General features: G+C 71.5%; 38 protein-coding genes, 1 other RNA gene and 2 pseudogenes (1 of these 41 only partly in view). 17 read left to right on the top strand and 24 right to left on the bottom strand.

All coding sequences use genetic code 11. The features are described from left to right. A partial coding sequence (locus IF54_RS0133430; protein ID WP_030325687.1) for an AMP-binding protein occupies positions 1–4,952 on the bottom strand: 4,952 nt, incomplete at its 3' end. Between the two features lie 216 nt (positions 4,953–5,168). Here IF54_RS0133430 and IF54_RS0133425 point away from each other — a divergent pair. Together IF54_RS0133425 and IF54_RS0133420 are read left to right on the top strand one after the other, a co-directional pair. Further along, positions 5,169–6,002 (top strand): shikimate dehydrogenase family protein, encoded by an 834-nt coding sequence (locus IF54_RS0133425; RefSeq protein ID WP_030325685.1) that lies wholly within the window; start codon positions 5,169–5,171, stop codon positions 6,000–6,002. A gap of 466 nt (positions 6,003–6,468) precedes the next feature. Beyond that, entirely contained in the window at positions 6,469–7,863 is a 1,395-nt protein-coding gene (locus IF54_RS0133420) for a class II 3-deoxy-7-phosphoheptulonate synthase (RefSeq protein WP_030325682.1), read from the top strand. 85 nt (positions 7,864–7,948) lie between these two features. Here IF54_RS0133420 and IF54_RS0133415 read toward each other — a convergent pair whose 3' ends face one another. From IF54_RS0133415 to IF54_RS0133395, 6 genes are all read right to left on the bottom strand, one after another. After that, positions 7,949–8,629 carry a 4'-phosphopantetheinyl transferase family protein gene (locus tag IF54_RS0133415; RefSeq protein WP_030325680.1) on the bottom strand — a complete coding sequence of 227 codons (681 nt, stop codon included), beginning with the start codon at positions 8,627–8,629 and terminating at the stop codon, positions 7,949–7,951. After that, positions 8,626–8,844: a hypothetical protein gene (locus IF54_RS42845; RefSeq protein ID WP_159002257.1), complete on the bottom strand. Its 219-nt coding sequence runs from the start codon at positions 8,842–8,844 to the stop codon at positions 8,626–8,628. Before IF54_RS42845 ends, IF54_RS0133415 begins: the two co-directional genes overlap by 4 nt. A 160-nt stretch (positions 8,845–9,004) precedes the next feature. After that, entirely contained in the window at positions 9,005–9,784 is a 780-nt protein-coding gene (locus IF54_RS0133410) for an AfsR/SARP family transcriptional regulator (protein ID WP_051735633.1), read from the bottom strand. Positions 9,785–9,971: 187 nt separating this feature from the next. Then, entirely contained in the window at positions 9,972–10,607 is a 636-nt protein-coding gene (locus tag IF54_RS0133405) for a ScbR family autoregulator-binding transcription factor (RefSeq protein WP_051735632.1), read from the bottom strand. A 167-nt stretch (positions 10,608–10,774) separates the two neighbouring features. After that, positions 10,775–12,043, bottom strand: a complete 1,269-nt coding sequence (locus IF54_RS0133400) for a cytochrome P450 (protein WP_324616577.1) — start codon at positions 12,041–12,043, stop codon at positions 10,775–10,777. A gap of 90 nt (positions 12,044–12,133) precedes the next feature. Then, entirely contained in the window at positions 12,134–12,814 is a 681-nt protein-coding gene (locus IF54_RS0133395; RefSeq protein WP_030325672.1) for a ScbR family autoregulator-binding transcription factor, read from the bottom strand. 223 nt (positions 12,815–13,037) lie between these two features. On the opposite strand from IF54_RS0133395, the gene IF54_RS0133390 reads away from it, so the two are divergent. After that, complete coding sequence (locus IF54_RS0133390) at positions 13,038–14,936, top strand: acyl-CoA dehydrogenase (protein WP_078852191.1); 1,899 nt, start codon at positions 13,038–13,040, stop codon at positions 14,934–14,936. Between the two features lie 286 nt (positions 14,937–15,222). Here the strand turns inward: IF54_RS0133390 and rnpB are convergent. The 5 genes and pseudogenes from rnpB to IF54_RS0133370 all read right to left on the bottom strand — a co-directional run bounded on the left by rnpB (position 15,223) and on the right by IF54_RS0133370 (position 19,587). Next, an RNA gene (gene rnpB / locus IF54_RS40610) (RNase P RNA component class A) lies at positions 15,223–15,630 on the bottom strand. Between the two features lie 133 nt (positions 15,631–15,763). After that, positions 15,764–16,483: pseudogene (locus tag IF54_RS44240) on the bottom strand (DMT family transporter); the annotation flags it as partial. An 82-nt stretch (positions 16,484–16,565) separates the two neighbouring features. Beyond that, entirely contained in the window at positions 16,566–17,393 is an 828-nt protein-coding gene (locus IF54_RS0133380; protein ID WP_030325666.1) for an AraC family transcriptional regulator, read from the bottom strand. A 44-nt stretch (positions 17,394–17,437) separates the two neighbouring features. Further along, positions 17,438–18,016 (bottom strand): annotated as a pseudogene (locus IF54_RS39930) (Uma2 family endonuclease). A 116-nt stretch (positions 18,017–18,132) separates the two neighbouring features. Further along, positions 18,133–19,587 (bottom strand): RNB domain-containing ribonuclease, encoded by a 1,455-nt coding sequence (locus IF54_RS0133370; RefSeq protein WP_030325664.1) that lies wholly within the window; start codon positions 19,585–19,587, stop codon positions 18,133–18,135. A gap of 63 nt (positions 19,588–19,650) precedes the next feature. On the opposite strand from IF54_RS0133370, the gene yaaA reads away from it, so the two are divergent. Continuing rightward, positions 19,651–20,433 (top strand): peroxide stress protein YaaA, encoded by a 783-nt coding sequence (gene yaaA, locus IF54_RS0133365; RefSeq protein ID WP_030325661.1) that lies wholly within the window; start codon positions 19,651–19,653, stop codon positions 20,431–20,433. A gap of 74 nt (positions 20,434–20,507) precedes the next feature. Continuing rightward, positions 20,508–21,176, top strand: a complete 669-nt coding sequence (gene eda / locus IF54_RS0133360) for a bifunctional 4-hydroxy-2-oxoglutarate aldolase/2-dehydro-3-deoxy-phosphogluconate aldolase (protein WP_420790780.1) — start codon at positions 20,508–20,510, stop codon at positions 21,174–21,176. 19 nt (positions 21,177–21,195) lie between these two features. Here the strand turns inward: eda and IF54_RS0133355 are convergent, their stop codons facing one another. The 3 genes from IF54_RS0133355 to IF54_RS0133345 are packed head-to-tail and all read right to left on the bottom strand — an operon-like array spanning position 21,196 to position 23,969. After that, positions 21,196–22,359, bottom strand: a complete 1,164-nt coding sequence (locus IF54_RS0133355; RefSeq protein WP_030325659.1) for a bifunctional RNase H/acid phosphatase — start codon at positions 22,357–22,359, stop codon at positions 21,196–21,198. Positions 22,360–22,371: 12 nt separating this feature from the next. Beyond that, entirely contained in the window at positions 22,372–23,115 is a 744-nt protein-coding gene (locus IF54_RS0133350; protein WP_078616839.1) for a zinc ribbon domain-containing protein, read from the bottom strand. Continuing rightward, positions 23,112–23,969: a Nif3-like dinuclear metal center hexameric protein gene (locus IF54_RS0133345; RefSeq protein ID WP_030325658.1), complete on the bottom strand. Its 858-nt coding sequence runs from the start codon at positions 23,967–23,969 to the stop codon at positions 23,112–23,114. Before IF54_RS0133345 ends, IF54_RS0133350 begins: the two co-directional genes overlap by 4 nt. A 187-nt stretch (positions 23,970–24,156) precedes the next feature. On the opposite strand from IF54_RS0133345, the gene IF54_RS0133340 reads away from it, so the two are divergent. Together IF54_RS0133340 and IF54_RS43130 are read left to right on the top strand one after the other, a co-directional pair. Further along, entirely contained in the window at positions 24,157–25,743 is a 1,587-nt protein-coding gene (locus IF54_RS0133340) for a hypothetical protein (protein ID WP_030325657.1), read from the top strand. Between the two features lie 96 nt (positions 25,744–25,839). Further along, on the top strand, positions 25,840–25,992 hold the full coding sequence (locus IF54_RS43130; protein ID WP_199821276.1) for a hypothetical protein: 153 nt from the start codon (positions 25,840–25,842) through the stop codon (positions 25,990–25,992). A gap of 70 nt (positions 25,993–26,062) precedes the next feature. Here IF54_RS43130 and IF54_RS0133330 read toward each other — a convergent pair whose 3' ends face one another. From IF54_RS0133330 to IF54_RS0133320, 3 genes are read right to left on the bottom strand one after another with little or no spacing between them, the layout of a single operon-like run. Continuing rightward, a complete protein-coding gene (locus IF54_RS0133330; RefSeq protein WP_030325655.1) occupies positions 26,063–27,010 on the bottom strand; it encodes a 3-oxoacyl-ACP reductase in 948 nt (315 codons plus the stop codon). A gap of 12 nt (positions 27,011–27,022) precedes the next feature. Continuing rightward, complete coding sequence (locus IF54_RS0133325) at positions 27,023–28,099, bottom strand: Zn-dependent alcohol dehydrogenase (protein ID WP_030325653.1); 1,077 nt, start codon at positions 28,097–28,099, stop codon at positions 27,023–27,025. A gap of 54 nt (positions 28,100–28,153) precedes the next feature. Next, positions 28,154–29,011, bottom strand: a complete 858-nt coding sequence (locus tag IF54_RS0133320; RefSeq protein WP_030325648.1) for a MaoC/PaaZ C-terminal domain-containing protein — start codon at positions 29,009–29,011, stop codon at positions 28,154–28,156. Positions 29,012–29,384: 373 nt separating this feature from the next. Between IF54_RS0133320 and IF54_RS0133315 the strand changes: the two genes are divergently transcribed. After that, the gene (locus tag IF54_RS0133315; RefSeq protein WP_030325645.1) at positions 29,385–30,875 is read left to right on the top strand and encodes a sensor histidine kinase; all 1,491 of its coding nucleotides are present in this window, start codon (positions 29,385–29,387) and stop codon (positions 30,873–30,875) included. Between the two features lie 238 nt (positions 30,876–31,113). Continuing rightward, positions 31,114–31,746 carry a response regulator transcription factor gene (locus IF54_RS0133310; protein ID WP_030325643.1) on the top strand — a complete coding sequence of 211 codons (633 nt, stop codon included), beginning with the start codon at positions 31,114–31,116 and terminating at the stop codon, positions 31,744–31,746. A gap of 67 nt (positions 31,747–31,813) precedes the next feature. Here the strand turns inward: IF54_RS0133310 and IF54_RS0133305 are convergent, their stop codons facing one another. The 3 genes from IF54_RS0133305 to IF54_RS0133295 form a co-directional block, all read right to left on the bottom strand. Next, entirely contained in the window at positions 31,814–32,632 is an 819-nt protein-coding gene (locus IF54_RS0133305) for a hypothetical protein (protein WP_030325642.1), read from the bottom strand. Beyond that, positions 32,629–33,168, bottom strand: a complete 540-nt coding sequence (locus IF54_RS0133300) for a SigE family RNA polymerase sigma factor (RefSeq protein ID WP_030325641.1) — start codon at positions 33,166–33,168, stop codon at positions 32,629–32,631. The genes IF54_RS0133305 and IF54_RS0133300 overlap by 4 nt, the downstream gene beginning before the upstream one ends. A gap of 153 nt (positions 33,169–33,321) precedes the next feature. Then, positions 33,322–34,791, bottom strand: coding sequence for an MFS transporter (locus tag IF54_RS0133295; protein WP_030325640.1), 1,470 nt, complete (start codon positions 34,789–34,791; stop codon positions 33,322–33,324). Positions 34,792–34,927: 136 nt separating this feature from the next. Between IF54_RS0133295 and IF54_RS0133290 the strand changes: the two genes are divergently transcribed. From IF54_RS0133290 to IF54_RS0133260, 7 genes are all read left to right on the top strand, one after another. After that, on the top strand, positions 34,928–36,661 hold the full coding sequence (locus IF54_RS0133290) for an MFS transporter (protein WP_030325638.1): 1,734 nt from the start codon (positions 34,928–34,930) through the stop codon (positions 36,659–36,661). A 182-nt stretch (positions 36,662–36,843) separates the two neighbouring features. Then, on the top strand, positions 36,844–37,497 hold the full coding sequence (locus tag IF54_RS0133285; protein ID WP_030325636.1) for a class I SAM-dependent methyltransferase: 654 nt from the start codon (positions 36,844–36,846) through the stop codon (positions 37,495–37,497). Positions 37,498–37,519: 22 nt separating this feature from the next. Continuing rightward, positions 37,520–38,434 carry an N-acetylmuramoyl-L-alanine amidase gene (locus IF54_RS0133280; RefSeq protein ID WP_030325633.1) on the top strand — a complete coding sequence of 305 codons (915 nt, stop codon included), beginning with the start codon at positions 37,520–37,522 and terminating at the stop codon, positions 38,432–38,434. Between the two features lie 98 nt (positions 38,435–38,532). Continuing rightward, positions 38,533–39,078: a hypothetical protein gene (locus IF54_RS42840; protein WP_159002255.1), complete on the top strand. Its 546-nt coding sequence runs from the start codon at positions 38,533–38,535 to the stop codon at positions 39,076–39,078. Between the two features lie 285 nt (positions 39,079–39,363). Further along, positions 39,364–40,185 carry a DUF5336 domain-containing protein gene (locus IF54_RS0133270; protein WP_051735631.1) on the top strand — a complete coding sequence of 274 codons (822 nt, stop codon included), beginning with the start codon at positions 39,364–39,366 and terminating at the stop codon, positions 40,183–40,185. A gap of 162 nt (positions 40,186–40,347) precedes the next feature. Next, the gene (locus tag IF54_RS0133265; protein WP_030325628.1) at positions 40,348–41,358 is read left to right on the top strand and encodes an LLM class F420-dependent oxidoreductase; all 1,011 of its coding nucleotides are present in this window, start codon (positions 40,348–40,350) and stop codon (positions 41,356–41,358) included. A 40-nt stretch (positions 41,359–41,398) separates the two neighbouring features. Further along, entirely contained in the window at positions 41,399–41,692 is a 294-nt protein-coding gene (locus tag IF54_RS0133260; protein WP_028810033.1) for a hypothetical protein, read from the top strand. A gap of 105 nt (positions 41,693–41,797) precedes the next feature. On the opposite strand, the gene IF54_RS0133255 is transcribed toward IF54_RS0133260, so the two are convergent. The 3 genes from IF54_RS0133255 to IF54_RS0133245 are packed head-to-tail and all read right to left on the bottom strand — an operon-like array spanning position 41,798 to position 45,053. Continuing rightward, positions 41,798–42,868 (bottom strand): prenyltransferase, encoded by a 1,071-nt coding sequence (locus IF54_RS0133255; protein ID WP_030325625.1) that lies wholly within the window; start codon positions 42,866–42,868, stop codon positions 41,798–41,800. After that, positions 42,865–43,608: a class I SAM-dependent methyltransferase gene (locus IF54_RS0133250; protein WP_030325623.1), complete on the bottom strand. Its 744-nt coding sequence runs from the start codon at positions 43,606–43,608 to the stop codon at positions 42,865–42,867. Before IF54_RS0133250 ends, IF54_RS0133255 begins: the two co-directional genes overlap by 4 nt. Beyond that, positions 43,602–45,053, bottom strand: a complete 1,452-nt coding sequence (locus tag IF54_RS0133245; protein WP_030325621.1) for a glycosyltransferase family 4 protein — start codon at positions 45,051–45,053, stop codon at positions 43,602–43,604. The genes IF54_RS0133250 and IF54_RS0133245 overlap by 7 nt, the downstream gene beginning before the upstream one ends. Positions 45,054–45,280: 227 nt before the next feature. On the opposite strand from IF54_RS0133245, the gene IF54_RS0133240 reads away from it, so the two are divergent. Further along, a protein-coding gene (locus tag IF54_RS0133240) for a TetR family transcriptional regulator (RefSeq protein ID WP_030325620.1) crosses the window boundary here: on the top strand, positions 45,281–45,359 show its start. Its footprint extends 557 nt past the window's final position; the window shows 79 of its 636 coding nt (coding positions 1–79); it begins with the start codon at positions 45,281–45,283; its stop codon lies beyond the right edge, outside the window.

The following is a 45,359-nucleotide window of genomic DNA, read 5'->3' as shown; positions in this document are numbered from 1 at the left end:
AACACCGGATAAGCCGCATACAACTCCCGGCCCATACCGACCCGCTGAGCCCCCTGACCGGTGAACAACACCGCCAGACGACCACCCCCCACCACCGGCACATCCCCCGACACCGCCCGCAGACCAGCCACCGCTTCGGACAGGTCCTCCGCCACGACGGAAGCGCGGTGGTCGAGGGCGGCACGGGTGGTGAGCAGGGAGTACGCCACGTCGGCCGGAGCCGGTGCGCCGCCCCTCTCCAGGTGGTCGGCCAGGCGCTGCGCCTGCGCCTTGAGCGCGGCCGTCGAGCGGGCCGACACCACGAACGGCAGCGGACCGGCGAACTCGGCCTCCTCCGAGGCGGTTTCCTCGGCCGGTGCCTCCTCGATCACCACATGGGCGTTCGTCCCGCTCACACCGAACGACGACACACCCGCCCGTCGGACATGGCCCTCCTCCCGGGGCCAGGCACGCGCCTCCGCCAGCAGTTCCACACCGCCCGCCGACCAGTCGACGTGCGGAGTGGGCTCTTCGACGTGCAGGGTCTTGGGCAGCTCCTCGTTGCGCAGGGCCATCACCATCTTGATGACGCCAGCCACCCCGGCCGCGGCCTGGGCGTGCCCGATGTTCGACTTCAGGGAGCCCAGCCACAGCGGACGGTTCTCCGGGCGGTTCTGGCCGTAGGCGGCGATGACCGCCTGGGCCTCGATCGGGTCGCCCAGGGTGGTGCCCGTGCCATGGGCCTCGACGACGTCCACGTCCGTCGGTGCCAGTCGGCCGTTGGCCAGGGCCTGGCGGATGACACGCTGCTGGGAGGGGCCGTTGGGCGCGGTCAGGCCGTTCGAGGCGCCGTCCTGGTTGACGGCGGAGCCGCGTACGACGGCGAGGACGGGGTGGCCGTTGCGGCGGGCGTCGGACAGCTTCTCCAGGAGGACGACGGCGACGCCCTCGGACCAGGCGGTGCCGTCGGCGGCGGACGAGAAGGCCTTCGCACGACCGTCGGCGGCGAGGCCGCGCTGGCGGGAGAACTCCACGAAGACACCGGGTGTCGGCATGAGGGCCGCGCCGCCCGCGAGGGCCATGGAGCACTCGCCGCTCTGTAGGGACCGTACGGCCAGATGGAGGGCGACCAGCGAGGAGGAGCAGGCGGTGTCGACGGTGACCGCCGGGCCTTCCAGGCCGAGGGTGTAGGAGACCCGGCCGGAGGCGACGCTGCCGGCGATGCCGATGCCGATGTAGCCCTCGGTGCCCTCGGGCACCTGCTGGATGTTGCTGCCGTAGTCATGGTGCATGAGGCCGCTGAAGACGCCGATGTGCGCGCCGCCGAGGGCGGTCGGGTCGACGCCGGCCCGTTCGAAGGTCTCCCAGGAGGTCTCGAGGAGCAGCCGCTGCTGCGGGTCCATCGCCACGGCCTCGCGCGGGGAGATCCCGAAGAAGCCCGCGTCGAACTCGGCGACCCCCGGGAGGAACCCGCCGTGCCGGGTGTAGGAGGTACCGGGGTGGTCGGGGTCGGGGTGGTAGAGGTGCTCCAGGTCCCAGCCGCGGTCGCCGGGGAACTCGGTGATGGCGTCGGTGCCTTCGGCGACCAGCCGCCACAGCTCCTCGGGGCCGACGGCGCCGCCGGGCAGCCGGCAGCCCATGGCGACGATCGCGATCGGCTCGTCGGACGCGGCCGTCTCCGGCACCTCGACGGTCGGCTCCTCGTCCAGCAGGTCGAACAGCCGGCGGCGCAGATGCGCGGCGACGGCGGCGGGCTTCGGCTGGTCGAAGGCGAGGGTGACGGGCAGCCGCAGCCCGGTCCGCTCGGTGAGCCGGTTGCGCAGTTCGACGGCGGTGGCGGAGGTGAAGCCGAGTTCCTTGAAGCTGCGGCCGGTGTCCAGCGCGGCGAGGCCGGTGATGGCGCGGACCTGTTCGGCGACCAGGTCGAGCAGGACGCGCTCCTGCTCGGCCCCGGTGAGACCGTCGAGGCGGGCGCGCAGGGTGGCCGTGGCGTCGTCGGGGGCGGTGCCGGTGCCGCGCGGGATGTCGATCAGCTCGGCCAGGAGCACCGGCACCTCGCCGTCGCCGAGCGCGGTGAGATCGGGCCGCAGGGCGGCGAGTTGGGGCTGCGCGACGGTGTGCGCCGCGTCGAACATGGTGAGGGCGTCGTGCGCGGTCAGCGTGCCGACCGGCCAGGGGCGGTCCGCCGCGGTGTCGGTGGATCCCTCCCAGGGGCCGAGGGCCAGCGAGAGGGCGGGCAGCCCGCGGGCGTGGCGGTGGCCGGCGAGGGCGTCGAGGGCCGCGGCAGCGGCAGCGGCGGGACCGTGGCCCGGGGTGCCGAGGAGGCCGTCGACGGTGGTGACCGTGATGAACGTTGCGAGCATGGAGTTCTTGGTCAGCTCGTGCAGGGCGAGGGCGCTCTGCAACGCGAGTCGGCGGCCCTTGCGGGTGCCGAGCTCCTCGCGTCCCGCAAGGTGCACGATCGCACTGACGGGCGTGGCGGAGCGGGCGAACAGCCTGGCGAGCGCCTTGCGGTCGGCGATGTCGCAGCTCTCGACGCGTACGTCGACGCCTGCGCGGGCGAGTTCCCCGCGCAGGGCGGCGTGCGGGTGGCCGTCCTTGCCTGCGAGCAGAATGCGGCGGGCGCCGTAGACCGCGGCGAGATGGCGGGTGAGGTGCTCGGCGGCGGCCGAGTCGGCGCCGGTCACCAGAACGGTGCCGCTGGTGTCGGGGACGCCGGTGCGGCGGGCTCCGGCGGCGGAGTAGGCGCTGCCGACGGCGGCGGCGCGCACCAGCCGGGGGCGCAGGACCACGCCGTCGCGGACGGCGCTCTGCGGTTCCTGCGAGGCGACCACGAGGGACAGGGCGGTGGCGAGCCGGGCCGGGTCGTCCTCCTCGTCGGCGCCGAGGTCCACCAGCACGAAACGGCCGGGGAAGTCCGCCTGGTAGGAGCGCATGAGGCCCCACACCGCGGCGTGCGAGAGGCCGTCGAGGGTGTCGTCGTGTCCGGTGGCCACGGCGTCGCGGGTCGCGACCACCAGCGGCAGGCCGACGGTGCGTTCCTCGGCGAGCCAGCCGTCGAGTGCCTCGGTGAGCCGGGCGACCAGCGCCTCGATCCCGTCGGTGCGGCCGACCGGGCCGGTGCCGTGGGCGTCACCGAGCAGAAGGACGGCGACGTCGGGCGTCTCGGCCCCGGCGGCGAGGTCCTCCACGAGTGTGTCGAGGGCGTCGATCCCGGCCAGCGCGTCCACGTCGGCGAGGTCGGCCAGGCCGCCCAGGGACAGGTAGGTCTCCACGGTGTCGCCGAGGTCGCGCAGGGCGCCCGTCAGCGCCGTGCCGTAGATGTCGCCGGCCAGCGCCCAGCGGCCCGGGACGACCTGCGGGGTGGGCACCGAGGGCAGCGGCAGCCAGTCGGTGCGGAAGAGGGACTCGTAGCGGCCGTCGCCGGAGGCGCGCAGCCGGGCCGGCCGCTCCAGCAGGACGTGCCGCATGGTCTTGCCGGAGGCGGTACGGGGAATGCGGTCGATCTCGTACAGCTCCTCGGGAACCTTGTGGTATGCGAGGTGTTCGCGGCAGATCTCGAAGAGGCGCTGCGGGTCGACGCCCTGCGGGCCGGGGACGAGGAAGGCGACCGGGACCTCGCCCAGCACTTCGTGGGGGCGGCCGGCGACCGCCACGTCGGCGACGCCGGGGACGGTGCGCAGGACGTCCTCCACCTCGCCGGGGTGGATGTTCTCACCGCCGCGGATGATCAGTTCCTTGATGCGGCCGGTGACGGTGAAGTAGCCCTGCTCGTCGCGGCGCGCCAGGTCGCCGGTGCGGAACCAGCCGTCCTGTAGGGCGGCGGCAGTGGCCTCGGGCTGGTTGTGGTAGCCGACCATGACGCTGGCGCCCTTGACCCAGACCTCGCCCTCCGCGCCGACGGGCACGTCCACGCCGGTCTCGGGGTCCACGAGCCGCACCTCGAGCCCGGGGACGGGCAGCCCGCAGGAGCCCTCGACGCGGGCACCGGTGGGCCAGTTGATGGTGATGGAGCCGCAGGTCTCGGTGGAGCCGTAGGCGTCGAGGAGCGGGGCGCCGAAGACCTCCTCGAAGGAGCGGCGCAGCTCGGCGGTGGTGATGGCGCCGCCGACCAGGCACATCCGCAGGTCGGGGGCGGTGAAGCCGCCGGCCCGGGCGGCCCGCACGAGGTAGTGGTACATGGTCGGCACGCCGGCGAGGAAGGTGGCCCTCTCCTCGCGTACGGCGTCGAGGATCTCGTCGGCGGAGTAGCCGTCGACGATCCGGGCGGTGGCGCCGACGGCGGTCACGGTCAGCACGCAGACGATGTGGGCGAGGCTGTGGAACAGCGGCAGCGGCCAGACGACCCGGTCCTCGTGGGTGAGGCCGGGTATGGGGGCGTAGCAGGCGGCCACGGAGGTCAGGCAGTTGCGCTGGGTGGACAGCACGCCCTTGGGCCGGCCGGTGGTGCCGGAGGTGTAGAGCATCCAGGCGACGTCGTCGAGGCCGAGGTCGTCGCGGGCGGGCTCGGCGGGTTCCGTCGTTGCGAGCTTCTCGAACGAGACGGTGCCCACGGGCGCCGGGCCGTCGCCGGTGACGACGACCCGCAGCTGCGGGCGGTCCTTCACGAGGCGGGTCACGGTGTCCATCAGGGCGGGCTCGGTGATCAGGACGCGGGCTCCGCTGTCGTCCAGGAGGTGGGCGAGTTCCGACTCGGTGAGGCGGGGGTTGAGGGGGACGCCGACGGCGGCGGCCCGGGTGATCGCGAGGTAGCTCTCCACGTGGTCGACGCTGTTGCCGTGCAGGATCGCGGCCCTGTCGCCGGGTTGCAGACGCAGGGCCGCGAGATGACCGGCGAGCCTGCGGGTGCGGGCCTCCAGCTCGGCGTGGGTCACGCTTCGCCCGGCGTCACGGTAGGCGATCTTGGTTCCGAAGCGATCGGCGTTCGCCCTCAGCAGCTGGGGCACCGGCCGGATCAATTCGGTTCGCAGCATGGCGGAACACCTCTCATGGAAAGGAGAATCGTGGCCTACACGGACAGGCTCTCGGCGGAGACTCAAGCGTCACATTCCGGCCGTGCCCGTGGACCACTATCAGCCCCCCTATATGGGCCCTGTATCGGCGGCCGTACGGGTATGCGAGGGGTATTCGCCGGGCGTGTGTGGCGCAATGCGAAGGTAATTCGGAACGAATTGATCGGAGGCCATTCGATGTCGCATTCCGCTGGCGCGGTCCCGAGGATCACCGGCCGTACCCGGCTGTTCGCCGTGCTCGGTGACCCGGTACGGCAGGTGCGGGCGCCGGAGCTGCTCAACCCGGTCTTCGCACAGCTGGGCCTGGACGCGGTCCTGGTGCCGGTGCACGCTTCCGTTCTCCACCTGGGCGAGGTCGTGCGCGGCCTTCAGCGGGCGGGCAACGTGGACGGGCTGCTGGTGACCGTCCCGCACAAGGCGGCGGCCCGGGCCTTCGCCGATGTGCAGAGTGCGGCGGTGCGGCTGGCGGGTTCCACGAATGCGCTGCGGCGCGGTGCGGACGGGCGCTGGTACGCGGAGAACTTCGACGGGGCGGGCTTCGTGGCGGGGCTGGTCGCCGCCGGTCACCCGCCGGCCGGGCAGCGGGTGACGCTGGTGGGCGCGGGCGGCGCGGGCGGCGCGATCGCGGCTGCGCTGGTGCTCGCCGGTGTGGCCCGGCTGGACGTCGTCGACGTGGATCCGGCCCGGGTCCGCATGCTCCTGGACCGACTGTCCGACCACGCGCCGGGCGTCGTACGGGAGGGTGCGACGCCGTCCGGCGACACGGCCGACCTGGTGGTGAACGCGACTCCCCTGGGCCTTCGGGAGGACGACCCGCTCCCCTTCGACCCGGCCCGGCTGGCCCCCGGCACGCTGGTCGCGGACATCATCATGAGCCCGCCCGAGACCCGCCTCCTGCACACGGCCGCTGCCCACGGCCTCGCGACGCACCGGGGCGCCCCCATGCTGACCGAGCAACTGCGCATGTACCGCGAGTTCTTCGACCTCCACCCGACCGAGGCAACGGAATGACCCCGCGGACATCACCATGCCGCGCGTTCGTTCGCGGACCACTTCCGGGGGGGCCGAGGTGCGCCGCGAGGCCCGGCAACCGATCTGGCCCCCGGTGACGCTCCAGTGGTACGGCGTCATGACCAAGCCCCGCCCCCGGCCGCCGGCCACGGTCTCCCCACCCCCGGGGCGCCCCGTTCTTCGAGCCCCGCCCCGCAGCAGCAGCGGGGTGGCCGCGGCATGCCCGGGTGCACTCGGTCGGCACGGACCCTGCCCGGCGCGGACCACGGCGGACGCCCTCGCGGCGGCCGGGACGGAATCCCGACGACGAACACACGTCCCCATGCCGCTCGTCCTCAGCGGGAACCCGCCGTCGGCGCCCTGCCACCGCCTGGGATCGCGAGGACAGAGAACCTGCCGCCGCGGGTTGACGGGCAGTGCGGACGCGATTCCCCCGGCGTGGCCGCCCTCTTCCTAACCTGCGCGCATGAATCCCACCATCGGCGACATCACGGACCAGCGGTCCCGGGCCCTCGCCCGGTTCCCCTCCGACATCGAGGCCCGGGTGGCGGAGGCGTCAGCCCGGCCCGCCGGCCAACAGCCCACCTGGCCGGACCCGGCCCTCGCACTCGCCGCGCGGGACGCGCTGACGCAGTTGCCACCTCTGGTCGTGCCGGGCGAGGTCGACCGGCTCCAGGAGCGGCTGTCCCGAGTGGCTGAGGGGAAGGCGTTCCTGCTCCAGGCCGGCGACTGCGCGGAGACCTTCGACGGCAACACCGAGTCCCACGTCACCGCGAACATGCGCACCCTGCTGCAAATGGCCGTTGTGCTGACGTACGCGGCCAGCCTTCCCGTCGTGAAGATCGGCCGCATCGCCGGCCAGTACGCCAAGCCCCGCTCCAACGCCACGGACGCGCTGGGCCTGCCCGTGTACCGCGGCGACATCGTCAACTCCCTCGAGCCCACCCCGGGCGCCCGGGTCCCGGACCCGTCCCGGATGCTGCGCGCGTACGCGAACTCGGCGGCCTCCCTCAACCTGGTCCGCGCCCTGACCGCGTCCGGTCTCGCCGACCTCGGCCGGGTGCACGACTGGAACCGCGACTTCGTCAGTGCCTCGCCGGCCGGCGAGCGGTACGAGGCACTGGCCGGGGAGATCGACCGGGGCCTGGCCTTCATGTCCGCCTCCGGCGCCGACCACGGCGCCCTGCACAGCACGGAGATCTACGCCAGCCACGAGGCGCTGCTGCTGGAGTACGAGCAGGGCCTGCTGCGCTGGGCCGCCGGCGCGTCCGGCGAGCCCCGGTTGTACGGGCTCTCGTCGCACATGCTGTGGATCGGTGAGCGCACCCGCCGCCTGGACGGCGCCCACATCGCGCTCGCCGCGCTCCTCGCCAACCCGATCGGCCTGAAGCTGGGCCCCGGCACCTCGCCCGAGCAGGCCGTCGAGTACGTCGAGCGGCTCGACCCGGACAATGTGCCGGGCCGCCTGACCCTGATCAGCCGGATGGGCAGCTCGAAGGTGCGCGATGTGCTGCCGGCGATCGTGGAGAAGGTCGAAGCGAGCGGCCACCGGGTGGTGTGGCAGTGCGACCCGATGCACGGCAACACCTACGAGGCGGCCAGCGGCTACAAGACCCGCGAGTTCGACCGGATCCTCGACGAGGTGAAGGGCTTTTTCGAGGTGCACCGGGCGTTGGGCAGCCACCCGGGCGGACTGCACATCGAGCTCACCGGTGACGACGTCACCGAGTGCCTGGGCGGCGCCGAGCAGATCGATGAGCAGGCTCTGGCGCTGCGCTACGAGAGCAGCTGCGATCCCCGGCTGAACCCGAACCAGTCGGTCGAACTCGCCTTCCTGGTGGCCGAGATGCTCCGCTCGTGACACCCACGGCACGTGCGCGAAGGGGGCGCCCGGACACCTGCGCGGCTACCGCCGCGTGGTCCGGGCGCCCCCTTCGCGCACGTGCTCAGCGTCCGGCCGCCGGCAGGGCGATCGCGGTCAGCAGCAGCCCGCCCGCGGAGGTCCACCGCCCGGCGAGCACCGCGCGCGGCTCTCCGCCCAACACCAGTCCCGGGACCGTGAACCGGGCCCGGAAGGAGCCGTGGACGGGGTCGAGGGTGATTGCGGCGTCCTCGAAGCCGAGCCGCACCCCGGTCGCCGGGTACGCCGACTTGTACACCGCCTCCTTGGCGCTGAACAGCAGCCGGTCCCAGGCGACCGACGGGCGGCTGCGCAACAGCCGTCGTACGTGCGCCCGTTCGCCGGGCAGGGCGATGGCCTCCAGCAGGCCGTCGGGGAGCGGTTCGGCGGGCTCGGCGTCGATGCCGAGCGCCACGACGTCGCGCCGCCGGGCGAGCGCGGCCGCCCGGTAGCCGCGGCAGTGCGTCATGCTGCCGACCACACCGGCCGGCCAGCGCGGGGCCCCGTCGGAGCCCGGCACCAACGGCACGGCGGCCACACCGAGCTGTGCCAGGGCCCGGCGGGCGCACAGCCGTACGGTGGCGAACTCGCGCCTGCGCTCCGGCACGGACCGGGCCACATGAGCGGCCTCCTCGGGCAGCAGGCGCGCCTGTGGGGGGTCCCGCAGCTCCTCGGCGAAGACGACGGGCGGCGGCAGCAGCGGCGCGAGGAGGGCCTGCGTGGTCATTCCGGCAGGAGGGCGGGGTGGCGCCAGGCGAGCGCGGTGTACCGCTCGGCACGCGCCGCTGTACTCTCCCGTGAGTCTCCGGAGTACGAGCCGAGTCCGCCGGTGAAAATACCGATGGCGGCGTCGAGCGCCACATTCAGGCTTATCGCGGAAGGTGCCGGAGCTTTGGCTCCAGGAATCACCTGGGTGACCTTTTCGGATGACTGAGCGGACATGACGACCCCTCCCTTTCCGGCTACAAGAACTTCCCTTGTCAAAAAAGGTAGAAGTTCCGGCCGTCCGAGGGATCCCCTAGCCCACCCCTGCATTTTCAGAGAGCCGCCCCATTTCTGATCCAGGAATTCCTGATCGATTCCTGGTCCGTGGGGTCCGCGCTCAGACGAGCTGCGGGTGGCGGCCCAGCAGACGCGGCTCCTGGTTGAGGATCGCGCGCTCCATCTCCTGGAGGTCGCGCGTCGGGTCCAGGCCGTGGATGTCGACGAGCGCCTGCCGGGTACGGCGGTAGGCGGCAAGGGCCTCGGTCTGCTGACCGCAGCGGTAGAGAGCGAGCATGAGCTGGTGGCACAGCCTCTCGCGGGTGGGTGAGGCTGCTGCCGCCTGCTCCAGGTCCACAACGAGTTCGCGGTGCCGCCCCAGCTCCAGTCCGGCGGCTGCCCAGTCCTCGTAGGCGGTGAGCCGCTCGCGCTCGAGCTGGACGAAGGCCGGCCAGCCGATGCCGGCCTCGGCGAGGTCGACGAGCACGGAGTCCCGCCACAGACCGAGCGCGTGGGCGAGCGAATCGACGGCCGACTCCGGGCATCCGGAGGCGAGTTGGGCCCGCCCCTGAGCGGCAAGCCGGCGGAAGCGAAAGGCGTCGACGCCCTCGGTGTCAAGGTTCAGCTGGTAGCCGTGCGGCGCGGTGACCAGGCGGATGCCATGGCCCTCGGCGTCGGCCTGATCGAGGATCCTGCGGATACCGGAGACGCCGTTCTGCACCATCTTCCGTGACGTCATCGGCGCGTCGTCGCCCCACAGGGCGGCGATGAGGCGGCTGGTGGCGACGACCTTGTTCGGGTTGAGCACGAGGTAGCCGAGGGTGGCCCGTTGGACGACGCCGCCCAGCGGCAGCGCCCGACCGGCGATGACTTCGAGCGGGCCCAGCAGGTTGAACTGCATTTTTTCCCCCACGCGTTGTGACAGTCCGATTGCCTGCCACCATGAAACAAACCGGCTGTACTGTTTGTCAAGCGATTCCTGCACCATGGCGCCCGCTCACGCCGCCTGCCAAATCGGGCAAAATTTCCTTACTGGCAGCTCAAACCCTTGATCGCTTGACTACAAAAAAACCAGCGTGCCAGTTTTTTTACGACTCTTGACGCTCCGCATCCCCCTGAGCGCACCCCGCCGGCACGAAGTGGTGCCGCGCCGAGGCGCCCACGATGCGCGGCAGCACGAGCGCCCAGAACCGGGTCAGCACCGCCCGCTCCAGCCAACGGGCGTCGGTTTCGCCCCGGGCCTGGAGACCGGCCCCCACGGCCACCACGACCACCGCCAGTTCCTTGGGCGAGGACTCGGACATCAACGCACCCTCACGGTCCGCCCGTTCGAGCGAGGCCTCCACCCACTGCTGCCAGTCGCGCCACAGGTCCGGTGCGGCCTCGCTGCGCTCGCCGCGGCCGCTGAGCCGGAACCCGACCCGCAGCACCACATCCCGCCCAAGTCCCTGCACGAGTTCGTGACTGGCGTCGATGAGCCCCTGCACGGTGCGGAGTTCGCGGGGGCGGGTGATGCGCTTCAGCCGCGCCGCCGCCTCGATCACCACGGCGTCGACAAGCGCCGCCTTGTGGGGGAAGTGGAAGTGCAACGCCCCGTTGCTCATCCCGGCCTTCGCACTGATGGCCGCCAGCGAGACCGAAGCCGGGCCTTCCAGGTCGAACAGCTCGGCCGCAGCCTTGACGAGGGCGGTGCGCGTACGAATCGCGCGTTCCTGCTTGACCATGGGCTCCGTCGCTTTCAGGGTTCGCCATCGGAAACCCACCTTAACAAACCGGCACAGCGGTTTGTAGTCAGGAGAGGGGTGCACAGGGGAATCGACCGGAAGACACGCATGGGGTTCGCGCCCGGCGGGCGCGAACCCCATGCGTGTCGATCAGCGCTGCCGCGGGACTACGGATGCAGGAGCACCGGCATCCGGCCGTAGCCGTTCAGCAGGAACGTGGGCAGCGGACGCAGCTCCTGCGGCGTGCAGGCCAGCGCAAGGCCGGGGAAGCGCTCGAACAGTGACCGGAAGGCGACGGTTGCCTCCAGGATCGCCAGCGGGGCCCCGAGGCAGCGGTGCGTGCCATGGCCGAAGCCCAGCACGCCGCGGTCGGTGCGCAGCAGGTCGAAACGAGCGGCATCCTCCCCATGCCGCTCGGTCTCGCGCCCGCCCGCCGCGAAGGAGACGAGGATGGGGTCGCCACGCTCGATCCGCACACCGTCGAGGTCGATCTCCTCCACCGCGAACCGCATCGGCGAGTAGGAGGCGGGACTGTGCACCCGCAGCGTCTCGGAGACCACGTCGTCCCAGCTCGCCCGGCCCGCCCGCACGTGCTCCAGCTGGTCGGGCCGGGTCAGCAGCGCGCCCACCCCATTGACGATGAGCGTCGACGTGGTGTCCTGACCGGCCGCGATCATCAGGAAGAGCGTGCCCAGCAGTTCGTTCTCCGTGAGCCGGTCCCCGTCGTCGCGGGCCGCTATCAGGGAAGAGGTCAGGTCGTCGCCCGGCGTCTGCCGCTTGGCCGCCACCAGCTCGGCCAGCAGGCGGAACGCCGTGGCGCGGGCCTCCTCGATCGCCTGCGCCGAGGCACTGGAGGAGAACACCATCCGCAGGGCGGAGCACAGTTCGTCGCGCACCGGCCCCTCGGCGAGGCCGAAGAGCTCGCAGACCACCCGCAGGGGCAGCAGCTCGGCGTATGCGGATCGCAGTTCGACCGGTGCGCCGGACGCCTCAGCGGCCAGAGTGTCCAGCAGCGTGGAGGAGAGTTCCTCCACGCGGTGCTTGAGTTCCGCGGTGCGCCGTGCGGTGAAGGCACCCGCGACGAGTCTTCGCAGCCGCGCGTGCTCCGACCCGTAGGCGAAGAGCATGTTCTCGTTCGCCACCCAGGGGAACAACGGCCAGTCGGGCGTGATCCGTCCCTCCGCGAAGGCAGGCCAGTGGCGCCGGGCGTCCTTGGAGACCCGCGGGTCGACCAGGAGCCGCTCGACACAGTCCTGCCGTACGACCGCCCAGGCCCGTACTCCGCCAGGCAGTTCGACCTCGACGGCGGGTCCGCGCTCGCGCAGCAGCGCGGTCTCGGCGGCGATGTCCTGGCCGGTCACATCCAGCACGTGGGCGCCGGAAAGCACCTTCATCAACATGTACTCCGTTCGGTAGTCGTCTGCGTTGCGTTGCATTCCGCCCCCTGCGCACGCACACCCACCGAGGAGATCGAGGGGCCCTGCCGGACCCCTCCCCCGTGGTGCCGGTCCGTCACCGGCCGGTGTTCACACCGCCGCGGCGGCAGCCGGCTCGTCCCGCCGGCGCAGAGCTTCCTCGTAGACCCGCTTCGCCCGGTCCGGTGCGAAGTCCAGCCGGACCAGCACGCTGGGGACTGCGATGGTGGACATCAGGCTGCGCATCAGGTCCGCCACCCGCTCCACGATGTCCGCGTGGCCGGTCAGTATCTTGGACAGCATCTGCACCCCGGTGAAGGACCCGGTGAACAGACTGGCCGTGGCGCCGATGTCCACATGCGGCAGCAGCTCACCGGCAGCCTTCGCCCGGGTGAGGACGTCGAGGTTGTGGTCGATCCAGCCCTGCATGGGCACGCGCCGGTCCAGACCGTCCAGCAGGCCACCCTGCTCCACGGTGAGCCGGACGCTGCCGCGCACCATCGGATCACCGAGGCGCAGCAGGTGGGCGAACAGGAGTGCCTCGTCCAGGCTCTGTTGCAGGAACAGGTCCTGCGGCGGCACCGGGGGCAGGGCTGCCACCTGACCGGCCAGCACCTCCTGGGCGAGCTCCTCCTTGGAGGAGAAGTGGAAGTACAGCGCTCCCTTGGTCACGCCGCACTTCTTGATGACCTCGGCGATCGTCGCCGCTTCGTAGCCGACTTCGTCGAACAGTTCGGCCGCCGCCAGGATGATCTTGTTGCGAGTCCGGATTGCCCGATCCTGCTGTACCACTGCATGCCTCCGTGCCCTCTGTGCGAACAGACCGAGGGGTTGGTGTTCCTGTCGCCCGCGCGGAGCGACCGCTCCACCGGTCGACTCGCACGCCCTTCCGGCGAGAATAAAACCATCGCGTCGGTTTTTCAAGACTTGAAAACAAAACCGTTTGGTCCGTAGGTTTCTCCCAGCGCCACCACAACAACGTCTGGCTTGGGCACTCAAATTGGGGGAAATACGGATGTTCCGCCCTGTCAAGGCACCGTTCAGGCACGCTCTGGGGACTGTTTCTGCGTTCGAGGAGTCCATTCCTCCCTCGCGTCCGGTCCCTCCGGTCGGAATCAGCGTCCTCGACGAACTCACCGGCCTGCTCTTCCAGGGGGACGAGCAGGAGCTCGTCCACGGCGCCTGGCGCCGCCTCGTCGGTGGCGAGGCCTTCGCCCACCAACCGGGACTGACCCCGGGCGAGCGCGCGGAACTCTCGTACCGGCGGCTGCGCCTGGTGAACGACGCCGCGGCCGACGCGGAGGCTCTCGTCCGCGACACCCGACGACTGACCGCCCTGCACGAGTGGACCGGCTTCACGGACGGCGGGCTGTGCACCGTCGCCAGCATCCACTACAACCTCTTCCTCGGCAGTCTGCTGGACCACGACGGGCACCTGCGCGACCTGTCCGACTACACGTCCATGGGGCGCACCGGGGTGTTCCTCTGCACCGAACTGGAGCACGGGAACGACGTGGCCGCGCTGCGCACGGTCGCGGAGTTCGACCGGGCGACAGGCGGGTTCGTCCTGAACACGCCCGCCCCGGGCGCCCGCAAGTTCATGCCCAACACCAGCCTGACCGGCGGCCCGAAGAGCGCCGTCGTCGCCGCCCGCCTTCTGGTCGACGGCGAGGACCAGGGCGTCTTCCTCTTCCTCACGCCGCTCAGCGACGAGCACGGCCATCTGCCCGGCGTCCAGGTCCGCCGGCTCGCGGACCGCACGGGCACCCCGGTGGACCACTGCCTGACCTCGTTCGACCACGTCCTCCTGCCGCGCGAGGCCATGCTGGAGGCCGAGCACGGCCGACTGGACGAGGACGGCCGGCTCACGAGCTCCCTCGGCAACAAGCGGAAACGTTTCCTCCACTCTGTGGGCCGGGTCACCGTCGGCAAGCTCTGCATGAGCGCCGGCACGCTCGGCATGGCGCGAGCCGCCCTCACGATCGCCACCCGCTACGCCCACCACCGGCAGATCAGCGGCACCAAGGCGGGCCAGCGCGTCCCGCTGACCGCCCACCGCAGCCACCACGGCAGACTGTTGTGCTCCCTCGCCACCGCCTACGCCATGACCTTCCTGCAACGCTCGGTGGTCGAGAGCTGGGTCGCCCACGACGAGACCGACCGCACGGAGACCGAACGGCTGGAGCGCCTGATCGCCGTCGCCAAGGGGTGGATCACCTGGCAGGCCCGGGAGATCACCATCGAGGCCCGCGAGCGGTGCGGCGCGCAGGGTCTGTTTCCCGTGAACGGACTGTCCGAGCTTCAGGGCAATGTCGAGGGCGGCATCACCGCCGAGGGCGACAACCTGGTCATCTGGCTGAAGGCGGCCTCCGAGATGGTCTTCGGGCACGCTTCGGGCCCCGCCGAGCCGACGCTGCCCGTCGGCCGGGACCTGACCGACCTGGGCTTCCTGCGGGACCTGCTGGCCTCGGCCGAGCAGATCTGGCAGCGGCGTGCCCGTCTGGCGTTGCGCGGCGGTCCGTCCGGTGACCCGCTGGGCCGCTGGAACGAGACCTCCGGCGCGGCCCTGGAGATGGTCTCCGTGCATGTGCGGCTACAGGCGGCGGACGCCCTGCGCGCCGCCACCGAGCGCACTACGAACGCCCGGGCCCGGTTCCTGCTGGAGAGCTTGTGCCGGCTGTTCCTTCTCGAACAGTTGCGGGAACACACCGGCGACCTCATCGCCGCCGGCCTGATGTCCGCCGAGCACGTGATGTCCCTGCACGCCACCAAGGAGTCGCTCGTCGCCGGGCTGGCCCCCCACCTGATGACCCTGGTGGGCGCCTTCCAGATCCCCGAGGAGTACCTCGCCCGGATCCCCATCGCGAACGCGGACTACGCGGACCGCCCGGCCCTGAGCCCCAGCACCTCCTGATCCACTGAGACAAGCGCGAGGAGGGTGCCGCCCCACCGGGGGCGGCACCCTTTCCGCTTTCCCCGGCCGCCGTTACGGCGCAGAGTCCTCCTCGTTCCTAGCCGCCCCGTACGCGCGGTCCGGGCGTGCGCGTCGGCGGCGGCGTGGCGGTCAACGGGGCGGCCGACGAGCTGCCGCGGGTAACCACACGGCTGGCGTTGGTCGGGTTGGTCCGGGTCTGCATCGTGGTGCACCCGCTTGGGCGGCACCTAGTTCAGGCCAAGAGCCCAGTTCAGATTCCTAATGGCAGACGAGTCAGGCTGTACGCCGGGTTCTGTTCCGAGGGGGTCTCGCGAACCCCTCGGCGACGGCCATCCATCTAGGGCCTACGTTGCCGTAGGCCTCGTGCGGTCTACCCGTGGACTCGGGCGGGCAGCCCTCGAACGTCCACGCAGGGCCACCATGACAGTGGCCCCTTTTGACCTTGCTCCGGGTGGGGTTTACCTAGCTGCCCAAGTCGCCCTGGGCACTGGTGGTCTCTTACACCGCCGTTTCACCCTTACCGGGGACCGAAGTCCCCGGCGGTTTGTTTTCTGTGGCACTTTCCCGCGGGTCACCCCGGGTGGCCGTTAGCCATCACCCTGCCCTGTGGAGCCCGGACGTTCCTCGGGGAGTCCTCCAAGAGGGGATTCCACGCGGCCGTCCGCCCGGCTCGTCTGCCGTGGGGACCATGCTACCGGGGCCTCGGGGCAGGCTGGTTCCGCGGTGACCTTCACCGGGCCCGCCGTCGCCAGGACCGAGCCCGCCAGGATCAGTGCGAAGGCCACTCCTACGCCCACCGTCAGGGGCTCGGAAAGGAACAGCACCCCCGCCACCACCGCCACCGCCGGGTTGACGTACGTGATCACCGTCGCCCTCGTCGGACCGATCTCCTTGATCAGTTCCAGGAACGCGACGAACGCCACCGCCGTGCAGATCACTCCCAGGCCGGCCAGAGCCGCCAGGACCGACGAAGATGGCATGGACGAAGGCCAGGTCAGCGCCGCCCCCGGCGCGTACACCAGCGCCGCCAGCGCCAGGCACGGGGCCGTCAGCTGGAGGGAGGGGATGTCCTTCAACCAGCGTGCCGCTATCAGCGGGGCCGTGGCGTAACCCACCACCGTCACCAGCACCTCCGCCATCGACTTCGCGTCGCCCCCGGTGAGGTGCGGAACGGTCAGGACTCCCACCCCCGCCAGTCCCAGCGCCAGGCCCGTCACCCTCCGCGCCCCCAGCCTCTCCGTGTCTCCGAAGAAACGGGCCAGCAGCACGCCGACTATCGGTACGCCCGCTATCAGCAAGCCCGCCGTGGAGCTGGAGAGGTGGTGTTCCGCGTCCGTCAGCGTGTACCAGGGGCCCATGATCTCGATCACCGCGAAGGCCAGCATGGGCAGCCAGTGCGCTCGGACCGTCCGCGTCAGGCCTCCCTGGCGGATCGCGAACGGCAGCAGGAGCAGGGCGCCCAGGGCGCAGCGTACGAACACCACCATCGCTGCCGACAGCGGGGCGTCCACCGCCACCTTGATCATCAGGTAGGGGATGCCCCACACCACTCCCATCAGGGAGAACAGGAACCAGCCGCGTGCACTCATGCGGCCATCGTCGGCGTCCTCAGCGGCTCGCGTCTTGAACGCTGTTGCGGTACGCCGCCGGGGTCACCCCCAGCACCCGGCGGAACCAGCGCGTCAGGTGTGCCTGGTCCGCGAAACCCACCGCTCCCGCGACCTCGGCCGGCCGGAGGCCCGACTCCAGCAGGCACCGCGCCCGGTTCACCCGGTACTGGGCCAGCCAGGCGTACGGCGGTATCCCCATCGCCGTACGGAACGCGCGGAGCAGTTGGTAGCGGGACATGCCCAGGTCGGTGGCGAGATCGGCCAGGGAAGGGGGTGTCAGCAGTTCGTCGGCCAGGCGGTCGCGGACCACGCGGGCGACCGCGGCCGCACCCGCGCCCGGGATCACGCAGTCCGCCACGCGGGCCGTGGAGTGGCGGCAGGACAGGGCCGTGAGGAGCCACGGGAGGCGGGACTCCGTCTCCAACGGGTCGGGGCAGGCGCTGAGTTCGGTGTGCGCGAGGCGGAGGGCGGCGGCGAGTTCCGGGTCCTCTATCAGGGGCTCGCGGAAGTGCGGGAGGCCTGTCGAGCCGTCCTGGAGGAGGGGAACCTCCGCGTACAGGGCGCGGTAGGCGTAGCCGTCCGTCGGGGTCCCCGGGCCGCCCGTGTGCATCTCCCCGGGCGCCAGGACGACGATCGACCCCGGGCCGGTGCGGATGTGGCCGCCCCGGTAGTCGATGATCTCGGAGCCGCCCACGCACACGCCGATCGTGTACTCGTCGTGCGCGTGCGGCGCGTAGACGTGCTTGTCGAAGCGGGCGGTGAGCAGGTCGAGCGGAGGGCCGCCCCGTCCCAGTCTCGCCCTTGTCCACAGCGCCTGTTCCACCACGGTCGCCCCCTGTCCGTCCGATGCAGGGTGCAACGCCGTCGGACTCAGAGAAAGTCCGCGGTCTCCAGGTCGAAGGCGAACGGGGCGGGGAGAGCGATCGGCTTGCCGAAGGAGCGGGTGCAGTGTTCCCGGTAGTCGTCCTTCTCCGGAGCGCTGAACAGGGTGACCGACGACGCCTCGCGGTCGACGAGGAGGTAGAGGGGGATGCCGCCGCGGGCGTAGCAGCGGCGCTTCGCCTCGCGGTCGGCCCTCGGTTTGGTACACGTCACCTCGAGGACCATGGCGACTCTGTCGCAAGGCATCCAAGAGTCGGCGCTCGCGAAGAGGTCGAGGTCAAGAGCGGCGAACGTGACATCCGGGACCACATGGTTCTAAGGGCAGGCCTCGCCGCTTTTCAGCTTCAGGCCCTTGTTTCCGGAGAAGTCCATCTCGGTGCGCGAATGCTTGATCACCTGCCGCACGATCCGGCTGATGTACTTCTCGTGCTCCCCGTCCGGCGGCGGCGTCACAACGATCTCCCCCTCGATCAGTTCAGCCCGGAAACCCTCCGGGGTGTCGAGGGCCAGGAAGATCTCCAGCAGTCCCTCAGCCGGTGTGAGCGGCTCATGGGCCACGGCACTCATGTCACGCCCCTCCTTCTGCCGCTCATCAGGCTGGGACATCCGAAGATCACCTGTCCGTGAGATCGGGAACCGTTCCCTCGATCGTGGCACAGCCTCAGCACCACCGTCATGCACCATCAAGCAGGCGCGAAGCGCACCTTCGCACCGCCCGGAGACGCCCCAGAACCCGAACCCGAACCCGGGCCCGGATCCGACTGCATGACCCGCACCCGCACCCGCTCCCCCAACGCCAACCCGTCCCCATCGATCCGCCCGATCACCGCCGGCGACTCCAACTGCACCGTCCCCACCCCCGGTCGGTGTTCGTCCACGTCCACCACGCACCCGTCGAACACCTCCCCCACCCGGTCCTTCAGCACCGCCGCCTCGACCAGGTCGACGCACGCCCGTTCCACCGAGGCCACCCGCCGACCGCCCTCGGACATCTCGCGGGGCAGGGCGTCGAAAGCCGCGAGCACCCACTCCGGTACGGCCGTCCCCGCCACCGCCGCCAGACAGATCTCCGACGCGTACCGGTCGACGAGCCGTCGCAGCGGGGCCGTGCAGTGGGCGTACGGGGCCGCGACCGCCGCGTGGGTCGTGATGGCCGGGAGCACACCGTCCCGGAAGACCGTGTAGCCCGCACCCCTCAGCAACGTCGTGCACTCCTGGAGGAACGCCGCGTGCGACGGCACCCCGGGATCGAGCGAGCGGATCAGTGCCGCGTACGACACGTGGTGCGGCCAGTCGATGTGCAGGGCCTCGGCGGTGCGGCGCAAGCGGCCCACCGCGCCGTCCGGGGCCGCCGGAAGCGTACGCAGCACCCCCGTGCCGTACGCGAGCATCAGGTCCGCCGCCGCCATGCCCGTGAGCAGGGAGATCTGGGCGTTCCAGGCGTCGGCGGCCACCCCGGCCCGGTACGTCAGCTCATACCCGCCGTCCCGCTCGACGATCTCCTGCTCCGGGACCCGCAGGGAGATCCCGCCCCGCTCGGCCTCCAGCGCCTCCCGCAGCTCGCCGATCTCCTTCAGCAAGAGAAGCGGTTCCTCGGCCGTGCCCGTGTCGATCGCCTTCTGCACGCCCTCGTAGTTCAACTTGGCGCGGCTGCGGACCAGGGCCCGGTGGACCTCGGCGGCAGTCGTACGGCCTTCCGCGTCGAGGTCGATCGTCCACAGCGCGGCCGGACGCACCTGGTCCGGGAGGAGACTCGCGGCGCCCTCGCTCAGCACCGGCGGGTGGAGCGGAACGCGGCTGTCCGGGAAGTACAGGGTCATCACCCGTCGGTGCGTCTCCGCGTCGAGCGAGCCGCCCGGTGCGACGAAGGCGGCGACGTCGGCGATGGCGTACCGCAGGCGATAGCCCGTGCCCCGGCGGGAGAGATGCATCGCCTGGTCGAGGTCAATGGAGGCCGGTGGGTCGATGGTGAAGAGGGGGATGCCGGTCGCGTCGACGTGAGCCCCTGGACGAGGGGGCCGCTCGGCCTCGGAAAGCACCTCCGGCGAGAAGTCCGACGGCACGCCCAGCTCGGTGCGCAGGGCGGCGAAGGCGGCCCGCAGCGGGTCGTCGGTCACACGTATGCGGCGGCGGGGCATACAGCGAGGGTAAGCAGATCGGGCCCCGTACGCTGTCCGGAGCTCAACAGAAGGAGATCTTCCGTGCTGGTCCTGCTGCCTCCCTCCGAAGGCAAGGCGTCCTCCGGTCGTGGCGCCCCGCTGAAGCTGGAGTCGCTGTCGCTGCCCGGGCTCAACGAGAGCCGGGAAGCGGTTCTCGACGCGCTCGTCGAGCTGTGCGCCGGCGACGAGGAGAAGGCGCGGGAGGTCCTCGGGCTGAGCGAGGGGCTGCGCGGCGAGGTCGCGAAGAACGTCGAACTCCGGACCGCCGGAGCGCGGCCCGCGGGTGAGATCTACACAGGAGTGCTTTACGACGCCCTCGACCTGGCATCTCTCGACGCGGCGGCGAAGAGGCGCGCAGGGCGTTCCCTTCTCGTGTTCTCGGGGCTTTGGGGAGCGGTCCGGGTGACCGACCGGATTCCGTCGTACCGCTGCTCGATGGGGGTGAAGCTGCCGGGGCTGGGGGCGCTGGGCACGCACTGGCGGGCGCCGATGGCCTCCGTGCTCACCGAGGCCGCCGGGAGCGGGCTCGTCCTTGACCTCCGTTCCTCCGCGTACACCGCCGCCTGGAAGCCGAAGGGCGAGGTCGCCGGGCGGACGGCGACCGTGCGGGTGCTGCACGCGCCGACCCGGAAGGTCGTCAGCCACTTCAACAAGGCGACGAAGGGGCGGATGGTGCGGAGTCTGCTGTCGGCGGGGGTCGCGCCGAAGGGGCCGGCCGAGCTGGTGGAGGCGCTGCGGGAGCTCGGGTACGTGGTGGAGGCGGAGGTGCCGTCGAAGGCGGGGCAGCCCTGGGCGCTGGATGTGCTGGTGGACGAGGTCCACTGAGACCGCCCACCGTGGCGTTGCGCAGGGTGCAATGACCTTTGCGCAAGGTGCCTCGCTTGGCCATGATGGCCGCCATGACCGCCATGGCCTCCTCGCACCCGCACACGCACCCGCACGGCTCGCTGCTCGACCTGGCGCCCGTCCTCCCCGTCGTCGTGCTCCAGGACGCCTCCGACGCCGTACCGCTCGCCCGCGCCCTGGTCGCCGGTGGGCTTCCCGCGATCGAGGTGACGCTGCGGACCCCCGTCGCGCTCGACGCGATCCGGGCGATCGCCGGGGAGGTGCCGGACGCGGTGGTCGGGGCCGGGACCGTCATCACGCCGGCGCAGGTGAGGGACGCGGTGGCGGCCCGCGCCCGCTTCCTCGTCAGCCCGGGCTGGACGGACGTACTCCTTCAGGCCATGCGGGAGTCCGGGGTGCCGTTCCTGCCGGGGGTGTCGACCGCCTCGGAGGTCGTGGCGCTGCTGGAACGGGGCGTGACGGAGATGAAGTTCTTCCCGGCGGAGGCCGCCGGCGGTACGGCCTATCTCGCCTCGCTGGCCGGGCCGTTGCCGCAGGCGCGGTTCTGTCCGACCGGAGGGATCGGGGCCGCTGACACGCCGGAGTACCTGTCGCTCCCCAACGTCGGCTGCGTGGGCGGGACTTGGATGCTGCCCGCCGACGCGCTCGCCGCGCGGGACTGGGGGCGCGTGGAGGCGCTGGCCCGCGAGGCCTCCCGGCTGGGGGCGGCTACGGCCGCCTGAGGCGTCCCGGCCGGGACCGCTACGGCCGCAGGTGGGACGTGTCGTTGAGCAGCCGTACGCTCGCGTTGCCGTCCGCGTAGTACGCGACCGCCGACAGGGAGGCCGCGGAGAGTTCCATGCGGAACAGGGACTCCGGCGGGGCCCCCAGGGCCAGGCGTACGAACGTCTTGATCGGGGTGACGTGGGTGACGAGCAGGACCGTGCGGCCCGCGTACGCCGCGACCAGCTTGTCGCGAGTGGCCGCGATCCTCGTCGCCGTGGCCGCGAAGCTCTCGCCGCCGCCGGTGGGTTCGGCCTCGGGGTCGGCGAGCCACTTGGTCAGGTCGTCGGGGTAGCGCTCGCGGACCTCGCCGAAGGTGAGGCCCTCCCAGGCGCCGAAGTCGGTCTCGATGAGGCCGTCCTCGACGGTGACCTCGATACCGAGCCGCTCGGCGACCGCGGCGGCGGTCTGACGGGTGCGGGTCAGCGGCGAGGCGAGGATGTGCTGGATCGTGCCGCGCCTGGCCAGCGCTTCGGCGGCCCGCTCGGCCTGCTCGCGGCCGATGTCGGAGAGGGAGGGATCCGTGCCGCCGCTTCCCGAGAACCGCTTCTGGGGGGTCAGCGGGGTCTCACCGTGCCGCAGGAGCACGAAGGTGGCCGGTGCGCCCATGTCGGCCGGGGCCCAGCCGGGACTGGCGACGGCGGTCGCGGCTCGCACGTCCGCGTCAGCTTTGGCGGCACGCACGTCAGCCTGCGCCCCGGCCTCGGCGGACGACGGCTTCCGTACCGAACTCGCCGAACCCTCGGAGTCCATCGCCTCGTTCGCCAACCGGTCCGCCCTCTTGTTCTGCTCGCGCGGGATCCACTCGTAGGTGACCTGGCCGGGAGGGAACACCCGGCCCGCCTCCAGCGCCAGCGGCTTCATGTCCGGGTGCTTGATCTTCCAGCGGCCCGACATCTGCTCCACGACGAGCTTGGAGTCCATGCGGACGTGGACGCGGGCCGAGGGGTCGAGGTCGTGGGCGGCGCGCAGGCCGGCCAGCAGCCCCCGGTACTCGGCGACGTTGTTCGTCACGACGCCGAGGTACTCGTACGTCTCGACCAGCGTCTCCCCCGTCGCCGCGTCCAGCACCACCGAGCCGTAGCCGGCCGGGCCGGGGTTGCCCCGTGAGCCGCCGTCCGCCTCGACGATGAACTCCCGCACGTCCAGGGCTCCTTACAGACCGGAGTCGGACGTGCGCACCAGGATGCGACGGCAGTTCTCGCAGCGCACCACGGTGTCGGGCGCGGCCGCACGGACCTCGTTGAAGTCCGTGATGGAGAGCTCCTGACGGCAGCCCTGGCAGGTGCGCTGGTACAGCTTGGCCGCGCCGATGCCGCCCTGCTGCTCGCGGAGCTTGTCGTAGAGCTTGAGGAGGTCCGCGGGGACGACGGCCGCGATGACCTCGCGTTCCTTGGTCACCGAGGCGATCTCGCCGTCCAGCGTCTCGAAGGCCGCGTCACGGCGGGCCGTCGCGTCGTCGATCTTCGACTGGACGGAGGAGACGCGCTCGGTCAGCTCGGCGACGCGCTCCTGCGCGGACTCGCGGCGCTCCATGACCTCCAGGACGACGTCCTCCAGGTCGCCCTGGCGCTTGGCGAGGGAGGTGATCTCGCGCTGGAGGTTCTCGAGGTCCTTCGGGGAGGTCACGGCACCGGAGTCCAGGCGCTGCTGGTCGCGGGCGGCGCGCTGGCGCACCTGGTCCACGTCCTGCTCGGCCTTGGTCTGCTCACGGGCGGTGTCGCTCTCCTCGGTCTGCGCGGCGACGAGCAGGTCGCGCAGCTGGGTGGCGTCCTTGGTGAGCGCCTCGATCTCGGCGTGCTCGGGCAGCGACCGGCGCTTGTGCGCGAGCTGCTGGAGGCGGACGTCGAGGGCCTGGACGTCGAGAAGTCGGATCTGGTCGGCGGGCGCGGCGTTCAGTTGGGGGCTCCCAGTGAGCTAGAGGTCGGGTTGGACGCCGCGTGGGCGGTCCAGGGGTCGGTGACCGTCTTCGAGACATGCACGCGCAGGTCCCAGCCGTGACGGTCGGAGATCTCGTCGAGCTGGGCGGCGGCCAGCTCGCACCAGGGCCACTCGGTGGCCCAGTGCGCCGCGTCGAGCAGCGCGAGGGGACTGTGGGCGACCGCTTCGGACACCGGGTGGTGGCGCAGGTCGGCGGTGAGGAAGGCGTCGACGCCGGCCGCGCGGACCTGGTCGAAGAGGCTGTCGCCGGAGCCGCCGCTGACGGCGACCGTGCGGACCGTCGCCCCGGGGTCGCCGGCCACGCGGATGCCCTGCGCGGTGGCGGGCAGGCGTTCGGCGGCCCGGGCGGCGAGCTCCCTGACCGACAGGGGGTGCTCCAGCTCGCAGATCCGCCCGAGGCCGCGCCGCCCGTCCGGGTCCGACGGGTCCGGCACCAGCGGCCGTACGACACGGAGGTCCAGCGCGCCCGCGAGGGCGTCCGAGACACCCGGGTCCGCGGTGTCCGCGTTGGTGTGGGCCACGTGCAGCGCGATGTCGTTCTTGATGAGGGTGTGGACGACGCGGCCCTTGAAGTGGCTCGCGGCGACCGTCGTCGTACCGCGCAGGTAGAGGGGGTGGTGGGTGACCAGCAGGTCCGCGCCCAGCTTCACCGCCTCATCGACGATCTCCTGGACCGGGTCGACGGCGAAGAGGACCCGCCCGACCTCCTGGTCGGGGTCGCCCACGACGGTGCCGACCGCGTCCCAGGACTCGGCCCGCTCGGCGGGCCACAGGCTCTCCAGCGCGGCGATGACTTCAGACAGACGGGGCACGGGGAAAAGGCTACCTGCCTGGTCCACCCCGTTGAACCTGAGCCGCCCAAGGCGGCCCGCTCAGCACAGCCGCCCCGTTTCCCTCAGGCGAATCGTTCCTGTGCCACCCCTTTGTGTGAAGCGGAAGCCCGCCCGTCCCACGCCCGTGCGTACGAAAACTACTTTCGTGGCCGGAGGTGATCAGACGATGACGGCCTGTGCCATCGAGCCCGCGGCGTCGGACGAGGACGTGGACGGCGACGGGGGCGGGGAGAGCCCGCGGACGGAGTACGTGATCGCTGAGGACGGGGGCGGGGACGGGGGAGGTCCGGGGACGGAGTATCCGGGCGCCCTGGACGGGGGAGGTCCGGGTGCGGAGTACCTGGCCACCGTGGGTGCCGACGAGTACGGGGATGCCGACCACAGGATGGCCGAGCCGGCGGAGTACCCGGGCGCCGGGAACGGGGAAGCGCTGGGGGCCGGGTACCCGGGCGCCGGGAACGCGGAAGCTCCGTGGACGGAGGACCCGGCCGCCGCCGCGGATACCGAGTACGGGGATGCCCCGTACGGGGATGCCCCGTACGGGGGTGCCGAGCACGGGGGTGCCCACCACGACCCAGCCACCCGAGCCGCATGTGTGATCACCGTCGACGGTTCCTACGCCGCCCGGCTCGCCCGGCACGGTGACTCATGGTTCCCGGAGCGGTGGACGCTGGACGGGCCCGAGCCCTACGCGGTGCCGCTGCCGGGCCGGCAGCCGGAGGAGCCCGGCACCGAGGTGCACCCCATGGGCGACGGGCGGGTCCTGATCAGGCGGTTCGCCGACGGGCGGCACAACTTCGCGCTGCTGTACCCGACCGGGCCCGAGACCGGCGAACTGCCGCTGGGCGCGGTCGAGTGCCCGGACCGGGCAACGCTCCTACGGCTGCTGCCGCCGGCGCCGGGCGGAGAGAAGGCGTACGCCCTCGCCGTGGGCCGGCGTTCCAGTGCCGTGTGGCTGGTGACGGGCGGTGCGTTCGGGCCCGAGCATCTCGCGGAGATCCCGGGGCGCTGCTCGGGCGGGGTGTGGCTGGACGGGACGGGGCGGATGCTGGCCCTGGACCGCGAGGTGGGCGGGCGGACCAAGACGATCGTCGTGGACCTGGAACGGGGCGGTGAGGTCTCTCCGCTGCTCCAGATCGCCGAGGGCAGCGACGACCGGCTGCTGCTCGCCGACCCGGACAGCGGGCTGCTGCTGATCTCCTCGGACGCGCCGTCGCCGGGGCGGCCGCGTCTGGGCTGGGGCGTCCTGGGCAGCACACTGCCGGTGCGCTTCCCGGAGTGCCTGCGGGTGCCCGACTGTGCGGTGACGCCGTTCGCGATCCAGCCGGAGCAGGTCCTGATGCCGGAGAACTGCGGGGTGGCGCTGCGGGTCGACGGTCCGACGGGCAGCTGGGTGGGCGTGTGGCGGCCCGCGGCCCGGCAGCTGGAGCATCTCCCGGCGCCCGAGGGGTGGTTGACGGGTGCGGGTCTGTGGACCGGGCAGGGGGAACTGCTGCTGCCGTACGCCACGGAGGGGATGCCGTGCGGGGTGGTGCGGTGGGCGGCGGCCGGGTCTCACTCCGGGGAGGCGGGCGGCCGCGAGAACCCGGGGTCGGGGGAGCCCGGGTTGAGGGAGACGGGGGTCGGGGGCGTGGGCCCGGAGGATCCGGAGGGCGGGGTCGGCTCGGCCTCGGAACCGGGTCCTCCGGAGCCTGTCGCACTGCGCCCTGTGCCCTTGCAGCAGGCCCCGTTGGGCAATCTTGTAACGAAGTAGTGCCGGTTGGTCCGGCCGCCTGGAATCGCCCTGTGGTGTGCCGGTTAAACTCGCCCCGCTGTAAGAAAGATCATGTTGACGGGGTGAATTACTTCCATGAGCGACGCCAGCACGAACCAGTCGACTGCCGACGTCCAGGAGCCCACGGGCCACGGCAGGCACCGGGGTCCGGTCTCGGTCCAGGACAGCGAGACCGCCCCGCGTGGGCGGCACCGCAAGTCGGTCGAGCAGACCGAGGCCGCGGCCTGACGGCGGACGACGACACACGGCCCGCTCCTCTCACGGGGAGCGGGCCGTTGCGCGTCCACTCCCCTCGTTTCTACTCCCCCCGTTTCAGCCCCAGCACTTCGGCCGCAGCGAACGTCTCCCCCGCCGGCCGCCGCGCGTAGTGCGGGGTGAGCAGCGCGTCCAGTTCGTCGTAGGTGAAGGTGTCCTGCTTGCTGTCGAACTTGGCCTGCACCCGCGGTCGTTCGACGACGGCGATCATCCCTCCGTGCACAACGAGCAGCTGGCCGTTGACGCGCTCGGCGGCCGGTGACGCCAAGTAGCCGACGAGCGGGGCGACATGCTCGGGGGCGAGCGGGTCGAGTCCCGACTCCGGCTGCTCGAAGCCCGCTCCCGCGAAGACGTCCTCGGTCATCCGGGTGCGGGCGCGCGGGCAGATGGCGTTGGCGGTGACGCCGTACTTGGCGAGCGCGAGGGCGGTGGAGGTGGTGAGTCCGACGATTCCCCCCTTGGCGGCCGCGTAGTTGGGCTGCCCCGCGGACCCGGCGAGGAACGCCTCCGAGGAGGTGTTGACGACACGGCCGTACACCGGCCCACCGGCCGCCTTGGACCGCTCACGCCAGTGCGCCGCCGCGAACCGGGTCGTGTTGAAGTGGCCCTTGAGGTGGACCCGGATCACGGCGTCCCACTCGCCCTCGGTCATGGAGAAGACCATGCGGTCGCGCAGGATGCCCGCGTTGTTGACGAGGATGTCGAGCTTGCCGAACTCCGCGATCGCCAACTGGACCAGTTCTCTTGCCTGTTCGTGGTCACCGACGTCACCCGTGTGGGCGCGGGCCTGTCCTCCCGCGGCCCGGATCTCCTCGGCGACCTGCTCGGCCGGGCCCGCGGAGGCCTCGCCGGAGCCGTCCCGGCCGGGCTGTCCGTAGTCGTTGACGACCACGGCCGCGCCGAGCCGGGCCAGCTCCAGCGCCTCGACCCGGCCGAGCCCCCGGCCGGCCCCGGTGACGACGGCCGACAGTCCCTCAAGTGGCAGCGACATCAGTGGGGTTCCTCAGATCTCGATGCATGTGCGGAGGGAGGTCCCCGTCCGCATCTGGTCGAGCGCCTCGTTGATCTCGCCGAGCGGCACCCGGTGGGTGATCAGGCCGTCCAGGTCGACGCGGCCGGCCCGCCACAGGGCGATGGTCCGCTCGTAGGAGCGCAAGACGTCCCCGCCGCCGTACATGGACGGCAGGATGCGCTTCTCGTCGAAGAACAGCTCGAACATGTTGAGCTGGAGGAAGTCGTCCATGGCGCCCGCGCCGACGACCACCAGGGTGCCGCCGCGCCGGGTCGTCTCGTAGGCCGTGCGGGCGGTCGCCGACCTGCCGACGACCTCGAAGACGTAGTCGAAGCCCTCACCGGCGGTGACCTGCTGCTTGGCGTCGGCGAGTTCGTCCGGGGAGACGGCCCGGGTGGCGCCGAACTTCAGGGCGGCCTCGCGGCGGGAGGCGACCGGGTCGACGGCGACGATCTCGGCGGCGCCCTTGAGGCGGGCCCCCTGGACGGCAGAGATGCCGACGCCGCCGCAGCCGATGACGGCGACCGACGAACCGGCCTCCACATCCGCGGTGTTGAGCGCGGCTCCGAGCCCGGTGGTGACCCCGCAGCCGATCAGGGCCGCTATGTCGAAGGGCACGTCGGCGGGGATCGGCACCGCGCAGCCCGCGTCGACGACGACCTCCTCGGCGAAGGTGCCGGTGCCCGCGAAGCCGAAGACATCGCCGCCGGGGCGCCGGAAGTTGGGGGTGCCCGCGTTCATGAACCCCGCCAGGCACAGCTCGGTCTGGCCGCGCTTGCAGGCCGGACAGACCCCGCAGGCCGGCAGCCAGCACACGACGACCCGGTCACCGGGCTTCAGGTGCCCGACTCCCTCACCGACCTCGACGATCTCCCCCGCGCCCTCGTGGCCGGGGACGAAGGGTGCCGGTTGCGGCAGGACCCCGCCCATCGCGGACAGGTCGGAGTGGCACAGGCCCGTGGCCCGGACCCGGATCCGCACCCTGCCGGGCCCGAACCCCACCGCCTCGACGTCGTCTAGGACCTCGAGTTTTTCCTGGCCTATCTCGTGCAGTACGGCTGCGCGCATGGTGCGGCTCCCCTCGTACGGCGTGCTGGTTCAGGAGTGTTCTGAAGCGGGTGCTCAGGCGTGTTCGACGACGGTGTCGGCGAGAACGGGCGCGTCGTCGCGTTCCACGGCACTGACGGCGACCCTGGTGGACTCCGGTGTGTGCCACATGCGGATCCGCAGGGTCTCCCCCGGGTAGACGACTCCGGCGAACCGGGTGACGTAGGACCGCACCCGGGTCACGTCTCCGCCGAGCAGGGTGTCCACGACCGCCTTGAGCGTGATGCCGTAGGTGCACAGCCCGTGCAGGATGGGTCGCTCGAAGCCCGCCACCTTGGCGAACTCCGGGTCGGCGTGCAGGGGGTTCCAGTCGCCGGAGAGCCGGTACAGCAGTGCCTGGTCCTCGCGGACAAGGCGCTCGACGGTCCGGTCGGGCTCGCCGGCCGGGGGTTCGAGACGGGCGGAGGGGCCCCGGTCGCCGCCCCAGCCGCCCTCTCCCCGGACGAAGATCTGGGCGTCGTTGGTCCACAACGGGCCCTCGGCGTCGGCGACTTCGGTCCGCAGGACCAGGACGGCCGCCTTGCCCTTGTCATAGACGGCGGCGATCCGGTGGGTGGCGGCGGCGGTACCCGCCACGGGGAGGGGCCGGTGGATGACGAGACTCTGCCCGCCGTGCAGCACCCGGGCGAGGTCGACCTCGATGCCCGGCATGGACAGACCGCTGATCACCCCCGGCGACCCGGAACCCGCGACGGTGGCGAAGCTCGGCAGGACGTGCAGCCGGGATTCGAGGGTGTAGCGCAGTTCGTCGGGGTCGGTGGCGGGGATGCCCGCGCCGATCCCGAGGTGGTAGAGCTGGACGTCCTTCGAGGTCCAGGAGATCTCGCCGGTCCGGGGCTCGGCGGCGAGGGCTGCGGCGGCATCGATGGGCATACGGCTCCTGACAGTGACGGATTGAAGACCTCGGTACGGCCGTCCGCACCGTCGGCCGCACCGAGGTCGTCGCGGGCCGATCTAGAACGCGTTCCAGTCCGGCGCCCTCTGTATAGCCGAGCCCACCGCACTTGTGAAGGCTCCTGACGGAGTGTCAGGTCCGCCGCTTTTCCTGGCTCGCGGCTTCTCCCGGCTCGAGGCTTCTCCCGGCTCGCGGCTTCTCCCGGCTCGCGGCTTCTGCCGGCTCCGGCACCCGGGACATTTGTCCTGCCCGAGTCCGTACATCCGCATCTCCCGGACCGGGGCGCCGCTCCGTAGCGTTGTTCCCGTCGTCTCGGCCGCACGCCGGGAACCTCGGAGCGGAGGAACGGTCATGTCCTGGTCGCGCAAGCTCTCGTGCCGCGTGGGCGGACTCCGCCAGGAGGTGCGCTCGGCGCGGGAACACCAGCGGTACTACGAGGCCAACAAGAAGCAGCTCAAGGCCGAGTACAAGGCCGCGCAGAAGGCCGGGGACGTCCCCACGAACGCCGGGCTCGGCAGCGGTTTCGGGCTTCTGCCGTGGCTGCTGCTGGGGATGGGCGCCTTCTCCAACCTCTTCCAGGGCGAGGCCGCCAACCCCTGGATCGCCGGCCTCGGGCTGCTCACCTTCAACTCGCTCTACATCTACGTCGCCTTCCGCGCCTTTCGCAGGGAGACCAGGGACTCGCTCTCCACCCGGCTGGCGCTGGTGGTGCTGGGTCTGGTGACCTGCGGTCTGGCGATGGGGTACGGCGGCAACTGGCTGCTGTTCTTCCCCCTGTTCGGACTCGCGACCGGTGCGGTGGTGCGACTGCCGCACCTGCGCTGGGTGGCTGCCGTGGTGACGGTGGTCGCCGGCGTGGCCTCGGTCCTCCGCGACGGCTGGGGCGGGCTCGACACCGCCTACGCCACCTGGATCTCCACGATGGTCACGGCCGCGATCCTGTCCCTCTCCGAGGCGGTACGGCAGTTGCGGGAGGCCCGTGAGGAACTGGCCCGGCGCGCGGTCGAGGAGGAACGCCTGCGGTTCTCCCGGGACCTGCACGATCTCCTCGGCCACACCCTGTCGGTGATCGTGGTCAAGTCGGAGGCGGCCCGTCGGCTGGCCCCGGGCAACCTGGACGCGGCGCTCGTCCAGATCTCCGACATCGAGTCGGTCGGCCGCCAGGCCCTCACCGAGATCCGCGAGGCGGTGACCGGCTATCGCGAGGGCAGCCTCAGCACCGACCTCGACCGGGCGGCCTCCGCGCTGCGCGCCGCGGGCATCGAGCCGACCGTCCACCTCTCCGGCCCGCCCCTTGCCGCCCAGACCGAGGCGCTGCTGGGCTGGGTGGTCCGCGAGGCGGTGACCAACACCGTCCGGCACAGTGGGGCGACCCGGTGCGAGATTTCCGTAAACGGCTCGGCGGAACGGGTGCGGCTGCGGGTGTGGGACGACGGCCGGGGAGAACTCGCGGGGGCGCACGGCTCTGCGGGGAGCGACAGCACTGCGACTGCGCCCCCCGAGCCGTCTGTGTCGCCCGTGTCGCCTGTGTCGCCTGTGTCGCTTACGCGGGCTTGTGCCGATGCGGTGGCCGGGGCGCAGGCGCCGGGGATCGGCGGGACCGGGCTCAGGGGACTAGCCGAGCGGCTGGCCGCGGCCGGGGGGCGGTTGGAGGCCGGGGCCGGACCACGGGGCGGGTTCGTGGTCCGGGCCGAGCTGCCGGTCGAGTCGGTGGAGCCGGGGTGGAGTGGCGGAGAGGTGCCGGGTGGTGGAGAGGTCCCGGGTGGTGGAGAGGTCCCGGGTGGTGCAGCGGGGCGGGCCGATGCGGCGGCGGGGGCCGGTGGGCCGGTGCGGGCCGGCTAGCGGAGGGGCGGGGCCCGGGTTCCGTGCACGAAGGCCACGTCGAGCCGGCCCTCGGTGACCATGGGCAGCAGCGCGTTGCCCTCGGCGCCCCTTCACCCCGCCCCTCCACCCCGCGCCCCTCCCCCCCGGCCCTTGCCGCTCCCTCTTCAGTTCTCACTCTTCAGTTCTCAAGGACCACGCGCGTCAGCGCACCCAGGTCAAGTCACCCCCCGCCCCCTACGCTTGGGCCGTGAACGAGATGCCCCGGGATCACCGGCCCGCCAAGTCGATCCGCGTCCTGCTCGCCGAGGACCAGGGCATGATGCGCGGGGCGCTCGCGCTGCTGCTCGGGATGGAGCCGGACATGCAGGTGGTGGCCAAGGTCGCGGCAGGGGACGCGATCGTGGACGCGGCCCTCACGCACCGCCCCGACGTGGCCCTGCTCGACATCGAACTGCCGGGCATGAGCGGTCTGGACGCCGCCGCCGAGCTGCGCGACCAGGTGCCGGACTGCCGGGTGCTGATCCTGACCACCTTCGGGCGGCCCGGGTATCTGCGCCGGGCGATGGAGGCGGGTGCCGCCGGTTTCCTCGTCAAGGACGGACCCGTGGAGGAGCTGGCCGCGTGCATCCGCCGGGTGCTGACCGGTGAGACCGTGATCGACCCCGCCCTCGCCGCGGCCGCTCTCAGCGCCGGCCCGAACCCGCTCACCGCCCGTGAGTGCGAGGTCCTCAAGGCCTCCACGGACGGCGCGACGGTGGCCGACATCGCCGACAGGCTCCATCTGTCCGAGTCCACCGTCCGCAACTACCTCTCCTCCGCCATCGGGAAGACCGGCACGCGCAACCGGATGGAGGCGGTGCGGGCGGCGCGGCAGCAGGGGTGGCTGTGAACTCCGCCCCTCCCCGCTCGATCTCCCCTTCCTGCTTGGTCACGCCTCCCTGCTTGATCACCCGCCCCTACTTGATCACCTCCGCCGACTTGTACTCCGTGCCCTTCGGAGCCAGGCACACGAACCAGTCGTAGGGCGAGCCCTCAGCCGAGCGGATCACCCCGGCCTTGGTGCCGCTGCCGGTGCCGGCCCGCTCCGCCACGGTCACCGTCTGGTTCGTCCAGTTGCAGTTGACGCGCTGGGCGGTCCTGGCGAGGGCACCGACGACGAGACGGATGTCCTTGTCGCCGGGGGCGAGAGGGAGGGCTCCTGAAATGAGGTCCGTGGTGGTCATCCTGTCCGAGGCGGGGACCACGTTCTCCATGACCTTCGACCACGTACCGCCGTAGTCGCGGTGCACGAAGTACGCGATCTTGCCCACCAGGTCCGAGGCCTTGCGGACGTCGGCCGGGTCCTCGCCGTGCGCCCGCATCGCGTTCAACGTGGCCTGGGCCTCCGCCGTGTCGACCGGCGCCGGCCAGGTGTCGAGGGTGACCCGCCACTCCTTGCCGTCCTCCGTGCCCGACGCCAGCGTGACCCGGTTGGCGGGCTCGACCACGCCGGGCGTGCGGGTGACCGTGGCCGGTGGCTGGGTGGCGACCGCCGCTCCGCCGCCGCTGTCCCGGCCCGGCAGCCCCGCCGCGGCGAGCGTCGCCGAGGAGCCCGCGAGCACCAGTGCCGTGGCCGCGGCCACCGCCCAGCGGCGGGCCCGGCGCCTGCGGCCACCGCGGATCACCGCGTCGTAGGGGGCTATGCCGATCTCGACCTCGTCGGCGGCGTCGGCCAGCAGGAGGGCGATGTCGCTGTCGCTCATGTGGTGGTTCGTCTCCCGGTCCGCGCTCGTCACTTCCGGCCTCCCTGCGTCACCGTGTCGGCCAGTCCGGGTATGGCGCGAAGTTTCGCGATCCCCTTGGCCGCGTTGCTCTTCACCGAGCCGACCGAGCAGCCCATCGCCTCGGCCGTCTGTGTCTCGGTCAGGTCCTCCCAGTAGCGCAGGACTACCGCCTCCCGCTGCCGGGGAGGGAGTTGGGCCAGCGCCTTCAGCAGGGCGCTGCGGTCGTCGGCCTGGGCGATGCGGTCGCCGGTGTCGGCGACCTCGCGCACCAGGCCGGAGTCGTCGCCCCTTGCCAGGAACTCCCTGAGCCTTTTGCGGTGCTTGCGCGCGTGGGCGTTGACCATCACGCGCCGTACGTACGCCTCGGGGTCATCGGCCGAGCCGACCTTTCGCCAGGCCACGTAGACCTGTTCGAGCGTCGACTGGACCAGGTCCTCCGCCGCGTGCTGCTCCCCCGTGAGGAGAAATGCCGTCCGCATCAGCCGTGGCCAGCGGCCGATGACGAAGCCCTGGAACTCCTCGTCCCGGGCCTGTTTCCGATCCCCCATGGGCACCTCCTAGATGTCTGAAGGAGTCCATGAGCACGCCGGATCGTTGCCCCGCCCGACCGGAAACTTTTTCAACGCCCCACCAGACCGGCGTTCCCCCCTCACCGGCACCTGCGTCACCAGACCGGCGATCCCCCCTCACCGGCACTTCCGTCACCCGACCGGCGTTTCCCCCTCACCAGCACCTCCGTCACCCGCCGAGACCCTCCTCGGCAGCCACACCACCATCAGCACCACCGCCCCCGCCAGCACGGCCGTCCCCGCCCGGAAGGCCAGCGCATACCCCTCCGTCAGGGCCACGCTCGAAACCTCGCCGCCCGTTCGGGCCGTCGCGAGGGTCGACAGGACCGCCAGGCCCAGTGAGCCGCCCATCGTGCGGGAGGTGTTGATGAGGCCGGAGACCAGGCCCGCCTCCCCCGGCGCCGCCCCGGACGTGGCCAGGGAGGCGAGCGGGGTCGAGGCGAGGCCCGCGCCCAGCATCATCAGGATCCCGGGGATCATGATCGAGGTGACGTACCGGCCGTCCGCCGTCATCGTCGACTGCCAGGCGTAGCCGGTGAGCGCGACGAGGGTCCCGAGGACCGCCACATGGCGCGCTCCGAGCCGGCGCATCAGACGGGGCGCGAGCTTGGAGCCGAGCACGATGGCCAGGGAGCTGGGCAGCATGGAGAGTCCGGCGTCCAGCGGGGAGTACCCGAGGACGTTCTGGGCGTAGAGCGTGATGAAGTACCAGGTGCAGAACAGGGCGGAGCCGCTGAGGAACATCGCCGCGTTCGCCGACGCCACCGCCCGCACCCTGAGCAGTCCGAGCGGCATCAGCGGAGCCGCCGTACGGGACTCGACGAGGAGGAAGGCGGCCACGAGCGCCGCTCCGACGGCCAGCGGCACCAGGGTGGCGGCGGCCGTCCAGCCCGAGGCCTCGGTCTGTGAGATTCCGTACGCCAGTACCGCCAGGCCCCCGGTGACCAGCAGGGCGCCGGGCAGGTCGAGGCGCCGGCCGTCCCCGGCGCGGCTCTCGGCCAGCCACAGCAGCGAGCCGAGCAGGACCACCGCGCCTACCGGCACGTTGATCAGCAGCACCCAGCGCCAGGACAGGGTGTCCACCAGGAGGCCGCCGAAGAAGCCGCCGGCCGCGCCGCCGCCCGCGCCCACGGCGGTCCAGGTGGCGATCGCGCGGGCTCGCGCGGGGCCCTCCGGGACGGCCGAGGTCACGATGGTGAGGGTCGCGGGGGCCAGCACCGCCGCGCCGAGCCCCTGTGCCGCGCGGGCGAGCAGCAGCTGTCCGCCGCCCTCGGCCAGCCCGCCGGCCAGCGAGGCCGCGGTGAACAGGCCGAGCCCGACCACGAACATCCGCTTGCGCCCGTAGAGGTCGCCGGCCCGGCCGCCGAGCAGCATGAACCCGGCGAAGGCGATGGAGTAGGCGTTCACGACCCACTGGAGGCCGGTGCCGCTCATGCCCAGGTCGGCGCGGATGGAGGGCAGCGCCACGTTGACGACGGACACGTCGAGCACGACCAGGAACTGGCCGGCGCAGGCCAGCGCCACGACCAGCCAGGCGGGGGGTGCGGGACGGGAACGGCCGGACACATGAGCGAGGTCAGGGGCTTCGAGCATGACGGTCATGTTCTCAACCGGGGCCCGCTTCCCCAAGAGAATATAAAGAAATCGTTAGTACGCCGAAGCATCGGAATAGTTGCCCATGCATACGTAGTTCAAGCCACACGTAAGCCGATCTTCCAGGCCCGGAGGCCTCCCTCACATGACGCACACGCCGACAGACCAGCCCAACCGGAGAGCGTCCGGCGCTGTCGTCCCGGTGCTCGCCTTCGCGGGCATCGTGGTCGCGGTGATGCAGACCCTGCTCGTCCCGGTCATCAAGGACCTGCCGCAGCTGCTGAACACAGAGCCCAGCAACGCCACCTGGGTCCTGACGTCCACCCTGCTCTCGGGTGCCGTCGCCACCCCGATCATGGGCCGCCTCGGTGACCTGTACGGCAAGCGCCGCATGCTGATCCTCAGCCTCGCGGTGATGGTCGTCGGCGCACTGGTCAGCGCCCTCACCAGCGACCCGCTCACGATGATCGCCGGCCGCACCCTCCAGGGTTTCGCCATGGGTGCGATCCCCCTCGGCATCGGCCTGATGCGCGACATGCTGCCCCGCGAGAAGCTCGGCTCGGCGATGGCCCTGATGAGCTCCTCGATCGGCGTCGGCGGCGGACTCGCGCTGCCGCTCGCGGCACTGGTCGCCCAGCACGCCGACTGGCACGCCCTCTTCTACGGCGCGGCCGGCCTCGGCGCCCTCGCGATCGGCCTCACCCTCCTCGTCGTACCGGAGTCCCCCGCGCGCGCCGAGGGCACCTTCGACGTGCTGGGCGCGATCGGCCTCTCCACCGGCCTCGTCCTCTTCCTCCTGCCGATCACCAAGGGCAGCGACTGGGGCTGGACCTCCGGCACCACGCTCGGCCTGTTCGCCGCCTCCGCGGTCGTCCTCGTCCTGTGGGGCGTCATGGAGCTGCGGGTGAAGGCCCCCCTGGTCGACCTGCGCACCACGGCCCGCCCGGCGGTCCTCTTCACCAACCTGGCGTCGATCATGGTGGGTGTCTCCTTCTACGTCGTCTCGCTGGTCCTTCCGCAGCTGCTCCAGCTCCCGAAGGCGACGGGCTACGGCCTCGGCCAGTCGATGGTCGTCGCGGGTCTGCTGGTCGCCCCGCTGGGCCTGACGATGATGGTCACGGCGCCGGTGTACGCCCGCCTGTCCGCGAAGTACGGGCCCAAGTTCACCCTCATCCTCGGCATGCTGATCATCGCGATCGGCTACGGCGCGGGCCTCGGCCTCATGAGCGCGGCCTGGCAGAGCCTCGTGATCGCGGTCGTGCTGGGCGCGGGCATCGGTCTGGCGTACTCCTCGCTCCCCGCGCTGATCGTCGGGGCGGTCCCGGCGTCGGAGACGGGCGCGGCGAACGGCCTCAACACGCTGATGCGTTCCATCGGTACGTCCGTGTCGAGCGCCGTGATCGGGATGGTGCTGGCGAACACGGCGAACGACGTCGGGGGTGTCGCGGTCCCGACGATGCACGGCTTCCGGGTGTCGTTCCTGATCGCGACGGGCGCGGTGGCGATCGGACTGCTGATGGCGGTGTTCCTGCCGAAGCCGAACCGGGCTCCGCAGCTGCGGGCCAGCAGCGAGGAGGAGGCCAACCTGGAGCACGCGGAGGAGGTCCTTCGGGGCTTCCGGGGCCGGGTCCTCGACGCCTCCGGCGCTCCGGTCGCGCGGGCCAAGGTCACGCTGATCGACCGGCGGGGCCGGCAGGCGGGTTCCGCCGTCGCCGACGAGGACGGGGTGTACGCCCTCGGCGTGCCGGGCGGCGGTGCGTATGTGCTCGCCGCGCGAGCCGCGGGCCACGGTCCGCTCGCCTCGTCGGCGACGCACACCGGGGACGAAGGCGCGGTGAGCCTGGACCTGTCCCTGCCGGGCGAGACGGTCACGACCTGACCGCCGCCGCACACTTCACCGCACCCCTGTTCCCCCTCTGGGACGGGGGTGCGGTGCGTCACCGAGGAGCCACCAGAACGACCGGCACCCGCCCCCCGTCTCCACCCTCACGGGGTGTGCGGCAGCATGGGGCGTCCGCAGGCGCTCCGGCGTCTGTTGCTCATACCACCGAGAGGAACCCCATGGCCGCGGCCGCACCCAAGCCCGAGATCCTCGTCTCCTTCGAGGCCGCGAAGGGATTCATGCCCCTGGGCGAAGGGCTGGCCCTGTACGAGGCCGCTCTGGAGGCCGGGCGGCTCGGGCTGCCGCTTCTCGAAGTCGGCACGTACTGCGGCCGCTCGGCGATCCTGCTCGGGGACGCGGCCCGGGAGACCGGGGTGGTCGCGCTGACCGTCGACCACCACCGGGGCAGCGAGGAGCAGCAGCCGGGGTGGGAGTACCACGACCCGGAGACCGTCGACGCCGAGCTCGGGGTGATGGACACGCTGCCGGCCTTCCGGCGGACCCTGTACCGGGCCGGCCTGGAGGAGCACGTCGTCGCGCTGGTCGGACGGTCGCCGCAGATCGCGAAGGTCTGGGGGACGCCGCTCGGACTCGTCTTCGTCGACGGCGGCCACACCGACGAGCACGCGAACGCCGACTACGAGGGCTGGGCCCCGCACGTCGCCGAGGGCGGACTGCTCGTCATCCACGACGTGTTCCCGGAACCGGAGGACGAGTTCACCGGTCAGGCGCCGTACCGGATCTACCTCCGGGCCCTCGCCTCCGGCGCCTTCACGGAGGTCTCCGCGACCGACTCGCTACGGGTGTTGCGCAGGACGCGGGCAGGGATCTGAGCGTCGGGTTAGAGTCGCAGACGTGTCGTACGCAGGCCCTGAATTCGAGTCCCCGCAGCCGCGCCGCCCCCGCCGCCGGCCCCTGGCCCTCGCCCTCGCCGTGCTGGTGCCGGGCGCCCTGCTCGGGTGGCTGCTGTACGAGGGGGTGGGCGGGGCGGCCGACGCGGGCGGCGGGACGACGGTCGCGGTGGGCAAGGTGACGAGCACCGCCCCGCCGAACGTCTCCTCCACCACCGCCGACGACAGGAAGCCGCCCCTTCCGCTCAAGGGGAAGGTCGTCGTCATCGACCCGGGTCACAACCTCACCAACTTCCGGCACACGGCCGAGATCAACCGCAAGGTCGACATCGGTACGAACCGCAAGGAATGCGACACGACGGGGACGTCCACCAACTCCGGTTACGCGGAGGCCAAGTTCACGCTCGACGTCGCCCACCGGCTGCGCACGCTGCTGGAGAAGCAGGGCGCCACGGTGAAGTTGACGCAGGACGCCGACCGGCCCTACGGGCCCTGCGTGGACGAGCGGGCCCGGATCGGCAACGCGGCGAAGGCCGATGCGGTGGTGTCGATCCACGCGGACGGCGCGGGCTCGGGCCGGCGCGGCTACCACGTGATCCTGCCGGGCCGTGTCCACAAGGGCATCGCCGACACCCGCCGTATCGTCGCCCCCTCCGCCACCCTCGGAAAGCGCATCGCGGCCGACTTCGGACGCGTGACGGGCACCAAGCCCTCCAACTACGTCGGCAACGGCACCGGCATGGTCACCCGCACCGATCTGGGCGGGCTCAATCTGTCGAAGGTTCCCAAGGTCTTCATCGAATGCGGCAACATGCGCGACAGCAAGGACGCGGCGTTGATCACCAGCGCGGCCTGGCGCCAGAAGGCCGCGCAAGGGATCGCAGCAGGCATCGGCGGCTATCTCTCAAACACGCTCTAGTTGTCCTCAAATGCATTGCGATCGCATGCACATCAGTTCTTGAATCTTGTTGACCAAGAACGATCAAGACTCGCTCATCCGTGAGCCGAGGGGGAACTGTGCAACGCCGAATCGCCCTGCGCGGGGGACTGTCCGCAGCAACTGCCACCATCCTGACCATCTGCCTTTCCGGCGCAAGCACCGCAAGCGCAGCTCAGTCCAGCGCAGCAGCCGGTAACCATGTCGCAGCCAGCGCTCAGAGCACAGGCAAGGCCACTTACTACGCGTTCGGGAAGCCCAAGCACGTTAAGTCCATACCCAGCATATGCGGCAAGACAGTAATCGCCGAGGCCTCCGGGCGAGGGCCCATCACCCTCCGTATCGACGAGACCCACTCTCAAAGCACCACCTACTCGAAGAACTTCTCCGTCAACTACGAGTCCCTTACCGCGGCTGTCGGATGGGACGTCACGAAGTCCAGGAGCATCACAGTCAGCGGCGCCAAAGATGTGGCTCGGGGCAAGTACGGCGTCCTCAAGGCATACACAAGGTACTCCGGCAAGCAGTTTGACGTGTACAGGACCATCATCCCTTTCGAGCGGATAGCGAAGGACGTGAAGGCCTACAAGCCGATAGGCGTTTGCTACGCGTACACCGCCAGCTAGTCCACTGCCAGCGGCGAACTTCCCACTCAGGATCGGCGAGGACGCACGTTGGGCATACCGACGGGCGTCCTCGCCCTCCGAGCAAGCCGGGTCTGAGGACTCTGTGAGTTTTCTGCATGGGTCGCATCGCTGCATGATTCCGGGCGGACACCCTGCCCGGACTGGCGATAGTGTCGTCCGTAAGATGAGGGGCCATCCCCGTGCTTCACGCCGGGACCTGACGGCACCATGGTGCCGGCTACGCCTCCTGCCGACGACGAGACGACCTGCGAAGGACCGACTGACGTGAATATCCGCTCCCTCACTCGAGGCGACGGCGTGGTGATCGGAGCAGCGGTGTTGCTGTTCATCGCGTCGTTCCTCAACACGTACTCGGCTGAAGGTGACAGCAAGATCCCCAACGCCTGGGACAACCTTGGCCTGGTGATGAGCGTCTACGTCGGCGGCATCATCGGAGCGGCCCTTGTCGTCGTCGCCCGTGCGCTGCCGGAGCCACGCAAGGTCGCAGGACTCGATCTGGGACAGGTGGGCGTCGCCCTGACGCTCTTCGTCGCATGGACCTCGCTGTGGTCGATCATCGACCCGTTCGGCGCGTTCAGTGACAACTTCGATGGAACGGACGTTGGGGCCGGCATCGGCCTCATCCTTGGTCTTATCGGCGCGATCGTCCTCGCCGGGGCCGCCGTCGCCACGCCTCTCGTCCCCGCCCTCCAGGCCGGTCTGGTCCCGGCCCCCAAGCCGCTCCAGCCGCAGCCCTACGGCGCCCAGCCGCCCGGCGGTTACGGCTACCCGGGCGCCCAGCAGCCGGGGCAGGGCGGACAGCCGGGTCAGCCCTACGGCGGTCAGCCGCAGCCCGGTCAGCCCTTCGGCGCGCAGCCGCAGGCCTCGGCCCCGCAGCCGCCGGCCGCGGAGTTCTCGCCGTTCTGGTTCGCCGTGCCGGTGCCGCGTCCGCTGTTCGCGGAGGACGGTTCGCCGACGCCGATCGCCGAACTCGCGCCGGGTACCTGGTACTTGGCCGTGGAGCAGCGCGGTCCGGGCCTGGTCGCCCAGACGCAGGACGGTCGCCGCGGGGTGCTCCAGGACACGAGCGGCATCCAGCGCGGCTGAGCCCTTCGACGTCGCACGACGGCCCCTCGCCCCTTTCCGGGCGGGGGGCCGTTCGCTGTTCACGCCGTCTGCGTCCGGGAGGCACCGACCCTTCCGGACGTGGAGACCTTGCCGTACATTCGCGATCGGTCCCCGGTGTCTGACGTACCGTCAGGAGGCGTCGTGCGGCTAGGTCTTGCGCTCGGTTACTGGGGTCGCGGCCCCTCCCCCGACCATGTGCCGCTGGCCCAGGAGGCCGAGCGGCTCGGTTACCGCTCGGTGTGGACGGCGGAGTCGTGGGGGTCGGACGTGTTCACCCCGCTCACCTGGATCGCGGCGCGGACGTCGACGATCGGGCTGGGTACGGCGGTTGCGCAGATGGCGGCCCGGTCGCCGACCACGACCGCCATGCACGCTCTCACCCTGGACCACCTCTCCGGCGGCCGGGTCATGCTGGGTCTCGGCCTGTCCGGCCCGCAGGTCGTGGAGGGGTGGTACGGGCGGCCGTTCCCGAAGTCGCCGCTGACCGCGACCCGGGAGTACGTCGAGGTCGTACGGCAGGTGCTGCGGCGGGAGGCGCCGGTCGCCTCGGAGGGGCGGTTCCATCCGCTGCCGTACCGGGGGCCGGACGGGACGGGTCTCGGGAAGGCGTTGAAGCCGATCACCCATCCCCTCCGCTCCGACCTGCCGATCCTGCTCGGCGCCGAGGGGCCGAAGAACATCGCCCAGACGACCCGGATCGCGGACGGCTGGCTGCCGTTGTACTGGTCGCCGACCCGGCCCGAGGTGTACGAGGGCTCGCTCGCCGACGCCCCGGAGGGGTTCCTCGTCGCGCCCATGGCCCAGGTGCGGGTGTGCGACGACGTGGCCGAAGGGCTGCTGCCCGTCAAGACGATGCTCGGCTTCTACATCGGCGGGATGGGGCACGCGGCCCGCAACTTCCACGCCGACCTCATGGCCCGGATGGGGTACGAGGAGGAGGCCCGCCGGATCCAGCAACTGTTCCTGGAGGGACGGCGCGAGGAGGCGGTGCTCGCCGTGCCCGACGCGTTCGCCGACGAGATCTCGCTGGTCGGTCCGCGTGAACGGATCGCCGAGCGGCTGGAGTTGTGGCGCAAGGGGCCGGTGACGGACCTGCTGGCCCTGGCGCCGGACGCACACACTCTGCGGGTGCTGGCGGAGCTCAACGAATGACGCCAGGTTTCGTTCGAGCAATCCCGGCCATTCGAACACCATGTCCACTCATACGCGCCGTGGTGCCAATTCCGCCGGGACGGTCATAGCGGTCGTCGCCGACATCATGGCCCTCATCCTGGGCCTGTGGATCCTCATGTACCTGCTGGACGCCAACCGCGGGAACGACTTCGTGCAGTTCATCCACGATGCCGCCCGCTGGCTCGCCGGCTGGTCCTACGACCTCTTCACCTTCGACGAGGCCTGGGCCCGCGTAGTCGCCGGCTACGGCCTGGCAGCGGTGGTCTACCTGTTCGTCGGCCACGCCATCGCCAACAGGGCCCACCGTCACTGAATCGCGCCCGTAGGGGCGCGGGGCTGTATCGATCGGCGGCTCCGCCGCGGGGCGCGACCGGCCACGACAACCCGCAGTCACCGCCGCACAGAAGTCCCCGCCCCCTCAGGCGCAGCAGTCCGGGTCCAACCCCAGTGGCAGGCGGTCTCCGCCGAACACCGCGCACGTGGCCTCATGGCCACCGAGCGCGGCGACGGCCAGCAGCAGCGAGCCCGCGGTCCACGTCGTGAGTTCCCGCGGCCAGATCGCCTGGTCCTCGAACACGAACCCCGTCCAGTACAACCCGCTCTCCGGGTCCCGGAGATGCTGGATGGACTGGAGGATGTCCAGCGCCCGGTCGGACTCGCCGGTCGCCCACAGAGCGAGGGCGAGTTCGGCCGACTCCCCGCCCGTCACCCACGGGTTGGGGACGACACACCGCACGCCGAGACCGGGCACGACGAACCGCTCCCAGCCCTCCTCGATACGGGACTTGGCCTCCGTACCGGTCAACGCCCCGCCCAGGACCGGGTAGTACCAGTCCATGGAGTAGCGGTCCTTGTCGAGGAAGCGCTCGGGGTGGCGCCGGATCGCGTGCCGCAGGGCACCGAGGGCCAACTCCCAGTCCGGCTGCGCCTCTTCGCGCTGTTCGGCGATCGCGAGCGCGCACCTCAGCGCGTGGTGGATCGACGACGACCCGGTCAGCAGACCGTCCACGACCGCCGTACCGTCCTCGTCGCGCTTCCAGCCGATCTGCCCGCCCGGCTGCTGGAGCGCCAGCACGAACTCCGTCGCGGCGTACACCGCGGGCCACATCCGGTCCAGGAAGGTGTCGTCACCGGTGGACAGGTAGTGGTGCCACACGCCTACGGCTATGTAGGCGACGAAGTTCGTCTCGCGCCCCCGGTCGGTGACCTCCGCGAAGTCGCCGTCCTGGTAGGCCGCGTACCAGGAACCGTCCTCGTTCTGGTGCCGGGCGAGCCACTCGTAGGCCCGCTCGGCGGCCTCGTGCTCGCCCGCCGCGTCCAGTGCCATCGCGGCCTCGGTGTGGTCCCACGGGTCGAGGTGGTGCCCGCGGAACCACGGGATCGCCCCGTCCTCGCGCTGCACGGCCAGGATCCCGGCGACGGTCCCGGCGGCCTGCTCTGCGGTCAACACCCCGGGCAGGACGAGGTGTTCCGTACGCGAAGTCGTCACCGCGCGTCCACGGAGGACACGGCGGGCAGGTGCGGCTTGGTCGCGTAGGCCACGAAGCTCTTGCCGATCAGGGGGTTGAGGGCCTGTTCGGCGACCCGCGTCGCCAGCGGCTTCTTCATGATGTCCCAGACCAGGAGCTTGTGGTACGCCTGCACCGGCAGCGCCTTGTCGTTGTCGACGCCGAACGCGCACTTCAGCCACCAGTACGGGGAGTGCAGGGCGTGCGCGTGGTGGGTGCCGTACGGCTTCAGTCCGGCCTCTCGGATCTTCGCGAGCAGCTCGTCCGCCTTGTAGATGCGGATGTGGCCGCCCTCGACCTCGTGGTAGGCGTCGGACAGCGCCCAGCAGACCTTCTCGGGGCCGTAGCGGGGGACGGTGATCGCGATCCGGCCGCCGGGCTTGAGCACCCGGACCATCTCGGCGAGGACGCCCTTGTCGTCGGGGATGTGCTCCATGACCTCGGAGATGATCACGACGTCGAAGGACTCGTCGGGGAAGGGCAGGGCGAGCGCGTCGCCCTCCATGGCGGTGGCCGTGGCGCCCTCGGGGGCCTCGCCGGCCTCCTTCATCGCCGCGAACCACTTGGCGACCTCGCGGATCTCGTCGGCGTTCTGGTCCAGGGCCACGACCTGGGCCCCGCGCCGGTAACACTCGAACGCGTGCCGGCCGGCCCCGCAGCCGAGGTCCAGGACGCGGTCGCCCGGCGCGAGCGGGAACCGGGAGAAGTCGACGGTCAGCACGTGGCCCTGCTTTCGGGATAGACACCGGTGTCGGAGGTGGAGGCGGCGGCGTTCTCGGGGTCGGCGCTGCTCGGGGTGGCGGGGGAGAAAGCCGGGGTCGGGACCGCGGCGCGTCCCGCACCGGCGGCGATCGCCTCGCGGTACCGGGTCACCGTGCCCTCGGCGGCGCGGGCCCAGGTGAAGCGGGCGAGGACGCGCTCGCGTCCCGCCGCTCCGAGCCGGGCCCGCAGGTCCGGGTCGCCCAGCAGGCGGCTCAGCGCCACCGCCAGCGCGCCGGGGTCCCCCGGCGGTACCGCGAGGCACGTCTCGCCGTCCCGGCCGGCCACCTCGGGGATCGCGCCGCCCGTGGTCGCGACCAGCGGGGTGCCGGTCGCCATCGCCTCGGCTGCCGGGAGGGAGAAGCCCTCGTAGAGCGAGGGCACGCAGGCGACCTCAGCCGAGCGGACCAGGTCGACCAGTTCCGCGTCCGAGATGCCCTTGACGAAGTCCACGGCGCCTTCGAGGCCGTAGCGCTCGACGGCGGCGGCGACCGGGCCCTCGGCCGGGCGCTTGCCGACGACGACCAGGTGCGCGCCGGGGTGTTCGGTGCGCACCTTCGCGAGCGCCTCGACGAGGAAGACCAGGCCCTTGAGGGGGACGTCCGCGCTGGAGGTCGTGACGATCCGGCCGGGCACGACCGGCACGGCCGGATCCGGCTTGAACAGGTCGGTGTCGGCGCCGATGTGGACGACGTGGATACGGTCGTCGCGGACGCCGAGGTGGTCGACGATCTCCTGGCGGGAGGTGCCGGAGACGGTGAGCACCGAGGGCAGCCGGCGGGCCACCCGCTTCTGCATGCGGGTGAAGGCGTACCAGCGGCGCTTGGACAGCCGCTGCTGCCAGCCCTCGGCCGCGTCCAGCTCCAACTGCCGGTCCACGGTGATGGGGTGGTGGATGGTGGTCACCAGCGGGGCGCCGATGTCGCCCAGCAGGCCGTAGCCGAGTGTCTGGTTGTCGTGGACGACGTCGAACTCGCCAGTGCGGGCCCGGAGATGGCGTCGGGCCCGCAGGGAGAAGGTGAGCGGCTCGGGGAAGCCGCCGGTCCACATCGTGGCGACTTCCAGGGCGTCGATCCAGTCCCGGTACTCGTCGCGTTTCGGGGTGCGGAAGGGGTCCGGGGAGCGGTACAGATCGAGGCTGGGCAGCTCCGTGAGCGGGACGCCCCCGTCGAGGACGGGGTACGGCTGGGAGCCGATCACCTCGACGTGGTGCCCGAGGCGGGCCAACTCGCGTGAGAGGTGCCGGGTGTAGACCCCCTGGCCCCCGCAGAACGGGTTCCCCTTATAGGTGAGGAGCGCGATACGGAGCGGTCGCTCTCCCCCACGCTCGAACGACCTCGCGCGGGCGGGACCCCCACCGCCGACCAGGTCCTCGGAAGACCCCGTCTGACTGGCCTCAGCGGTCACTCCGGGCCCCCTTCTGCCTGCACTGTCCCGCGAGATTACGACGAGACGGTAATCTAGAACAAGTTTCAGACTTGATCGTCCAGGAGGCTCTGAATCTACCGGCAGGTAGGAGTCCTGTGAGCGGTGGATCAGGTGATTCACGCCACGAACGCCGCGCCCGCTGCACGGCCTGGCACCCTGTCATGCTGAGTGATCACACGCCCTCACGGACTGTCACGGAACCCAAGGTGGACAAGGTGGCCAAGCCGCCCAGAGTCGAAGCCAGTACCGCGCGAGCCGACGCGCCGCCGCTGACCGAGCGGCAGG

The sequence above is a fragment of the Streptomyces sp. NRRL B-3229 genome, assembly GCF_000719505.1.
Classification (GTDB): domain Bacteria; phylum Actinomycetota; class Actinomycetes; order Streptomycetales; family Streptomycetaceae; genus Streptomyces; species Streptomyces griseorubiginosus.
The sequence above is the reverse complement of the archived record's forward strand: the minus strand, read 5'-3'. Positions and strand labels throughout refer to the sequence as shown.

What these genes read in the sequence shown, in the direction of transcription:
- IF54_RS0133425 (WP_030325685.1), top strand. Translation starts at nt 5,169, where the DNA reads ATGTCGCATTCCGCTGGCGCGGTCCCGAGGATCACCGGCCGTACCCGG.
- IF54_RS0133420 (WP_030325682.1), top strand. Translation starts at nt 6,469, where the DNA reads ATGAATCCCACCATCGGCGACATCACGGACCAGCGGTCCCGGGCCCTC.
- IF54_RS0133415 (WP_030325680.1), bottom strand. Translation starts at nt 8,629, where the DNA reads ATGACCACGCAGGCCCTCCTCGCGCCGCTGCTGCCGCCGCCCGTCGTC.
- IF54_RS42845 (WP_159002257.1), bottom strand. Translation starts at nt 8,844, where the DNA reads ATGTCCGCTCAGTCATCCGAAAAGGTCACCCAGGTGATTCCTGGAGCC.
- IF54_RS0133410 (WP_051735633.1), bottom strand. Translation starts at nt 9,784, where the DNA reads ATGCAGTTCAACCTGCTGGGCCCGCTCGAAGTCATCGCCGGTCGGGCG.
- IF54_RS0133405 (WP_051735632.1), bottom strand. Translation starts at nt 10,607, where the DNA reads ATGGTCAAGCAGGAACGCGCGATTCGTACGCGCACCGCCCTCGTCAAG.
- IF54_RS0133400 (WP_324616577.1), bottom strand. Translation starts at nt 12,043, where the DNA reads ATGCAACGCAACGCAGACGACTACCGAACGGAGTACATGTTGATGAAG.
- IF54_RS0133390 (WP_078852191.1), top strand. Translation starts at nt 13,038, where the DNA reads ATGTTCCGCCCTGTCAAGGCACCGTTCAGGCACGCTCTGGGGACTGTT.
- IF54_RS0133370 (WP_030325664.1), bottom strand. Translation starts at nt 19,587, where the DNA reads ATGCCCCGCCGCCGCATACGTGTGACCGACGACCCGCTGCGGGCCGCC.
- eda (WP_420790780.1), top strand. Translation starts at nt 20,508, where the DNA reads ATGACCGCCATGGCCTCCTCGCACCCGCACACGCACCCGCACGGCTCG.
- IF54_RS0133340 (WP_030325657.1), top strand. Translation starts at nt 24,157, where the DNA reads ATGACGGCCTGTGCCATCGAGCCCGCGGCGTCGGACGAGGACGTGGAC.
- IF54_RS43130 (WP_199821276.1), top strand. Translation starts at nt 25,840, where the DNA reads ATGAGCGACGCCAGCACGAACCAGTCGACTGCCGACGTCCAGGAGCCC.
- IF54_RS0133330 (WP_030325655.1), bottom strand. Translation starts at nt 27,010, where the DNA reads ATGTCGCTGCCACTTGAGGGACTGTCGGCCGTCGTCACCGGGGCCGGC.
- IF54_RS0133325 (WP_030325653.1), bottom strand. Translation starts at nt 28,099, where the DNA reads ATGCGCGCAGCCGTACTGCACGAGATAGGCCAGGAAAAACTCGAGGTC.
- IF54_RS0133320 (WP_030325648.1), bottom strand. Translation starts at nt 29,011, where the DNA reads ATGCCCATCGATGCCGCCGCAGCCCTCGCCGCCGAGCCCCGGACCGGC.
- IF54_RS0133315 (WP_030325645.1), top strand. Translation starts at nt 29,385, where the DNA reads ATGTCCTGGTCGCGCAAGCTCTCGTGCCGCGTGGGCGGACTCCGCCAG.
- IF54_RS0133310 (WP_030325643.1), top strand. Translation starts at nt 31,114, where the DNA reads ATGCCCCGGGATCACCGGCCCGCCAAGTCGATCCGCGTCCTGCTCGCC.
- IF54_RS0133300 (WP_030325641.1), bottom strand. Translation starts at nt 33,168, where the DNA reads ATGGGGGATCGGAAACAGGCCCGGGACGAGGAGTTCCAGGGCTTCGTC.
- IF54_RS0133295 (WP_030325640.1), bottom strand. Translation starts at nt 34,791, where the DNA reads ATGACCGTCATGCTCGAAGCCCCTGACCTCGCTCATGTGTCCGGCCGT.
- IF54_RS0133290 (WP_030325638.1), top strand. Translation starts at nt 34,928, where the DNA reads ATGACGCACACGCCGACAGACCAGCCCAACCGGAGAGCGTCCGGCGCT.
- IF54_RS0133285 (WP_030325636.1), top strand. Translation starts at nt 36,844, where the DNA reads ATGGCCGCGGCCGCACCCAAGCCCGAGATCCTCGTCTCCTTCGAGGCC.
- IF54_RS0133260 (WP_028810033.1), top strand. Translation starts at nt 41,399, where the DNA reads ATGTCCACTCATACGCGCCGTGGTGCCAATTCCGCCGGGACGGTCATA.